A 56496-nucleotide genomic window follows, 5' to 3' on the forward strand; every position below is an offset into this window, starting at 1 on the left:
GCGAGGAAGAGCCCTCGCGGCATCCGCTGTCTCGCGCTTTGGGTCAGCCCGGGTGCGTCATCGACAGCAGGTCGAGTTTCTCGTCGAGCTGCTCCAGGGTGAGGTCGCCGCGCTCCACGTAGCCGAGGTCGATCACGGCGTCGCGCACCGTGATGCCCTTGGCGACCGAGTGCTTGGCGATCTTCGCTGCGGCTTCGTAGCCGATGAGCTTGTTCAGCGGGGTCACGATCGACGGGCTCATGCCCGCGAAGGCAGCGGCACGCTCGACGTTGGCCTGCAGGCCGTCGATCGTCTTGTCCGCGAGCACGCGCGAGGCGTTCGACAGCAGACGGATCGACTCGAGCACGGCCGTGCCCATGACGGGGATGGCGACGTTGAGCTCGAAGGATCCGGATGCGCCGGCCCAGGCGACGGTCGCGTCGTTGCCGATCACACGCGCGCACACCATCAGCACGGCTTCGGGCACGACCGGGTTGACCTTGCCGGGCATGATCGAGGATCCGGGCTGCAGGTCGGGGATGTGCAGCTCTCCGAGACCCGTGTTGGGGCCGGAGCCCATCCAGCGCAGGTCGTTGTTGACCTTGGTCAGCGAGACTGCGATCGTGCGCAGGGCGCCGGAGGCCTCGACGAGACCGTCGCGGTTGGCCTGCGCCTCGAAGTGGTCCTTGGCCTCGGTGATCGGCAGCTCGGTCTCGGCTGCCAGCAGCGCGATGACCTTCTGCGGGAAGCCGAGCGGGGTGTTGATGCCGGTGCCGACTGCGGTGCCGCCGAGCGGGACCTCGGCGACGCGGGGGAGGGCCGACTGCACGCGCTCGATGCCGAGGCGGATCTGGCGGGCGTAACCGCCGAACTCCTGGCCGAGCGTGACGGGCGTCGCGTCCATGAGGTGCGTGCGACCGGACTTGACCGCGTCCTTCCATAGCTCTGCCTTTGCCTCGAGGGCGACGGCAAGGTGGTCGAGCGCGGGGATGAGAGTGTCGATGAGGGCCTGGGTGACCGCGATGTGCACCGAGGTCGGGAACACGTCGTTGGACGACTGCGAGGCGTTCACGTGGTCGTTGGGGTGAACCGTCGCGCCGAGGATGCGTGTCGCGAGCGTGGCCAGCACCTCGTTCATGTTCATGTTCGACGAGGTACCGGATCCGGTCTGGTACGTGTCGACCGGGAACTCTCCGTCATGGGCGCCGGACGCCACCTGATCGGCGGCCTGGGCGATGGCGTCGGCGATGGCGCCGTCGAGGGTGCCGAGCTCCTTGTTGGCGAGCGCCGCGGCCTTCTTGATGCGGGCGAGGGCGGCGATCTGCGTCGACTCCAGTCCCTTGCCCGAGATCGGGAAGTTCTCCACGGCGCGCTGGGTCTGCGCTCCGTAGAGCGCGTTCACGGGCACCCGCACCTCACCCATGGTGTCGTGCTCGATGCGGTAGTCCTGCTCGGTCATTCCGAACCCTCCTCGGTTGCGGGGTCAGTTCCCTCGGTGGTGACGCCGTCGGCGTCGATTCCGACCGTGATCACGGGCACCGCGGTGCCCTCGGCCAGACGGTAGTTGGCGCCGACGATGCCCAGGCGGCCCGCGGAGACGGCGTCGCTGATGATCTCGGACGACTGCAGCAGGTCGCTCACCGTGTTGCGCAGGTGTTCGATGCCGACGAGCTCCGAGTCGATCTCGGCGACGGTGGTTCCGCCGTTCTCGGCCAGCACCTTCCGCGCCGCGGGGACGATCGGGGCGATCAGCTTCCAGATGTGCGGTGGCAGGGGAGCGGCGTCGATCGCGGTGCCGTCGATCGCTGCGCGCACGGCGCCGCAGGAGTCGTGGGCGAGAACGACGATCAGGGGCACTTCGAGCACCGCGACGGCGTATTCGAGGCTCGCGACGATCGACTCGCCGATCACCTGTCCGGCGTTGCGCACCACGAACAGGTCGCCGAGGCCGAGGTCGAAGATGATCTCGGCGGCGAGACGCGAGTCCGAGCAGCCGAAGAGCGTCGCGACCGGGTGCTGGGCCGCTGTCAGATCCTTGCGGCGGGCGACGTCCTGGTTCGGGTGCCGAGGCTCGTCCTGCACGAAACGGCGGTTGCCGTCCTGCATCTGCTTCCAGGCGGCGGTGGGGGTCAGCGGGTGCGTCATGAAGCCTCCGAGATGGTGCGGATCTGCGGAATGAGCGACGCGGCGAGCTCAGCGGTCGAATCCGCCGACCGCGATCCGTAGAGCAGGATGTAGTCGTCGCCGGCCTGGGTGCCGATGGCGTAGGTGACGTTCGCGTTGGATTCGGCGCTGCCCGGCTTGTAGACGTCCCAGTCGAGTCCGCCGATGCGCACCGTGTCGGTGGGGGCGATGCCGTTCAGGCGCTGCGGTGCCCAGGAGGAATCGGCGTCGAACGCCTGCGCGACCTTGATGAAACCACGTTCCTTGTCGGACTTGGGAGCGAGGGTGACCTCCCACACCACGGTGGCTCCACCCTGCATCTCTGCACCGTTCGCACGCCAGAAGTCGCCGAGCTCGGGGATGAGGACAGGGCGGTCCATCGAGGACTCCACACCTTCGGCGACCGCGGCGACGTCGAGGGGCTTCTGCTCGACGGGGGCGCCGCGAGGCACGGCGAAGATGATGACGGCGACCACGGCGAGAGTGACCAGCAGCGCGGCGACGAGGTTGCGCACCGTCTGGCTCGATCGGTAGGCCTTGCTGGATGCGGCCTTGCGTGCGGCGGTCTCGTCCGGAGTCTCGGGGCGGCCGAGTTCGGCGATGATCGGGGGCTGCTTGCTCATGAATCTCCCGCCGGGGTCTCGGCGTCCGAAGCCGCGGCGCGGGCGGCATCCAGGCGGCGCTTGGCCCCCAGCAGCCACTCCTCGCAGCGGGCGGCGAGAGCCTCACCGCGTTCCCAGAGGGCGAGGGAGTGCTCGAGCGTCGGGGAACCCTGCTCGAGTTCGGCCACGACCTTGACCAGCTCGTCACGGGCCGCCTCGAACGACAGCGTGTCCACAGGGGTGTCGTTCAGGGCGCTCACTCCTCCATCTTACGTCGTGTGCCGCGGGTGCTCGGCTCAGGCGTCTTCCGCGATCTCACCCTCCGAGCGGGCGCTCAACGAGCCCCGATCGAGGGTGATCGTGAGCGCGCTCCCGGCCGGCGCGTCGGCGGCGTCACGCAGGATCACGCCGCCGTCGAGATGGGCGATGGCATAGCCCCGGGCCAGCGTCGCCGCGGGGGAGAGCGCGCGCAGCGACGCGCGGAGCTCGCCGGTGCGGCGGCCGGCGTCGTCGAGCTGTCGGTTCACGGCGTCTCGTCCACGTCCGAGCAGCAGCCAGATCTCCTGGGCGCGGGCGTCGATGATCGGCGCGGGCGAGCGCAGCACGGGGCGCGAGCGCAATTGCTCCAGCTGCGAGATGTCGTGGGTGAGTCGCTGCGTCAGCCGCGTGGTGGCGCGGGAACGCAGCTGGGCGATGAGCGCACGCTGTTCGCCGACGTCGGGCACGACGCGTTTCGCGGCGTCGGTCGGGGTCGAGGCGCGCAGATCGGCCACGTCGTCGAGCAGCGGGTGGTCGTTCTCGTGCCCGATCGCACTCACCACCGGGGTGGAGACCGCAGCGACCGCTCGCACCAGCTTCTCGTCGCTGAAGCCGAGCAGCGTCTGCGGGTCGCCGCCGCCGCGGGCGATGATGATCACGTCGACCTCGGGGTCGGCGTCGAGTCGAGCGAGGGCCGCGAGCGTGTCGGGAACGCAGCGGTCGCCCTGCACAGCGGCGTACTCGGTGCGGAAGCGCACCTGCGGCCAGCGCAGTTCGGCATTGCGGTGGACATCCTTCTCGGCGTCGGACCGCTCACCGGTGATCAGACCGATCACGTGCGGGAGGAACGGCAGGCGCCTCTTCCTGGCCGGGTCGAACAGACCCTCCTGCCGCAGCTGCACGCGGAGCTTCTCGAGCCGCTCGAGCTGGTCGCCGAGCCCGACGTGCTTCATCGCGGAGACCGCGAAGCTGAAGTCGCCGGCCTTGACGAAGTAGTCGGCCTTCACTGCGGCGACGACGTGATCACCGACGCCGATGTCGGACGGGATGCGTCCGCGCACGCTCGACCACACCCGGATGGAGATCTGCGCATCGGAGCGGGTGTCCTTCAATCGCGCGAACACGTTGCCGGCGCGGACGTTCCAGGAGGTGATCTCGCCCTCGACCCAGACGGTGTTCCACCGGGCGATGAAGTCGCGGATGGTCGCATTCAGACGCGTGACCGAGGTGGGGGCGTCAGCGGTCGAGTCGCGGGGTGCGACGGAATCGGCCGGAGGGGTCTCGCCCTGGCCCGTCGTCGCTTCGAAGACTGTCATCCGCTCCCGTTCCGTGCCCCTGAACCTCCCCGGCCGCGCACAGCTGTGCGACGGTAGAATTCAAGGGTGACTTCGACTGCCGTTCATCTCCCCGTGCCCCGCCTTCCACGAGTGCGTGCGGCGGCCGGGCGGCTTCAGGATAACCCGGTGGCCGGACACAAGCGCGTTCTGCTCGCCGCACCGCGCGGCTATTGCGCCGGCGTCGACCGCGCTGTGGTCGCCGTCGAGAAGGCCCTCGAGCGCTATGGCGCTCCGGTCTACGTGCGCAAGCAGATCGTGCACAACATCCATGTCGTGACGGAGCTCGAGGAGAAGGGCGCGATCTTCGTCGAAGAGGTCGACGAGGTCCCCGAGGGCGCTCACGTGGTCTTCAGCGCTCACGGCGTCTCGCCGGCGGTCGTGAACGCGGCCGCCGATCGCGGACTCCACGCGATCGACGCGACATGCCCGCTTGTCACGAAGGTGCATCGCGAGGCCGTGCGTTTCGCCCGGGACGACTTCGAGATCCTGCTCATCGGCCACGACGGCCACGAAGAGGTCGAGGGAACGGCCGGCGAGGCTCCCGAGCATGTGACGGTCGTGAACTCTCCGGAAGAGGCCGACACGGTCGTCGTGAAGGATCCGAACAAGGTCGTCTGGCTCTCGCAGACCACGCTCTCGGTCGACGAGACGATGGAGACCGTCAACCGTCTGCGCACTCGTTTCCCCGAGCTGCAGAACCCGCCGTCCGACGACATCTGCTACGCCACGCAGAACCGCCAGGTGGCGATCAAGAAGGTCGCCGCCGGTGCGGATCTCGTGATCGTCGTGGGCTCGTCGAACTCGTCCAACAGTGTGCGCCTCGTCGAGGTCGCGCTCGAGTACGGGGCGAAGGCCGCTTATCGCGTCGACTACGCCGAGGAGATCCAGCAGGAGTGGCTCGACGGCGTCGAGACCGTCGGCGTGACCAGCGGCGCCTCGGTGCCCGAGGTCCTGGTGCGCGAGGTGCTCGACGCGATCGGCGACGCCGGTTACCGCGACGTCGAAGAGGTGAAGACGGCAGAGGAGGACCTCATGTTCTCCTTGCCCAAGGAACTGCGTCAGGACGCTGCGGGACAGCGCGACGCGCGGGCACTCGGCGGTCGTGCATCAGGAGGAGGCGCGTAGCGGTGAACGCCGCGGAGGCGGAGCCCACCCTCATCGGGTCGGTGCAACGCGCTCTGCGGCTGGTCGACATCGTCGCCAACTCTCCTCGTCCTCTTCCGCCCAAGATGCTCGCGGCGATCACCGGTCTGACCCCGGGCACCACCTACAACCTGGTGCGCACGCTCGTGCACGAGGGTTATCTCGCGTCGGAACCCGACGGGGTCGTGCTCGGCACCCGGTTTCCGTCCTTCCAGGAGCAGATCAGCTCGCGGGGCGTGTTCCTCGCCCGCGTGCGCGCGGCGCTCCGCGAGGTGACGGAAGACGTGGGTGCCACGGCCTATCTCTCACGCTTCGACGACGGGGAGATGCACCTGGTCGATATCGTCGACGCGGTCCGCAACCCCCGTATCGAACTATGGGTGGGGCTGCAGTCGAGCGCCCACGCGACGGCGTTGGGGAAGCAGATCCTCGCAGCCCTGCCGGAGGCCGATCGCCTGGACTACCTCTCGAGGCACCGTCTGCCGGAGCTCACCCCGCGGACGATCACCGACCGCAGGGCGCTGCTCACTCAGCTGGACCGCTCGCCGGGCTGGGCGATCGATCGGGAGGAATACGCCATCGGCGCCACCTGCGTCGCCGTGCCGGTCATCGCGCCGGGGATCACCGCGTCCCTGGCGATATCACTGCCGGCGGATCGGGCCGTCGTGGATCGCACGCTCGTCTCGGCGCTGCAGCAGACCGCGCGGAAGCTCTCGCTGCAGTTGGGGGCGGATGCGCTGGACGAGGGGAGCTCCGGAGCGGAGTTCACTATCTGAAGTACGACCCCTGGTATTGCGGCATGCGTTTTCCTACTATGGGGAGAGTAGCGGCATACATGAACGCTACTGATCGCCTTCAGCGTCCCCAGCGCTGGCGATCAATCTGGATGAGGAGCGTCCCCAGTGCTCCACGTCCGCGGCCCCGAGAAGTCCCCACTTCTCCGGGGCCGCTATCGTTTCCGGCGCGCGGTCCCGCGGCGATCGGCTGTGAACCGGCCAGAGGTGGGGCCGTTAGCATGGCGAGATGAGTGAACAACGGCCCCGGTACGGCGAAATCGCGACTCCCGAGGAGCAGCGACGCGCGGCCGGTCTGCCGCCGCTCGACGACGTGGTGATCGCACCGCCCACGACGCCCCTGCCGCCTGCTCCACAGGCAGATCCTTCGACGAGTGATCCCGCGACGAAGCGATCGCACCCTCTCGATCGTTTCGCGACGATCGCGATGCTCGCCTACGGGCTGATCAACATCGTCGTCACCGGTCTGTCCTACCTCGACCTGCCCACGGTCATGAACCAGACGATGAAGGTCCTCGGCATCGAAGGAGAGTTCACGAACTTCGCGCAGGGGAAGACCTGGGGGACGATCGCCGCGATCGTGCTCGCGGTCGGATGGTCTGTCACCGCCGCGCTCTCGATCCGTCGCCTGCGTCGAGGACGGATCACCTGGTGGCTCCCGATCGTCGGCGCGATCATCACGATGGGCGTGGTGTCGATCTGCATCGCGGTGCCGATGATGAGCGATCCGGCGTTCGTCGCCCACCTCGAGCAGATGACGGCTCCCTGACCTCATCCCGTCGGCGTCGACGCACGACGCCCTTCGGCTACGAAGAAGGGGCCCGGCAGGAATGCCGGGCCCCTTCTGTCGTCTCGCGACCGATCAGCTCTGGGACTGGCCGTACGAGCCGAGCTGACGGGTCGACTCGACCACGCGGGCAGCCATCGCCGATTCGGCGATCTTTCCCCAGGCGCGCGGGTCGTACTGCTTCTTGTTCCCGACCTCGCCGTCGACCTTGAGGACGCCGTCGTAGTTCTTGAACATGTAGTCGGCGATCGCACGCGTGTAGGCGTACTGCGTGTCGGTGTCGATGTTCATCTTGATCACGCCGTTGGCGACCGCGAGGGCGATCTCCTCATCGGTGGAACCCGATCCGCCGTGGAACACCAGGTCGAGCGGCTTGGCGCCGGTGTTGTACTTGGCGGCGACCTCGGCCTGGATCTCGCCGAGGAGCTCCGGGCGCAGCTTCACTCCACCGGGCTTGTACACGCCGTGCACGTTGCCGAAGGTGAGGGCGGCGATGTAGCGGCCCTGCTCGCCGAGGCCCAGTGCCTGGACGGCCTGGTCGACATCGGCGAAGGTCGTGTAGAGGGCTTCGTTCGAGCCTTCGTGCTGCACGCCGTCCTCTTCGCCGCCGACGACGCCGATCTCGACCTCGAGGATGGCGTTGATGTTCTTCATGCGGGGGAGCAGGTCCTTCGCGATCTCGATGTTCTCCGCGAGGGGAACTGCCGAGCCGTCCCACATGTGGGACTGGAAGATCGGGTTGCGACCGGCCTTGACCTCTTCTTCGGACGCGGCGATGAGCGGCTCGACGAAGCCCGCGAGCGCATCCTTCGGGCAGTGATCCGTGTGCAGTGCGACGGTGATCGGGTAGTTCTTCGCGACCTCGGTGGCGAAGCGGGCGAACGCGAGGGCGCCCGTGGCGCGGGCCTTCACCGTGTGGCCGGCGAAGTAGTCGGCTCCACCCGTGGTGACCTGGATGATGCCGTCGGAGCCGGCTTCGGTCAGCCCCTGGAGGACGGAGTTGATCGTCTGCGAGCTGGAGACGTTGAATGCGGGGTACGCGAAGCCGCCGGCCTTCGCGCGGTCGAGCATTTCGGCGTACTGATCCGGGGTGGCGACGGGCATGAGAACTCCTGCGATAGGGGAAGCCGGGACAGCTGCCACTCTATCGGGGCGTGTGGGCCTCTACCGCAGTCATGACCTCCAGTGCGCGAGACCGCTTCTGCTTCCTTGTTAAGAATCGCGAATCCTTCGCGGGATACGGGCCGAAAGGGGCCGGATTCGGACCCGTCGGTGGCTAGGCTGACCGCATGGTGAGTCTGACAGCGGATCTGAGCCCTCTTCGTCCCGACCGTAACCTCGCGATGGAGCTGGTGCGTGCGACGGAGGCCGCGGCGATCCGCGCGGTGCCGTTCATCGGCCGCGGTGCCAAGGAGGCGGCGGACGGTGCGGCTGTCGATGCCATGCGCGCCTTCCTCGGCACGGTCGACTTCCAGGGCCGCGTCGTCATCGGCGAGGGGGAGAAGGACAACGCCCCGATGCTCTTCAACGGCGAGGTGGTGGGCACGGGCCGCGGACCTCTGTGCGACATCGCGGTCGACCCCATCGACGGAACCTCTCTCACGGCCGCTGGTCGGCAGAACGCCCTCTCCGTGATCGCCGTCTCGGATCGTGGCACGATGCTCGACGCCTCGACCGTCTTCTACATGGACAAGCTCGTCACGGGCCCGGCAGGTGTCGGGGTCGTCGATATCCGTCTGCCGATCGGTGAGAACATCCGCAAGCTCGCGGGTGCGCTCGACAAGCCGGTCGACGAGATCGTCGTCTCGGTGCTGAACCGCCCGCGTCACGAGCAGCTGATCCAGGAGATCCGCGACGCCGGCGCCGGCACCCGTCTGATGAGCGACGGTGATGTCGCCGGTGGCATCAACGCCGCCCGTCACGATGCGCGCACCGACATGTGCGTCGGGGTCGGCGGCAGTCCGGAGGGCATCGTCACGGCGTGTGCGATCAAGGCTCTCGGCGGGCACATCCAGGGTCGCCTCTGGCCCCGCGACGATGACGAGCGTCAGCGCGGCATCGACGCCGGACTCGACATGGACAAGGTCTACGAGGCGGACGACCTGGTGCAGGGGAACAACACGATCTTCGTCGCGACCGGTGTCACCGACGGGCAGCTCGTCGCCGGCGTCCGTCGCGAGCGCGGCTACGTCTACACCGAGAGCGTCGTGCTCCGCGGGGCATCCGGAACCCTTCGGCGCATCGCATCGGAGCACCTCGTCTCGAAGTGGCTCTGATCGTTCGGGAGCCTACCGTCCCGTGATCGTCGGCCGGGGAGCCGGCGGCATCGTTATCGAGCCGGTATCGCCCGGCAGGGGCGCGATCCACGGTTCTCCGGGGCGCCGTGTCACAATTGTCACTGGGTTTGTCGCCGTCGACGGAGCCGCCAGGCACCGCAGGCACAGGAGGGCGAACAGATGACAACGCAGCACACGAGCGGCTCGAAGGCCGCCCCGACGAAGATCATCACGACCAACACGGGTCGCATCCTGCGGGTGAGCGCCGATGCGGAATCCGTTCCGGCACCGCCCGTCGCCACACCGGCCGCTTCGGTGGTCGATCCGGCTCGCCGGGCCGACGTGCTCTTCCGTGTGCGTCGAGACGAGGGACACGAGATCAGCGCCTGGTGGATGATCGGCGCGTTCCTCGCGACCAGCGGTCTCGTCATCCTGCTGCTCAGCGGCGTTCCCGGCATCGCCTGAGGGCCGTCCCCGGTCGCTGATCCGCCCGCATCATCCCTCTTCGAGTCGATGCCGCACGTCGCCGACGTCCGCACGGACCGTCTCGCCACGCGTGGCCTCGAGAGCATCGATCCCGCCGGTCTGCGACGCATGATCGCCTGAGGCGGTGTCATCCGTCGTGATGAGCTCAGGGGCGGTGAATCTTCTGGCAGCGCCCACTGTGGTGGCAGATGCGGTCGCGAGCGCAGAGGCATCGACGCCTGGGAACTGGCGGGCGGTGACGAGCACGCGCGTCTCGAGTGAGCCGGCGAATCGGTTGTAGCTGTCGACGGTGCGCTCCAGCGCCCGACGCAGGTCGTCGGCATGCCCGGCGAGCGTACCCAGCCGGTCGTACAGCTGTGTGCCGAGGGCGAGCAGCGTGCGCGCCTCGGTCGACACCTCCTGCTGCGTCCAGGTGAAGGCGACGGTCTTCAGCACCGCCCAGAGGTTGACGGGGGAGGCGAGCGCCACCCGGCGGCTGAACGCATAGTCGAGCAGGGTCGGGTCCTCATCGATGGCGGCGGCCAGCAGCGACTCGCTCGGCAGGAAGCAGATCACGAACTCGGGACTGGCATCGAGTCCCGCCCAGTAGGCCTTCTTCGCCAGGGCGTCGATGTGCGCACGGACCGCCTTGACGTGCTTCTGCATCAGCGTGCGGCGTTGCGGCTCTCGCGCGTCGCCCCCGGGGAGAGCGGAGGCCTCGAGGTAGGCGTCGAGAGGGACCTTGGCGTCGACCGCGATCGAGCTGCCGCCGGCGAGGCGGATGACCATGTCGGGTCGCCCCTGACCGCGGTCGGAGGAGATCGTCGCCTGCAGGTCGAAGTCGATGTGACGGGTGAGCCCGGCAGCCTCCACCACGCGGCGCAGCTGGGTCTCTCCCCAGACACCGCGCGTGGCGGTGGAACGCAGAGCGCCGGCCAGCGATTCCGTCGTCGCCCGCAGCGCCTCGTCGGACTCCTGGGCACGACGCAGCTGCTCTTCGAGAGTGCCGAACTGGGCGTGCCTCTCCCGCTCGATGGCCGTGACCTTGGTCTGCATCTGCTGCAGACTCTCGCGGACCGGAGCCAGGGCCGTCAGCACGGCGTTCTGCTGCTGCACCCGCTGCGCTTCCGCACGCTGCTCGTTCCGCGCATGCTCGACGGCGTCGCGGTACAGGTCGTACTGCCGGTCGCGATCGTCACGCGCGGCCGCCAGCTCGGCCTGGGCACGCGCGAGGTCGGCTGCCCCGCGACCGGCACGGAGGAACCAGCCCACGGCGACACCCGCCGCGAGGGCGACGAGGAGGAGAACGACAGCCAGAGCATCCATGTGTTCATGATGCGGCCGGCATCCGACATTCCCGGGTCGCCGCGCACGGATGCCGTGTGACGCGCCGGCCGCGGTGCGGCGGTGCGGCGGTTCAGACCCGGCCGTTCAGGCGACGGCGCGCTCCAGAACGGGCGCGACGGGTGCGACGGGGGCGGTCACGCGCAGGCTCAGGGCATCGGCGAGTGCGAACACGTCGGCCGCGCCGGCCCTCGCGGCCGCATCGATGACGATCTGCGCGCAGGCGCGGGCATCGGCGAGGGCGTCGTGGTGCGCGAACTCCTCGAATCCGGCAGCGGCGGCGGCGATCGGCAGGCGATACGAATCGAGTGTGTACGTCTTGCGGGCGACCTGCAGGCTGCACAGCGAGCGGTAGGGCGGGCAGAGCTGCCCGGTCGCCTCGGAGGCGCGACGCAGGACGTTGAGGTCGAAGCCCGCATTGTGCGCCACGAGCACGTCGGCCCCGGCGAACGCGCACAGGCGATCGAATTGATCGACCCACGTGGCGGCCGACAGCACGTCCTCGGGCTGGATGCCGTGGATGCGGACGTTCCACTCCTGGAACTCGTCGTGCCCTGGCGGTGGCTGGATCAGCCATCCCGTGGTCGCGACGACTTCACCGCCGCGCACGCGGACGAGACCGACGGAGCAGGCAGAGGCCGGACTGGAGTTCGCGGTTTCGAAGTCGATCGCAGTGAAATCCAGTGGCACATCTCCACTTTCCCCCGGCGGCTCGCAGAGGGGTCGGAGACTCGCCGTATGCTGGCGACATGGCTGAGGACATGGCGACGTCGTTCGGAGCGCAGGCCGGGGATTACGAGGCCGGACGGCCCGACTATCCGTTCGAGGCGGTGGCGTGGATGCTCGAGCGGATGCCCGCGGATTCCCGTCGCGTCGCCGATGTCGGCGCGGGAACGGGCAAGCTCACGCGCGTTCTCTCGCAGGCTCCAGGCGCCGAGGTCGTCGCGGTCGACCCCGACCCGGAGATGCTTGCCACGCTCCGCGCTGCGGTTCCGGGGGTGCCCACCTTCGTCGGGTCCGCGGAGCAGCTGCCGCTTCCGGACGCGAGCGTCGACGCCGTCGTGCTGGGGCAAGCCTGGCACTGGGTGGATCCGGTCGCCGGCTCCGCGGAGATCGGGCGCACCGTACGCAGCGGGGGAGTGCTGGGCCTCATCTGGAACATCCGCGACGATCGTGTCGAGTGGGTCCGCAGGCTCACCGAGATCATGCACGGCAGTCACGCCGAGATCATGCTCGCCGAGGGCGATCCTGTCGTCGCTGCACCTTTCGGCCCGATCGAGCAGGAGCGGTGGGAATGGGTCCGCCCCGTCACCCGTGAAGTGCTGCACCGGATGGCGGCGTCGCGCAGCTACATCATCACAGCCCCTGACGAGGAGAAGGAGCGCATCCGCCGGGAGCTCGACGCCCTCTTCGATGAGCTCGACCTGCATGGCGATGCGACCATCGACCTTCCGTACGTGACCCGCGCGTACCGCGCCGTCCGCGACTGACGCACAGCCCCGCAGGATCGCCGGGCACCGGCCAGGTAGACTCGTGCCCCGTGGCTCTCACTATCGGCATCGTCGGCCTGCCCAACGTCGGCAAGTCCACCCTCTTCAACGCACTCACCAAGAACGACGTGCTCGCGGCGAACTATCCGTTCGCGACGATCGAGCCCAACGTCGGCGTGGTGAACCTGCCCGATCCGCGTCTGGCGAAGCTCGCGGAGATCTTCGGCAGCGAGCGGATCCTCCCCGCCGCCGTGTCGTTCGTCGACATCGCCGGCATCGTGCGCGGTGCGAGCGAGGGGGAGGGCCTGGGCAACAAGTTCCTGGCCAACATCCGTGAGGCCGACGCCATCGCGCAGGTCGTTCGCGGCTTCGCCGACGACGACGTCGTGCACGTCGACGGCACGGTCAACCCGGCATCCGACATGGAGACGATCAACGCCGAGCTCATGCTCGCCGACCTGGAGACCGTCGACAAGGCGATCGCCCGGTACGAGAAGGAACTCCGCGGCAAGAAGATCGAGCCTGTCGTGCTTGAGACCGCGAATGCGGCGAAGGATGCGCTGGAACGCGGCGTGCTGCTCTCGGTCGCCGGCATCGATCTGACGCCCATCCGCGAGCTGGGTCTGCTCACCGCGAAGCCCGTCATCTTCGTCTTCAACGTCGACGAGGCCGTGCTGACCGACGACGCTCGCAAGGCCGAGCTCGCCGCTCTCGTCGCCCCGGCGAAGGCCATCTTCCTCGACGCGAAGATCGAGTCCGAACTGATCGACCTCGACCCGGAGGATGCGGCGGAACTACTCGCCTCGACCGGCCAGGACGAGTCGGGCCTCGACCAGCTCGCCCGTATCGGCTTCGACACCCTCGGCCTGCAGACGTATCTGACTGCCGGTCCGAAGGAAGCCCGCGCCTGGACGATCCCCAAGGGCTCGAAAGCCCCTCAGGCAGCCGGTGTCATCCACACCGACTTCGAGAAGGGCTTCATCAAGGCCGAGATCGTCTCGTTCGAGGATCTGGTCGAGACCGGTTCCGTCGTCGAGGCCCGCGCCAAGGGCAAGGCCCGCCTCGAGGGCAAGGACTACGTCATGCAGGACGGCGACGTGGTGGAGTTCCGTATCGGAAACACATCTGGCGGATCCAAGTGAACACGGACGATCTCCCCGCCCCGGCTACGGAGGCGAACTGGAGCGAGGAGCAGGGCGCCACCGGCCTGTCGCTGAAGGACAGAATCCTCGAGCAGCTTCCCGTTGACGGGTCGTTGAAGCCGAACGCGGAGTTGCTCAGCGCCCTCGGCGCAGACAAGCAGGACTTCTGGAGCGCGCGTGAACTTCTCGTCGAGGAAGGAAAGGCGGTCCGAGGTCGCGGTCGAGGCGGTTCGACCGCCCGGGTCCTTGACGCCGAACTCACTACTGAGCCAGTGGATGAAGTCGGTGCCGAGTATGCCGTGCCTCGTCAGCCGGAAGACGCGTTGTACGAACCCCTGAAGAAAGTGCTTCTCGGAGACTGGCAGTCAGATAAGGGATTCGACTATCTCGCCGTCGAGGATGTCTCCCGGGCAGGGAGGCGGATCACAGGCGGAAAATGGACTCGGCCAGACTTGGTTGCCGTCGAAGTTCAGGTCTTCACCTATTTGCCTGTGAAGACTCTGTCGGTGCACACCTTTGAGGTGAAGCCGTCGGACATGATCGACGTAACTGCGGTCTACGAGGCGCTGGCCCATCGGCGTGCGGCTACACACTCGTATGTGCTGCTGCACGTTCCAGACGACCAACAGCCACCAGTTGCTCTCGAAGGCGTTATCACGGAGGCTCGGCGTCACGGCATCGGTGTGATCGTTTTTGCGGACCCATCGAACTATGACACATGGGAAGAGAAGGTCGTCGCGGATCGAACAGAACCAGAGCCAGCTGCACTCGACGACTTCGTTCGGGTACAGCTCCCGGAGGCGGCCCGTAGCAAGATCGAGAAAGCGGTCAGATGATGCATCGAGTCGCTGAGGCGTTTTGCTTCACGAACGAACTTCTTCGAGTCACCATGCGCCGATGCGGTGACTGAGGAGCATGGTGGGGTCGTCTCACGCGCATCAGGCGGAGCCGAGACAACTATCGGCTCGGTGCTTTCGCTCCGTCCCAGGTTTCCTTGCCGTGCGCCAACCGTGTTGGGTGGGGAGGTCGATCTGATCGCAGGCATATCCGCGGTGACGCGCCGACACGATCGCCGATAAGTTGACCGAATGAACGTCGCGAAGTACCACCACATCAACCCGCAATTTGTCTTGCGTCGCTTCGCCACCGTGGACGAGCGGATCCGAGTCATTCGCCTGCCCGGACGAACGGGCTACTCATCGCTCGTTGAGAACGCCGGTGGTGAGAACCACCTCTACTCGATACCTGAACATCCGAGTGGCGCGGATGTCTTCGAGAAGGCGCTTGGTGCGGGAATTGAGGGTGAGACATCAGCGATTTTCGACCGCGTCGGAGAAGGCGAATGGCCGCTCCCGCAGGATGCACGCGACACTCTCGCGGAGTTCGTTGCGTTGCAGATGCTGCGCGGTCCTGAGCGGCGGCGACAGATGGAGTCGGCGGCGGGCGACATTCTCTCGAAGGCGGCTGGCCAACTGAGTAGAGACGATTTCGCAAGGTGGGCGTCTGACACTGCGGGGCGCGCTCTCACCGAGGAAGAGGTTGAGGAACGTAGGGCCTCCGTTTTCAGCCCTGACGGCCTGACCCTCCCGCAGACGGCTCGCGACCACATCGAGATGATGGGTGAGACGACTGGGGAGGTCGCCGGGTTCCTCGCCAGTCGTCCTTGGACGTTGGTCCCGTTCACAGACCGCTCGCTCATTACATCCGACGCCCCAGTGTCGTTGGTTGCCCACAAGCAATCAGGTTCCGGACTGGGAGTGGGCGTCCGGACCGCTCGACTTGTGCTCTATCCGATGAGTCGCAGCATCGGCCTCGTGATGAGAGACCCTTTCGACGGTCGCAACCCGACGGACGATCTCAGCAACCTCGTTGAGAAGGCGCGCTCGGGCGTTCTCGACGACAGGTCACCTGGCACTGCGGATATCGAGAGATCTATGAATGCACGCACCGCGGCCCACGCGGCGAGCAACATTTATCATCACCCCGATGACGCTGAGTTCGTGCCGTCGGACTACCGGGAGACGCAGTGACCGGCCGGATTCTTCGACGCCCAAAGCCTTGAGCCCAAGACCACGCAGTCGGTGACGCTTCAATCTACTCGCGCCTCTTAGGATGACATCGTGCACATACAACAAGTCCAGATCAAGCGACTTCTAGGCTTCGAGGCGCTGACGCTTGACGTGGACTCGAATCTTCAACTGATCGCAGGACCGAACAACGCAGGCAAGTCCTCGTTCATCCGTGTGCTCGAGACCTTTTTCTCCGATCCGACCGCAGACGATTTCAGACAGCTGAAGCCCCTGAACGACTACTACGTCCAGGGTGGTCCCAGGATGCTGTCGAGCATTAAAGTCCATCTCGGTGGACTCACAGAAGCCGAAGCCGATGAGCTGAATGACGTAGTAAGCCGCGAAGGAACGTTCTGGGTTGAGATCACCTGCACGAGGAAGGGCAAGATCACCTACCGCACTTGGACAGGTACAGATGCGCGATCTCGCGAGATCTTCGATTGGGTTCTGCAGTCGTTCGACTTCGTGAAGATTCCGTCCGTCAGAGTGAGCGGCGACGACGAACACGATGCAGACCGGTCGTTGGCGCGGCTTCATGACACCCTGGAAGGTGTGCTTATCCGATCGGGCAGCTCCCGTTCCACGCAGCTCCAAAAGGACTTTGCCAAAGCAATGGAGCCGGTTGAGGATCTGGTGCGAGGGGTCCTCAATGAGTCAGTAAAGGCGGTGGCGACCGAACTTCCGTTCCAAGATCCCGTTCTCGGAGTGGACCTACCGGCGTCTCAGCACGCGCTGCGCGGGATGCTCAGGGAAGCCGTGATTACCAGTCACGATGATGTAGTGGTGCCGATCGCCGAGCGCGGCACCGGATTCCAGTCGGCTTTGGTTCTCGGTATTCTTCGCTACGTCTCGTCGAAGAGCAGGCAGGCAGGCACCAGCGTTCTCTTCGCCATTGAGGAGCCCGAGGCGTTTCTCCATCCACAGACGCAGCGAGCGATGGCAAAGATCCTCAAGGACATCTCGGCGGAAGCCCAGATGCTCGTCACAACCCATAGCCCCGTGCTCGTTGACTCGTTCTCCGTTACACGGATCGCACGCCTTCCCCTTAGCCCGGAGGGCATGACTTACTCGGCGTGGAAGCCCGACCTGGCAGTTGACGAAGAAGGACGGCTGACGCGTTACTGCGACGCCACCAACAGCGAGTTGGTGTTCGCCAGCTCCGTGATACTGGTCGAGGGGCACGGTGACAAGCTCGTCGTCGACTACTTGCTGGAGAGCATCACCGGTGGAGCGGGTGGTCACTACGCCCTTGGTATCGCAGTGATCGAGGCTTCCGGGATCACGACGATATCGCACCTGCTCCGGCTCGCTCAGCTCTTTGGCGTCCGCGCCTTTGTGCTTACCGACAAGGACGGTGTCCACAAGAGCGGCGACAACAAACGCGCGCTGGTCGAGATTCTGAAAGCCAAGGATCCCAAACCGTCCGTGACCTTCCTCAATGGCCTGCGTGATCTCGCCGACCGACCGGTGGACACCCTCAAGGCAGCACTCGAGCACCAGCAGGAACTCAACACGATGCTGCAGCCGTGGGACGCGTTTGTGCTGAGCTCCGACCTCGAAGGCCTGCTCCTCGACGTCGTCCCGCAAGAGAAGCTGGCGGAAATGCTCGGCCCTGATGAGGCCAGTGAAGTGAGCAAAGAGACCGCTGAGGAGTTCGCGACGGGGGCCGCGGGGCGTGAAGCGATGGCGGCCCACCTCGGCTCAAAAGGATGGAACTCTGATCGTAAGAAGTCCGGCAAGGCAAAGCCGCACATTCCGTCGGCGCTGCTGCGGCAGCATCTCGGCTCGGTCTCGAGCCAGCATCGCGCCATCAAACCGCTGATGACTTGGCTCAGTGCGATCGTAGCCGCCCATAAGCGCGCGCCGCTCTGACCATCCGATCTACAAGTTCGTCAGGCCTCGTGATCAGCTAAAGGTTTACCAACTACGGAACGTAGTGGAGTTCCGCTTCAACAACTGAGCACGATCTGAGGAGAGGCGACGACGTCGTGGCGCTCTGCCTCAACAACCGAGGGCTGCGGTGATCCGCTCATGGGATCCCACGACGTTGTCGAGCTTTGCATCGGGAACGCCGCTGGTGGGCGGATGTCGGGCACTGATTCCGACCACAGCTGGGGGTAGCGGTGCGCGTGAGGCATAGACCGCGCTCTTGGGTTGGCCGCGTGGGGACATTCTCCATGAACACGGCGAGAGTGCTGTTCTTTCTCCTGATGGGCACCGTGGCGATCGTCGGCTTGTCCCTCGGGGTCGCCCTCTTGAACGCGGACGAGACCCGGTACTGGGGCACGTTCACTGAGGAATCCTGTACCGAGAAGACGCGTTTCGGTTGCAGAAGCGTCGGCACCTGGGTGAGTCACGACGGCACGGTCCAACTCGATGACGTCTACCTCGACGGTGCTCCGGACTCAGACGGGACGGCGGAGGCGCAGTATCATCCCTCGGGGATCGGCAACAGCGACGACGACAAGATTGTTCACACCTCCTTCGGAGTCGCTATCGAGCCGTTCGTCCCCGTCGGAATGATCGCGTTGGCGGGAGGCCTGTCCTATGTACAGTGGCGGAAATGGCGAGGGAGTTGGAAGTGAACACCTCTCCCGTTCCGTGGCGATGAGGAGCCGACGGCGCCGCGGCTGACAGGGTAGCTGGAAGTCCAGAATGAGGAATAGATGGCAGTAGTGACTCCGCTGGAGACACGGTCGACCGGCGGTGGACAGGCGACGACAGGTGATCTCGCCGGCCGTGCCGTCCTCGTTGTGCCGCTCGACGGAGTCTGGGAGCTGCACCACAAGCCGTGGGATGAATCGCACGAGGGGGAGTGCGAGGATTCGTACTGGCCACCTGAGGCCGAGACTATCGCCGAGTGGTCGGAGTGGGGTATCGAATGGGTCGAGCCCGCGGCGCTGATCCCATTCGTCCGCACTCATTGGCCCGAGTTCGACCCCGAGATCATCGCGGCAAAACGCCTCCCGGGGACCCATGAGCAGGTAGGCGAATCGGCGCCGCCGTCGTTGCGACGCACCCTCCTCATCCGCATCTGCCTGATCATCGTCATCGTCGGGCTCGTCGTAAGCGGGGTCACCGCGTTCCCTTTGCGCGAAGAGCTCATGCTCGGACGCGACATCCTGAACAACACGGGACTCAGCACGGTCTTCGCCGACCTCGCGTCCTGGGTCCATCGGGTCGCTGAGGGGCTCGAGGTCACCGGCACCGAGTACCCGTTCCTCGCCTACGGCACGGACTGGCTGGCGTTTGCCCACCTGGCGATCGCGGTCGCTTTCGTCGGACCGCTCATCGATCCGGTGCGCAACGTCTGGGTGACCATCTGGGGCCTCATCATGTGCGCAGGCATCCTTCCACTGGCACTCATCGCCGGAGCGATCAGGGGGCTTCCGTTCGGCTGGCAGCTCATCGACATCTCATTCGGTGTCGTCGCTGCCGTGCCGCTCACCATCGCGCTCGTGCTGACACGCCGACTCGAGAGACAACGCATCGGCGCCCACTGACGGCCCGCGTCTGCGCACGACCCGCACGGGTGACAGGATTGACGGATGACCGCAACACTCGTGGCCCAAGGGCTGGCCGGCGGGTACGGCCACCGCACCCTGTTCGATTCCCTCGACCTGACCGTCACGGCGGGTGACGTCGTCGGCCTCGTCGGGGCGAACGGGGCGGGGAAGTCGACCCTCCTGAAGCTGCTGGCCGGTGTCGACGAGCCCCAGGCCGGCACGATCCGGCTCTCACCGGCGGATGCCTTCGTCGGCTGGCTGCCGCAGGAGCACGAGCGCATCGTCGGAGAGAGTGTCGCCGACTACATCGGCCGTCGCACGGGCTGCACGGCTGCGACCAGAGAGATGGATGCCGCCGCCGCTGCGCTCGGTGACCCCAGCCTCGCCGCTCCCGGCACAGACCCGGCCGACATCTACTCCGTCGCGCTGGACCGCTGGCTGGCGAGCGGTGCCGCCGACCTCGACGAGCGACTTCCGGTGGTGCTCGCCGACCTCGGACTCGACCTCGGCGCCGACCCGGCCTCAGCGATGATGACGTCGCTTTCCGGCGGACAGGCCGCCCGCGTCGGTCTCGCCGCACTCCTGCTCTCGCGTTTCGACATCGCCCTGCTGGACGAACCGACCAACGACCTCGACCTCGACGGGATCGAGCGGCTGGAGGCCTTCGTGCGCGGACTCCGCGGCGGTGTCGTCGTGGTCAGCCACGACCGCGAGTTCCTCGCGCGCTGCGTGACCCGTGTGCTGGAACTCGATCTCGCGCAGAACAGCAACCGCGTATTCGGCGGTGGTTATGACGCGTACCTGGAGGAGCGGGCCACGGTGCGTCGACACCAGCGCGAGAAGTACGACGAGTTCGCAGACAAGAAGGCCGACCTCGTCGCTCGTGCCCGGACCCAGCGCGAGTGGTCGAGCCAGGGTGTGCGCAACGCGATGAAGAAGGCTCCGGACAACGACAAGATCAAACGCAAGGCGTCGGCCGAGTCGAGTGAGAAGCAGGCGCAGAAGGTGCGTCAGATGGAGAGCAGGATCGCCCGGCTCGAAGAGGTCGAAGAGCCGCGCAAGGAGTGGCAGCTCGAGTTCACCATCGGCTCGGCACCGCGCTCCAGCTCGGTCGTGTCGACACTGAGCTCGGCCGTGTTCCGGCAGGGGAGCTTTCAGCTCGGACCCGTGTCGCTCCAGGTGAACGTGGGGGAGCGGATCGGCATCACCGGCCCCAATGGCGCGGGGAAGTCGACGCTGCTGCGCGGGCTGCTCGGGCGGCAGCTTCCGGACGAGGGCACGGCGAGTCTCGGTGCGAGTGTGCAGATCGGCGAGATCGACCAGGCCCGCGCCCAGCTCGTCGGCACGCAGCCGCTCGCGGTCGCCTTCGAGGGGCTCGTGCCGGAGATGGCGTCCGGCGAAGTCCGTACTCTTCTCGCGAAGTTCGGACTCAAGGCCGATCACGTGATGCGCGCTGTCGACGAACTGTCGCCGGGGGAGCGCACCCGCGCCGGACTGGCGTTGCTGCAGGCGCGGGGCGTCAACCTGCTCGTGCTCGACGAGCCGACGAACCACCTCGACCTGCCCGCGATCGAGCAGCTCGAACAGGCGCTCGAGTCCTACGAGGGAACCCTGCTGCTGGTCACCCATGACCGGCGGATGCTCGCGACCGTGCAGACCGACCGGCAGTGGCGGGTGGAGGCCGGGCAGGTCGTCGAGGTATGACGAGCGTCGTCATCGACAGCGTCCCGCACGATCGGCTGACCACGAACGACCTGGCAGGGTTGCGGGAGCTTTTCCACGCCGAGTACTCCGCGGATCTCGGGGTGTGGAATCCTGATCAGCCCTATGGTTACGCGCCGCACGACCTCCATACCATCGCCCGACTCGACGATGCCGTGGTGGGACACGTCGGCTGGGCGCGGCGCACCATCAGCGTCGGTGCAGCCGAGGTCGTGATCGCCGGAGTCGGTGGGGTTCTGATCGCCCCGCAGGCACGAGGAGAGCGGGTCGGCGCCCAGCTCATGGAGTGCGCAGCCGCATCGATGACGGAGGCCGGGGGCATCGCGTTCGGGTACCTCGGATGCCGTGAACAGGTCGTCGCCTTCTACGAATCCTGCGGATGGCACCGCGTCTCTGCAGCGGAGCACTCGATCGATCGCGCCGGTCAGCCACCACGCAGCCTCCGGGGCCGCCGATTCTGACACTCCCGCTCGGCTCCCCACCGCGCAGGTGGCCCGAGGGCACGATCGATCTTCGCGGGCGGGCCTGGTAGCGGCCGACTCTGCTGATCCGCTGCCGGAACGTCTTGCTGACCGCCGGGTCGGGATACGCTGGAACATGGCGGCTTCGGCCGCGGTTCGGTCGCTGGCGTCCACCGTGGACGTTCCGCCGGAGTTCCTGACCCTGACGGCACGAGGAGATTGACGCCGATGACCGACACCCAGATCTTCGAGCCCGACGGCCGCGCGATCCCCTTCGTCGACGAGGGCGACGGTCCCGTCAAGCTCGTCCTGATCCAGGAGCGCGATCTGGCTGCTGATGTTCTCGGCGTCGTCGCGCACTACCTCGCCGAGGAGGCGGGCTTCCACGTGCTGCGCATCGGTCATCGCGCCGAGGTCAAGCACGAAGAGGTCTCGCTGGAGGATCGGGTCGAAGACGTACTCGCCGTGATCGATCACGTCGGTCTGGGCGACACGTGGATCGGCGGCCATGGCTTCGGCGGTACCGTCGCACGGGCCTTCGCCCTGGCCCACGCCGATCGCGTGAACGGCCTGGCCCTGCTTGCTGTCGAAGAGAATGACATTCCGCTCGCGCCGGTGATGCCGATCCTGATCATCCAGGGCACGAAGGACATCGACGCTCCGTTCGCCAACGGTGAGCAGCTGCAGTCGACGGCGCCGGAGCGTGCGAGCGTGAAGAGCATCGACGGGGCCGATCACATGTTCCCGATGACGCACCCGATCGAGACCGCCGTGGTCATCGAGGAGTACCTCGACTGGGACTGAGCACCTCGCCCAGAGGCCCTCGCCGAGCGACGTGACCCGCTATCGACCCTGACGCTTCTTGTACGGCTTCGGCTGCCCCTTCACGGCGGGCGTGCGGCCCTTGCCCTTCGATGCTTTGGCCTTTCCTCCGGCCGGGGCGGGTGCATTGCGCACCGGCTCCGGAGCCGCGGCGACCTCTGCCTTCGCTTCGACGAGGAGGAGTTCGCCGACAGGGGTGAGCCGGGTCGGGCCTTCGCGATGGACGATCGGATGACCGACCTCGGCTTCGAGCTTGTCGATCGAAGTGTAGAGGGAAGCCAGCGGGATGCCGAGCTTCTCCGCCGCACGCGGGAAATGCAGTTCCTCCGCGAGGACGACGAAGCGGCGGAGCAGAGAGATCTTCACGGTGGCCTTTCCAGTGTTCGCACGGGTGTGCGAGCTTCTTCCAGGTTACGCGGTGCAGACAGACGGATGCCGCGACCCGATCGGCCGCGGCATCCGGAATCCTTCGGTCAGGCGACCTGAGGGGTGACGGCGAAGGACACGGAGCCTTCGTCGTCGACGCCGGCATCGAGGATCTTGTCGTCGAGTGCAGCGGCCGCCGACTCATCGAGGAACAGCCGGGTGCCGGCGACCTCCACGACCTGGTCCTGCGGCTCAGGGTCCGCGGCGACGAGCACGGCGAGGCGTGCACCGCCCTCGGGTCCCTGGGCCTCGGTGGAGTGGATGCGGAGCCCGGCATCCGGTGCGTCGGTCTGACGGCTGACAAGGGTCGTCACGATGGCGGAGGCGTTGTCGGTGAGGGTGAGCACGAGACTCTCCTTCCGGTTGGGGCATGCCACGGTCGCGGCATGTCCGGGCCACGATGCCGGACCTCGGAGATCGTCTCAACCCCCTTGCGCGGATTCGGAGGAGGCTCTTACCCTGCTCGCAGGTTCTTGCGCAGAAACACCTGCGCGGTGCCGTCGCCGTCGGGCACCCGCTCATGCTCCTCATAGCCGCACGACTCGTACAGGCGGATGTTCGCCTCGCTCAGGCTTCCGGTGAACAGCTCGGCGACGTCTGCGCCCGACGCCTTCTCGGCGCTCTCGAGCAGCAGCCTCCCGATTCCCTCGCCCTGCATATCGGGGGCGATCGCGATCCTGCCGATCAGGAGCAGACCGTCCTTCTCGACGTAGCGGATGGCACCGACGAGGCGCCCATCGATGCGCGCCGTCAGCCCGGACTCCGACCGCAGCTCCGCCTCCAGCTCGGAGAGCGTCTGCGTCAGAGGCGGCATGTCGACGCTCCCGTAGATCGCGGCCTCCGAGACGAAGGCGGCGCGCTGCACGGTCAGCACCTCGCCGGCATCCTCGTCGCCGATCGGGGAGATCACGATCTCCGGCCGGGTTCTGCTCGGATCTTCGTTCACGGCTTCTGCGTGCACGGAGTCTGCTTTCACGTTGTCTGCGTCATTCACCCGAGCCACATTCCGGGTCGCCTCCCCACGGTGTCAACCCCCTCGCCGCGCGTCTCCGCCCCGGCTAGCGTCACCGGCAGGAGGTCACACCATGGCTGAAAGCAAGACCACGAAGACCGGCGGCTCGACGAAGGGCGCGGCGAAGACGACCAGGCAGCAGAACGCGGAGAAGGGGTTCACCGCCTCGACGACGCTCGCGAACAACCTGCAGGCGGTGCTCGTCGACCTGCTTGATCTCGCGATCCAAGGAAAGCAGGCGCACTGGAACGTCGTCGGACGCAACTTCCGCGACACGCATCGCCAGCTCGACGAGATCATCGACGATGCGCGGGCCTTCAGCGACACGATCGCGGAGCGCATGCGTGCACTGCACGCCGTCCCCGACGGGCGCAGCGCGACCATCGCGAAGACGACGTCGCTTCCCGAGTTCCCTGCGGGGGAGGTGTCGACGACGGAGACCATCGACCTGATCACCGAGCGCCTCGAGGCCGCGGTGGGAACGGTGCGCGACGTGCACGACGCCGTCGACGAAGAGGACCCGACCTCGGCCGACCTCCTGCACGCCATCATCGAGCGGCTCGAGCAGTTCGCGTGGATGGTCAGTGCGGAGAACCGGAGTCCGGCGGGTCGCTGAGCCCTCTCGCGTCCGCGGAGTCGCCGTCACTCGTCGGCGGCTCCGCGGACGAGAGGACGGCCCCGCATGACGCGGGGCAGCGCCACCCACAGGGATACCACCAGCACGACCGCTGCGATGAGAGCGATGATCCCCGCCGTACGGTCCACCGTGAAATCGACGATCAGGGTCGTCACGCCGATGGTCAGGGCACCGATGACGACCAGGTCGATACGGACGATCCGGGCGGCGATGCGGACGAGGTCGGGCTTGCGACGGCGGCCGAAAAGTGCACGATGCATCCCCACCGGCGCGAGTGCGAGGATGGTCGCCACCGCAGCGAGAGCGACGAGGACGACGTACAGATCTCGCTGGAGCTCGTCCATGTCGGTGAAACGCGGCTGGAAGGCGACGGCGAGGAGGAATCCGGTGAGGATCTGCGTACCGGTCTGCATGACGCGCAACTCCTGCAACAGCTCGTCCCAGTTGCGATCCGCCCGTTCATTCGCGGTCTCGTCGCGTCCGTCGGCACGGTCGTCGAGACCGTCCCCACGACCAGATGGTTCTGATGTCATGGTCTCAGTGTGGATTCCGCACTCCGGTGCTGTCCAGACGCGTGCACCCGCAGAACGAAAGAAGGCACGATGACGCTCCCGCCGATTCGCGACTGGTGGTCCGAACTCTCGGAAGACGGGCGCCGGGCGGTGCTCGACAGCAAGACCCCGCACCTGGAAGAGGAGGTGCGCGAGGAGATCCGCGTCATCACCGGCGCCGTGGTCGGGATGGTGGAGTCGCTGAGCGACGACGACCTCGAGTACGCCCGCTCGCACGCCGAGCACGAGGAATGACCTCCTGCGTGCACGGCTCGGCTGCTTACGCGTCGTCGGTCTCGGTCGTAGCCGCATCCTCTTCACGTAGCCGCGGTTCGGTGCGTCGTTCCGGGCGCACGCCGGCCTTGTCGGCGTAGAACGCGCGGATCCGGTCCATGTCCGACGCGACATCGCCGGTCAGGTCGATCGTCGGCCCGAGTCCCGTGGTCATGGTCGTCCGATCGACGAACCCGAGCGTCACCGGCATGCCTGTCTCTCGGGCGATCCGGTAGAAGCCCGATTTCCAGTACTCGTTGCCGCCGCGGGTGCCATCCGGAGTGACAACCAGGCCGAAGACCGTGCCGTCGTGGACCTGGCTCACGACGTCTCTCACCACGCGTGCCGGATCGGCGCGGTCGACGGGGATCCCACCGAGGCGACGCATGACCGGCCCTCGCCAGCCGTGGAAGAGGCTCTTCTTCCCCAGCCAGTGCACGTCGATATCGAGCTTCCAGGCGATGGCGAGCATCAGGACGAAATCCCAGTTCGACGTGTGGGGCGCGCCCACGAGCACGGTCGGGCGCGTCGGCGCGGCCTCGCTCACGAGCGTCCATCTGCTGAACGCCCAGAAGATGCGGGCGAGGAGTCGTGTGACCATGGATCAACCGTAGGGGAGAACAGCTGTCCGCCCGCTGTCGACGCCCACCGGGCAGGTTCGGCGCCACCGCCTCCGGGCGGGCGTACGATCGAGGGATGAAGAAAACGCAGCAGGACTCCGTGCAGCAGGAAGCGCCCGTCGGGCTGCAGCCGCTCCTGGACTCTCTGAATCTGCTCGAGGGCGATGCTGTCGGCTATTGCAGCAATGGCGTCTGCCAGTTCCCCGCCCCGAAGAGCGAGTAAGCGGCAGACGCCATCGCAGGCCGTCTACGGAGGGTCAGTGACCGCCGTGGAAACCCTCGCCGGCATCGTCCGCGGGCTTGCGGACGAACGGGCTGAGCGCCACCGCCGCGAGCGAGATGATCGCCGCGATGAGGAACGCCATGCGGGCGCCGGGGGCGCCGGCGACCGCGGTCGACAGCCCCTCCTGCTCGCCCGCGTGCAGGATCGACGAGTACGTCACCAGCAGCAGCGCGACACCGGCCGCGCCGCCGACCTGCTGCAGCGTGTTCAGCACCGCAGAACCGTGCGAGTACAGCGATCGCTGGAGCGACCCGAGCGAGGCGGAGAACAGCGGCGTGAAAGACATCGCCAGGCCGACCGACATCGCCGCCTGCACGATGATGAGAACCCACCACACGGTGTGCTCGCCCACCGTCGAGTAGAAGAAGAGCGACGCCGAGACCAGGATCGTGCCGGGGATGAGCAGCGGACGCGTGCCGCGCGCATCGTAGACACGGCCCATGACGGGCCCGAGCAGCCCCATGAGCAGCGAGCCCGGAAGCAGGATCAGGCCGGACTGCAGCGGGTTGAGACCGGCGACGTTCTGCAGGTACTGCGGAAGCAGCGTCAGCGTGCCGAACATCGACAGCGCCAGGATCGACATGATGATCACCGACAGCGTGAAGTTGCTGGAGCGGAACACGCGCAGATCGAGCAGCGCGTCGTCGACGCGCTGCAACACGAGCTGACGCCAGACGAACAGGCCGAGCGACACCGCGCCGACCACCAGCGAGATGATGCCGGCGGTCTCGCCCGATCCGCCCTCGCCGCCGAACTGGCTGAGTCCGAACACGATGCCGCCGAAGCCGAGCGCCGCGAGCGGGATCGACAGCACGTCGAGCGGCACGGCGCGGGTCTCACCCAGGTTCGTCATCCACTTGACGCCCATGAACAGGGCGATGAGGGAGATCGGGAGGATGATTCCGAAGAGCGCGCGCCAGCTGGCGAGTTCGAGCACCGCACCCGCGAGGGTCGGGCCGATGGCGGGAGCGAGCGAGATCACGAGGCCGACACGGCCCATCATGCGACCGCGGGACTGCGGCGGCACGACGTTCATGATCGTCGTCATGAGCAGCGGCATCATGATGCCGGTACCGGCCGCCTGGATCACACGGCCGACGAGCAGCACGGCGAAGCCGGGGGCGACGAGCGCCACGAGCGTGCCGAGCGAGAACGCGATCATCGCGGCGATGAAGACCTGACGCGTCGTGAACCGCTGCAGGATGAACCCGGTGGTCGGGATGACCACGGCCATGGTGAGCATGAAGGCGCTCGTGAGCCACTGGCCGAGCTCGGGCGGAATGCCCAGGTCGGTGTTCAGATGAGGGATCGCGATCCCCATCGTGGTCTCGTTGAGGATGGCGACGAAGGCGGCAACCAGTAGCAGCCAGATCACCCGCATGTCCTTGCGGGAGATCTCGCCCCCTGCCGCTGCGGGGGTCGTCGAGATGGAGCCGGTATCGACGGCAGACATGGGCGGCCTCCAGGGCGAAGAAGAAACGGAGTATCGCGAGAGTTCGCAAGAGTCACTCAGCGTAACGGCAGCCGCGGACATTTCATTCCGAATTCACAGATATCCGCCGACGGCGGAGGCGCGGGCCTCGGTGTCCCCGCACGTGAGTACGCTGGCGCCATGAGCATGGGCGGCGGCATGGGCGGTGGCCCGCGGGGTGGTGGCTTCCGCGGGGTCGACGAGAGCGCGCAGCGGAAGCTGAATGCCGAGGCCCCCCGGATCAACGGCCTCGGTGCGCGGGTCGTCTCGCTGTTCCGCGCGTATCGCTGGCGCATCTTCTCCACCGGCATCCTGGTGGTGGTCGGCGCCGCGATAGCCGTCGTGCCGCCGCTGATCGTGCAACGGATCTTCGACGATGCACTCTTCCCCGTCGCCGGGGGAGGGCCGCACCTCGAACTGCTGGCCTGGCTCGTCGCCGCCATGATCGGTCTCTTCCTGCTCTCCGCCGCTCTCGGAGTGGCCCAGACCTGGCTCACGGCAACGGTCGGCAACAGCGTCACCGGCGACCTGCGTGTGAAGCTGTTCGAGCACCTGCAGGCGATGGAACTCGGCTTCTTCACCCGCACCAAGACGGGCGTCATCCAGTCACGCCTGCAGAACGACGTGGGTGGCGTCTCCGGCGTGCTGACGAACACCGTCACCAGCATCCTGGGCAACGTCGTCACGGTGATCGCCTCGCTCGTCGCGATGATCCTGATCGACTGGCGTCTCACGCTCATCGCCGTGATCATGATGCCGTTCCTGATCTTCGTCCAGCGCAAGGTGGGACAGGTGCGGGCACGTATCGCTGGAGAGACGCAGGAATCGCTGTCCGAGCTCACCTCGATCACGCAGGAGACGCTGAGCGTCTCGGGCATGCTGCTGTCGAAGGCCTTCAACCGCCAGCGCACCGAGTCGGAGCGCTACCAGGCGGAGAACCGCAACCAGGTGGTCCTCCAGGTGCGCCGGGCGATGAGCGGCCAGGGCTTCTTCGCCGTCGTGCAGGTGCTGATGGCCAGCGTTCCTGCCGTGATCTATCTCGTCTCCGGATACCTGATCGCCGGCGGCACGGGGGCGATCACCGCAGGAACCGTCGTCGCGTTCACCACGGTGCAGGCGCGGCTGCTCATGCCGTTGATGGGTCTGATGCGGGTGTCGCTCGATCTGCAGACGTCGTCGGCGCTGTTCGCGCGCATCTTCGAATACCTCGACCTCGTCCCGGAGATCCAGGATGCGCCCGACGCGATCACGGTCGACGACGCACCCGGGCCGCGAGGACGCCTGGAGTTCGCCGAGGTGGTGTTCCGCTACCCGGACGCGTCCTCCGACGCCCGCCCGACGCTCGACGGAGTGTCCTTCGTGGCGGAACCCGGCCAGCACGTCGCGTTCGTGGGCCCCTCGGGCGCCGGCAAGACCACGATCCTGTATCTGGCTCCGCGCCTGTACGAGGCGAAAGGCGGAGCCGTGATGTTCGCCGGTGCCGACGTGCGCGCGCTCACTCAGGAGTCGATCATCGACAACGTCGGCATCGTGTCGCAGGAGACGTACCTCTTCCATGCCACGATCCGTGAGAACCTGCGCTATGCCAAGCCCGATGCGACCGAGGAAGAACTGATCGCCGCCTGCACCGCCGCGAACATCCACCACATCATCGCCGGCTTCGAGCAGGGCTACGACACCGTGGTGGGGGAGCGCGGCTACCGGCTCTCCGGTGGCGAGAAACAGCGCATCGCGATCGCCAGGGTGCTGCTGAAAGACCCCCCGGTGCTGCTCCTCGACGAAGCGACCTCGGCACTCGACACGGTCTCGGAGCGCGTGGTGCAGGAGGCGCTCGACGAGGCCGCGAAGGGGCGCACGACCCTCTCCATCTCCCACCGGCTCTCGACGGTGATGGGCGCGGACGTGATCCACGTTCTGGAGGCCGGGCGCATCGTCGAGTCGGGTTCGCACGTCGAACTGCTCGCCCGCGGCGGTCTGTATGCCGAGCTCGCGGCCGAGCAGGTGGCGGCGTCGCGCGTGCTCGAGACCGAGGCCGCCGTCGAGGAGGAAGTGACCGGGGGCGCCGTGGCACCCCTCGACGATCGCCGCGCGGACAAGGCGCCCGCCGATTCCGCGGGGGCCGATGCGGTCGCGACCATCACCGCTGCGGTGCCGCTGCTCGCCGAGCCTCGACCGGACGAACGGGTCAACCCGCCTGAGCCCTGAGCCCTGAGCCCTGCGCCCTGCGCCCTGAGCCCTGAGCCCTGAGGAGGCGTCGTGGCACCGCGCGTCAGTGCACCGAGAGGCCGCCGTCGACGAACAGCGACTGGCCGGTGACGTAGGCCGAGCCGGCTCCGGCAAGGAACACCGCGGCTCCCGCGAAGTCGCTCGGCAGACCGTTGCGCCCGATCATCGTGCGCGCGGCGAGCTCCGCGACCTTCTCCGGGTCCTGCTGCAACCGGGCGTTCAGAGGGGTGAGCACGAAGCCGGGGACGAGCGTGTTGCTGGTGACGCCGGTTCCACCCCAGGCCTCGGCCTCGGAGCGCATGAGCGATTCCACCGCGCCTTTCGACGCGCCGTAGATGCCGCTGCCCACGAAGGCGCGGTGGGCCTGCTGGGAACTGATGTGAATGAGTCGACCGTATCCGCGTGCGGCCATGCCCTGCGCATAGCGCTGACCGAGCAGGAACGGCGCGAGGGCGTTGACTGTCATCGTCGCGTCCCAGTCGTCTTCGGTGATCTCCGCGAACGGCGGGCGGATGTTGATGCCGGCGGAGTTGACGAGGATGTCGGGCGCGCCGAACGGTGCGGCCGCTGCTTCGCCGACGGCGTGGATCCCGTCCCTCGTGCTGAGGTCGCCGATCACGCCGTGGGCGCGGCATCCGAGCGCGCGCAGCTCGTCGACCGTCTCGCGGACGCGATCCTCACCGCGCGCGACGATGACCGTCGACGCTCCGGCGCGAGCGAGTGCGGTGGCGATGCCCCGGCCGATCCCGGAGCTGCCGCCGGTGACGACGGCGGTGCGACCGTCGAGTGAGAACAGGGAGGAGAGGTAGTCGTTCATGTGTTCACCGTCAGGGGTTCGGAGGGTGGGGTCACCACGCGAGCGCGGCGGCGATGGCGGGGTCGGGCGCGGCGTCGGCGAACTCGGGGAGGGCCCGCAGCTCCGAGATGAAGGCGTCGACCTCGGCGGCGTAGGTCGGGTCGGCATGGCTCTCGGCGATCTCGAGGAGCGAGGCGACGTCCATCGCGAGGATGAGTTCGATGCGAGCGGTCACCGAGGCGTGGGCACCGGCCTCGTGCAGCACGTGGATGCCGCCGCGGAGGGCCGCGAGGTAGTCGCGCAGCACCGGCAGCTGTGCCTTGCCCTGAGTGATCGAGGTGCCATCGGCGCGGAGCCGCCAGCGCACGACCACATCGGGGATCACATCGAATGCGCGTGCCCGGGTGTACATGAGCTGCGCGACCACCTGGTCTTCGTAGGCGACCCCCTCGGGGAAGCGAAGGTCGTGCCAGAACGAGGTGCGGCTCACCTTCGACCAGGCGACGATGTTCGAGACCGCCAGGGGGTGCGCGGCGAGGGTCGTGCCGAGTCGCTCCGGAGACGTGGCCGCAGCGACCCAGGGCTGCACGCGGCCGGCGACGTAGCCGTCACCGCGGACCCGCGAGCGTACGTAGGCGCCGGCGACGAAGTCGCTTCCGGTCCGGCCCAGTGTCTCCGTCATGCGGGCGAGGGCGTTCGGCAGCAGTTCGTCGTCGCCGTCGAGGAAACCGAGGTACGGGGTGTCGACGAGCTCCAGACCGACATTGCGCGCGGCGCCGAGACCGCGGGAGGCCCCGTGGCGGATCGTCGTGAAGCGGGGGTCTTCGGCTGCGGCGGCGTCGAAGATCGCTCCTGTGTCATCCGTCGAGCCGTCGTCGATGAGGATCGCCCGCCATCGTGACTCGGTCTGCGCGCGCAGCGAGTCGAGAGCGGCGGGGGCGAAGGCCGCGATGTCGCGTCCGGGGACGATCAGCGTCACGATCGGGGCGGAGGCAGTCACCTGCTGAGTCTATGACCGTGGCTCAGCCGCGGGCCGCGCGCACCGACTCGGCGACGAGCACAGCCAGCCGTTCGGGAGCATCCGGGGGCAGAACCGCGCGATCGAACGTGAAACGTACGGCGGTCTGCGCCACTTCGGGGGCCACACCGCAGGCGAGCAGCACGTGCGACGGCTCGTCGCTGCCCGCCGCGCATGCCGATCCGCTCGACGAGATGACCCCGCGGCGCTCCAGCTCGAGCAGAATCGACTCCCCGCTGGTGCCGGCGAACGTGAAGCTCGCCGTTCCGGGCAGACGGCCTCGGGAATCCCCGGTGAGCGTGGCATCGGGGATGCTCGTGAGCACCCGGGTGATGAACCGCGCGGTCGCCGATCCGACCTGCGCCGCAACCGTTACGCGTTCCGTCTCGGCGAGTTCCAGCGCCGTCGCGAGTGCTACGGCGCCCGCGACGTTCTCGGTGCCTGAGCGTCTCCCGCGCTCCTGGCCGCCGCCGTGCAGCAGCGGCTCCACCGGCACGCGCCCACGGACGGCCAGGGCACCGATGCCTTTCGGAGCCCCGAGCTTGTGGCCGGCGATCGACACCGCGTCTGCGCCGAGATCACCCAGAGGGAGCCATCCCGCCGACTGCACGGCATCCAGATGCAGGGGGACGCGGGCGGCACGGGCGACGGCGGCGAGCGCCGACACATCCTGGACGGTGCCGATCTCGTTGTTGGCGTGGCCGATCGAGATCAGAGCGGAGTCGTCCCTGATCGCCGCAGCCAGGTCATCCGGGTCGATCCGTCCGCGCGAGTCCACGGGCAGGAGGGAGACCTCGATGGCGTGGAAGCGTCGTAGATAGTCGGCGGATCCGAGGATCGACTCGTGCTCGATCGGCGAGGTCACCAGATGCCGCCGCCCCGTCTCGAGAGCCGCGAGCATGATGCCCTTCACCGCGAGGTTGTTCGCTTCGGTGCCGCCGGCGGTGAACACGACGTCGCCCGTCCGCATCCCCAGCACGCGCGCCACCCGTGCACGGGCATCGTCGAGCGCGCCCGCCGCGGCCTCGCCGGCCGTGTGATGGCTCGATGGGTTTCCGAACACGCCGGAGAGGAACGGCCGCATCGCTTCGAGCACCTCCGGTCGTACCGGGGAGGTCGCGGCGTGATCGAGGTAGAGCATGCCGGTGCGGGGCAGGTCCGAGGGCGACATCGCGGTCAGTCGATCCGCAGATCCAGGCCCAGATCGAGGGCGCGCGCGGAGTGTGTCAGCGCCCCCACCGAGATCACGTCCACTCCGGTGCGGGCGATGTCGCCGACCGTGTCGAGGTTCACGCCTCCCGAGGCCTCGACCGTGGCACGGCCGGAGATGAGGGCCACCCCCGCGCGCAGGTCGTCGAGCGAGAAGTTGTCGAGCAGCACGGTGTGGGCACCGCCGTCGAGGACGGCGGGGATCTGGTCGAGCCGGTCGACCTCGACGACGACGTGGGTCGTGTGCGGGAGGCGGGACAGCGCCTCGCGGAGCGCCGTCGCGAGGTCGAGCCCCGAACGCGTGAGCACGGCCAGGTGGTTGTCCTTCGCCATCACGGCATCCGACAGCGAGTACCGGTGGTTGTGTCCGCCGCCCGATTCGACCGCATGCCGTTCGAACGCCCGCAGTCCCGGCGTGGTCTTGCGGGTGTCGGCGATGCGAGCACCAGTGCCCTCGATCGCGGCGACGTACGCGGCGGTGAGGGTGGCGATACCGCTCATCCGCTGCGTGAAGTTCAGGCCGACGCGCTCTGCGGTGAGCACACTGCGGGCCGACCCCGAGACCGAGGCGAGCACGTCGCCCGCGGCGAACTCGTCGCCGTCACCGACGTGCAGGTCGATGTCGAGAGTCGCGTCGGTGAGCCGGAACGCGGCGGCGAAGACCTCTCCACCACTGAAGACTCCGGGTTCCCGGGCGACGAGATCGGCGGTCGCGGTGGCATCCGCTGGCAGCAGCGTGGTACTGGTGACGTCCCCCCAGGGCGCGTCTTCTTCGAGGGCCGCGCCGACGACGCGGTTCATGGTGGCGGTGGTCAGCATCAGACGGGCTCCAGGATCGATGAGGGGAGGCGAGAAGAGGCATCGGCGGCGGTTCCGGCCGCATCGACACGATGGTGGGCGCCGACGGATACCGTGCGGGCGAGCGCTGCGGTGGCCGTCGCCTGCGCGAGCAGCAGCAGATTCGCGTCTTCGTGCGCCGACACGGTCGTCGGCGCCGGGCTCTCCGCGGTCCAGGTCTGCAGGACGTCGAGCGCGCGGGAGAGACCGTCTCTGTTCCGCAGCAGTCCGACGTCCTCCCACATCAGCCGCTGCAGCGCAGAGCGACTGAACGCGGGGGCGATCGCACCGCGGCTCCCTTCCGCACGGGGGCGGGCCTGAGGGGAGCCGTGCGCGACATCCGCCCAGGGTCTCGACAACGCCGCCGCCGCACGGGCCCCGAACACCGCGCCTTCGAGCAGCGAGTTCGACGCCAGACGATTTGCCCCGTGCACCCCGGTGCGTGCCACCTCTCCCGCGGCGAAGAGGCCGGGCACGGTGGTGCGGCCGTCGAGGTCGGTGACCACGCCACCCATCAGGTAGTGCGCGGCCGGCGTCACGGGGATCGGTTCGCGGGCCCAGTCGAAGCCGCGTTCTCTGGTCACCCGATCGATCGTGGGGAACCTCCGCGCGAGGGTCTCGGCACCGAGCATCGTGGCGTCGAGCCTGACCGGGGCGGCCTGAGCCGTGGCGCGGCGTGCGATCGCTCGCGCCACCACGTCGCGCGGTGCGAGCTCGCCGTCGGGGTGGCTGTCGAACACGAACCGACGGGCGTCGTCGTCGATCAGTGTCGCGCCCTCGCCGCGCACCGCCTCGGAGATGAGGAACGCGGGGCCCTTCGCCAGGATCGTCGGATGGAACTGGACGAACTCCAGGTCGGCGACCGCAGCGCCCGCCCGTATCGCGGCGGCGATGCCGTCTCCGGTCGTCCCCGCCGCGTTCGTCGTGTGCGCGTAGAGGTGGCCGGCGCCGCCGGTGGCGAGGATGACGGCATCGGCGGGGATCTCGGAGACCTCACCGTCGAGGAGGATCCGGATTCCGCGCACGGCGCCTTCCTGCCTCAGCAGGTCGACCAGGAAGGCATGTTCGATGAGGGGGATGTCCGTCCGCCGCACGGACGCGACGAGCGCCGCGGAGATCGCCGCGCCCGTGGCGTCACCTCCCGCGTGCACGATGCGGGCGTGGCGGTGGGCGGCTTCACGCCCGAGCAGCAGAGTGCCGTCCACCGCACGATCGAAGCCGACACCGCGTGCGATCAGCTCGGCGATCCGTGCCGCTCCGTCCGTGACCAGCACCTGCACGGCGTCCCGGTCCGACAGCCCGGCACCGGCGTCTCGGGTGTCGGCGGCGTGCAGTGCGGCAGAGTCGTCCGGACCGTAGATGCCGGCGACGCCACCCTGAGCGAGCCCGGTGCAGCCGTCTCCGAGGTCGCGCTTGGTGACGATCGTCACGTCGTGTCCGGCCTCGTGCGCATGAAGCGCCGCGGTGAGTCCCGCAATGCCCGACCCGACGACGATGACGTTCATCGTGCGCCCGCGACCACCGGAGGCCTCGCCGCGAGCATCCGCTCCAGCGCCACACGCGCGGGGTCGGCCACATCGTCGGAGACGGTGATCCGGTTCGGCGTGCGGCCGGCCACCAGCTCCTCCAGAACCCAGGCCAGGTATCCGGGGTGGATGCGGTACATCGTCGAGCAGGGGCACACCACCGGGTCGAGGCAGAAGATCTCGTGCTGCGGGTACTGGGCGGCGAGCCGGCGGACGAGGTTGATCTCCGTGCCGATCGCGAATGTGGTCGGCTCGGTGGCCGTGTCGATCGCCCGGCGGATGTACTCGGTCGAACCGGCCTCATCCGCGGCGTCGACGACCTCCATCGGGCACTCGGGGTGCACGATCACGCGCACGCCGGGGTGCTCGGCACGGGCCTGGTCGATCTGGCCGACGGTGAAACGCCGGTGCACCGAGCAGAAGCCGTGCCACAGGATCACGCGCGAGTCGAGCAGGTCTGCGGCCGAGGATCCGCCGAGCGCTCGCCGTGGGTTCCACATCGGCATGTGTTCGAGCGGCACCCCCATCGCCTTCGCGGTGTTCCGACCCAGGTGCTGGTCGGGGAAGAACAGCACGCGGCGCCCGCGCTCGAAAGCCCACTCGAGCACGGTCTCAGCGTTGGACGAGGTGCAGACGATCCCGCCGTGCCGTCCGACGAAGCCCTTGATCGCCGCCGAGGAGTTCATGTACGTCACCGGGATCACGGGCACGCGGCCGTCGGCGTCGACGGCGTCGAGGTCGCCGAGCACGTCTTCGAGCTGTTCCCAGCAGTCCTCGACCTGGTCGATGTCGGCCATGTCCGCCATCGAGCATCCGGCGGCGAGGTTGGGCAGGATCACCGCCTGGTCGGGCTGCGAGAGCAGATCAGCGGTCTCGGCCATGAAGTGCACGCCGCAGAACACGATGGCTTCGGCATCCGTCCGTCCCTTGGCCGCGGTCGCGAGCTGGAACGAGTCGCCGACGTAGTCCGCATGCTGCACGACCTCCTCGCGCTGGTAGAAATGGCCCAGGATCACGACGCGGTCGCCGAGGGTGGCCTTCGCGGCGCGGATCCGTCTGTCGAGCTCCTCCTCCGTCGCCTCGCGGTACTCGGTGGGCAGCTCTCCCTGACGCGGCGCCCCCGTCGGGATCACGTCGCCCATGGAAGAGCCGGGTCCGTAGCCCGGTCGCGCGTCGAAGTCCCACGGACCGGCGGCGAGGTCGGTGGTGCATGTGGCGTCGGTCGACGCGCCGCTGACGATGGCCTGGATCGCATGGTCGACCGAGGCGTCCAGCGGCGGGACGGCCGGCGCGGGGACGAAGGTGATACTCATCGGGTGCTCGTTTCTTCGGGACCGAGCGGGCCGCGATCGGCCAGCTCGACGTCGGTGTTGTCGCGGTACAGACGTGCAGGTCGGTGGCTTCCGGTGCGGAACCGGTCGGTGGGGAGCAGGTTGCCCGCGGCCTCCACCTGACGCCGGAAATTGGCGGGGTCGAGGGTGCGGCCGAGAATCGCCTCGTAGGCTTCGCGCAGCTCGGCGAGGGTGAACTCCGCAGGAAGGAATCCCTGGGCGACGCGGCTGTAGCCGACCTTGTTGCGCAGACGCCACAGCGCGTACTCGATGATCTTCGCGTGGTCGAAGGCCAGCTGCGGCAGCTCGTCGATGTCGAACCACTCCACGTTCTCGGGCGCGTGACCGGACGCGCGATGCGCCGCGCTCTGCGCTGTCACATCGTCCTGTCGCAGCAGCGCCCAGTAGACGATCGACACGACCCGGGTGGGGGAGCGGTCGACGGCGCCGAAGGCGTAGAGCTGCTCGAGGTAGCTGGGGGAGAGTCCTGTGGTCTCGGCCAGGGTGCGTGCCGAGGCGTCGACGGGCGATTCGGTCGGGGTGAGCCAGCCGCCGGGGAGAGCCCATCGATCGGCGTACGGCTCGCGGGTGCGCCGCACGAGGGGCAGCGCGAGGACCGCGCGTCCGTCGTCCGTGCGACGCAACGTCAGGATGACCGTCGAGACGGCGACCCGGATTTCGCTAGTTTGAGTCATAGACACCTTAACCTCCGAGATCGATCTTAGTGTCATTCGGACACTTAGTGGGCGCAGATGACGGCGGTCCGCGTTGAGTCCGAAACGTTATCTCGCGGGCGCAGGGAAGCTTGTTCGGCGGGGCGGGGTTTGTTAGGTTACTGTCCTAACAAACCCCTTCGGGAGGAGCCGACCGGCTGCCTCCCAGGGCCCAGGAACCCCACCTCCGGGGTTCTGCTCCATCCGGAGCGATCCCTCCTGCAGTGCAGCACCGAGAGGAAACAAGAGAAATGATCCGTAACGGAAGGCGCAAGATTGCGCTCACCGCGATTGCCGGAGCATCCGTCCTCGCCCTGGGCCTCACGGCCTGTGGTGGCGGCAGCGACAGCGGCAACGCGGATGGCGACCGGGCCCTGCGTGTCTGGGCCGGCAGTCAGACCCCGATCGCCGCGAACTACAACCCGTTCGCACCGACAGTGCTTCATGGCGCGCTCGGACCGATCTACGAACCGCTGTTCTTCTACAACAAGACCGCGGACTCCGAGCCGGTCGGTCTGATCGGCGACTCGTTCGAGTACAACGAGGACGGCACGGTCATCACCGTGACCATCAAGCCCGACCTCAAGTGGAGCGACGGCGAGCCGCTCACGGCCAAGGACGTGGCGTTCTCGTTCAACTACGAGGCCAACAACCCCGAAGGCAACGGTCTGGTCTCCGCCGAGGCCACCGACGACACGACCGCCGTCCTGACCTACTCGTCCGCGCAGTACACCACGGAATTCCAGCGGATGGGGTCGAGCTACATCCTCCCCGAGCACGTGTGGAAAGACGTCAAGGACTTCGCCAACTTCACGAACGAGGACCCCGTCGGATCCGGCCCCTACGTCGTCGACAAGACCACGAGCGAGTCCTACACGCTGGTGGCCAACGAGAACTACCGTGATGCCGACAAGCTCGGCATCAAGAAGGTCCAGTACATCGCGGTCGACAACAACCAGACCGCTCAGGATCTGCTCGCCGCCGGCAAGCTCGACTGGACCGGCATGTTCATCCCGAACCCGGACGACGTGACCGGCAACGGCAAGATCGACTGGATCAACACGCCCCAGGACCCGACGGTTCTCTACACCTGCTCGAACGCCGACCTCGGCTGCACCGGTCCGCAGACCGACGTCGCCGTGCGTCAGGCGCTCAACGTCGCGATCGACCGCTCCACCATCAAGGACAAGGCGTTCGTCGGGCTGACGGGCGACATCTCTCCCGCGTTCACTCTGCTGCCGCGCGACGAGAAGTGGCTCGCCGATCCGGCCAACGAGGTCAGCCCGCAGGAGGCGAACGCCGCCGAGGCTGGTTCGATCCTCGAGGCCGCCGGCTACACCAAGGGCTCCAGCGGCATCTACGAGAAGGGTGGCGTGCCGCTCGAGCTCACGCTCACCTCGGTCGACGGGTGGACCGACTACAACGACGCCGCGAAGCTGATCGCCGAGCAGGCAGAGGCGGCCGGCATCAAGATCACGGCATCGACCGTGCAGTGGCAGGAGTTCTCCGACTCCCGTCAGGGTGGCGACTTCCAGCTGATCATGGGTGGTGTGATCGGCACGTCCGTCGCCGACCCGTTCCAGATCTACCGCGACTGGTTCGGCGGCACCGCCGTCGAGTCGACGAGCCCCGTCGGCACGGAGGTCCCGGCAGGCCGTTGGAACTTCAGCCGTTACAGCAACCCGGTCGTCGACACCGCGATCCAGTCGGCGATCAGCACGAACGACGAGGCGACGAAGAAGGAGCTGTACGCGACGATTCAGACCGAGATCGTCCGTGACCTGCCCTACATCCCGCTCGTGATCAACGCGACGCAGACCTTCTACAACACGAAGGACTACACGGGCTGGCCGACCGAGGAAGACCTCTACGCCTTCCCGCCGTCCTGGGGTGCGATCGCGGCAGGCTACGTGCTGACGCAGCTGCAGCCGGTCAAGTAGTAAAGGAGTCGGGGAAGAGGGAAGTCAGGAAAACAGTGACATGAAGTTCTATGCACGAAGAATCGGGTTCTACGCGTTCACGCTCTGGGCCGCGATCTCCATCAACTTCCTTCTTCCCCGGCTCATGCCGGGGAACCCGGCCGACATCATGATCGCCAAGATGCAGCGAGCAGGCGGTGAGGTCTCCGAGACCGCCATCCGCAACATCAAGCTCCTGCTCGGCGGCGACGATTCCTCTCTCTGGGAGCAGTATCTGTCCTACTGGGGACGCATGTTCCAGGGCGATCTCGGAGTATCGGTCACCAAGTTCCCCACTCCGGTGACGGAGCTCATCGCCGGTGCGCTTCCCTGGACGCTCGTCCTGGTCGGCACCGCGACCGTCATCTCCTTCGTCCTCGGCGTCGTGCTCGGCGCCTGGGCCGGATGGAAGCGAGGCACCTGGGTCGACCACCTGATCCCCGTCACGACTGTGCTCCAGTCGATCCCGTACTTCTGGTTGGCGCTGATCCTCGTCTCGGTGTTCGCGGTCGGTCTCGGCTGGTTCCCGATCTTCGGCGGGTACGACGTCTTCGACTACCCGGACGGCCCCGAGCCGACCTGGGCGTTCTTCACCGACGCCGTCGCGCACGCGATCCTGCCCGCTATCACGATCGTGATCAGCTCGGTCGGCGGGTGGATGTTCGGCATGCGCAACATGATGGTCTCCACGCTCGCCGAGGACTACGTGCTGACGGCGGAGGCGAAGGGTCTCCGGCCCCGTCGCGTGCTCACCACCTACGCGGCCCGCAATGCGGCGATCCCCTCGATCGCGGGCTTCTCGATCACGCTCGGTTTCGTGGTCGCCGGCTCGATCGTGATGGAGCAGGTGTTCACCTACCCCGGAATCGGCAAGCTGATGTTCCAGGCTGTGACCAACAACGACTACGCGCTGATGCAGGGACTGTTCCTCGTCATCACCCTGACGGTGCTCGCCGCCAACTTCATCATGGACCTCGTCTATGGCTTCATCGACCCGAGGGCTCGCCAGAATGTCTGACACGAAGAACCCGCTCCTGACGCAGGAGCCACCCGTCACCGCCCCGGCCAGCACGGTCTCGCTCGCCACGCAGCAGGGGCGCAAGCGTCGTCGCATCCTTCCCAGCACTTCGCCGAAGTTCATCGTCGGCGTGATCCTGGTCGCGGCCATCGTGCTGTTCGCGATCATCGCGCCGATCTTCTCGCAGGACCCGCGCAGCACGGCGAACCCTGCGCTCCAGCCGCCCTCCGCGGAACACTGGCTCGGCACCACCAAGCTCGGCAACGACATGTTCGCGCAACTGGCGATCGGCGCTCAGGGGTCCCTGCTCATCGGTGTGACCGCCGGCGGCATCGCGATCGTGCTGTCGTTGTTCTTCGGCGTTCTGGCCGGATATCTGGGCGGCTGGCGCGAAGACGGTCTCGCACTCCTCACGAACGTGATGATCGTGATCCCCGGGCTTCCGCTGGTGATGGTCATCGCCTCGTTCGTGCCGCAGCGCAGTTGGCAGCTCGTCGCGTTCGTGCTCGGCATCACCTCCTGGGCCGGGGCGGCATATGTGCTCCGGCTCCAGACACGATCGCTCCGCACGCGTGACTATGTCTATGCGTCGAAGGTCGCAGGGGAGCGGTCGTTCCGCGTGATCCTGGTCGAGATCATGCCGAATCTCCTGCCGCTGCTCACGGCCCAGTTCCTCTTCGCGATCATCTTCGCGATCCTCGGAGAGGCCGGCCTGTCCTACCTCGGTCTCGGCCCCAACTCCTCGATCACGTGGGGATCGATCCTCAACGACGCGCAGTCGGGGCAGGCCCTCGGACGCGGTGCCTGGTGGTGGTTCGTCCCGCCGGGGCTCATGATCGCGATTCTCGGTGCCGGCCTGTCGCTCATCAACTTCGCGATCGACGAGGTCATCAATCCGAAGCTGCGCAATGCGCCCGAAGCCGCGCGGCGTGTGCGCAAGGCCGCCAAGACCAAGGGAGTCACCGCATGAGCGAGCCGGTCCTGACGGCGCGGAACGTGTCGATCGAGTATGAGGTGGATCCGCCGGTGAAGGCCGTGCGGGATGTGTCGCTGACGTTGAACCGGGGCGAGATCCTGGGGTTGGCGGGGGAGTCGGGCTGCGGGAAGACGACCCTGGCCTACGGCATGAACCGTCTGCTCAAGGCTCCGGCTCTGATGACGGGCGGGGAGATCGTGTTCCATGACCGGGATGGTCATGACATCGACATTGTGGGACTGGACGGCGAGGGTCTGCGCGCGTTCCGGTGGGACAAGATCTCGATGGTGTTCCAGGGGGCGATGAACTCGTTGAACCCGGTGATCAGTGTCAAGGCACAGATCTTCGACATCTTCGACACGCACCGGCCCGGGATGAGCAAGAAGGCGAAGACCGCGCGGGCGGAGGAACTGCTGACGCTCGTCGGCGTGGACCCCAACCGCCTGTCGAGTTTCCCGCATGAGCTGTCGGGTGGCATGCGGCAGCGCATGATGATCGCGATGGCTCTGGCCCTCGATCCGCAGGTGATGATCATGGACGAGCCGACCACGGCGCTGGACGTGGTCGTGCAGCGGGGCATCATCCGGGAGATCATGCGGCTGCGGGAGAAGCTCGGATTCGCGGTGATCTTCATCACGCATGATCTGCCGATGCTGATCGAGATCAGTGATCGGATCGCGATCATGTTGCAGGGGCAGATCGTCGAGGAGGGAACGGCGGAGGAGATCTACCGGACTCCGCAGCACGAGTACACGAAGCGGTTGCTGTCGAGCTTCCCGTCGCTCAAGGGCGAGCGGGGCGACTTCGTCCGCACCGGTGTGAGCCAGGAGGGCGTCCGATGACCACGAGCATCACGAGCTCCACCGCGGCCGTGCCGCAGGTGGCGACGTTGGAGGCGCGGAATCTGGTGAAGGATTTCCACCTGCGGTCGGGATTCAAGACCAGCATCCTCCATGCGGTGAAGGACGTGTCGTTCACCATCGAGGCGGGCAAGACGGTCGCCCTGGTGGGGGAGTCGGGGTCGGGGAAGTCGACGATCGCCCGGATGCTGATGAAGCTGGAGACGCCCACCAGCGGCGAGATCCTGTTGGACGGGAAGGCGTCCGGGGCTCGGGGGCGCGCGTTGGAGCGGTACCGCGCGGACGTGCAGATGGTGTTCCAGGACCCGTTCGCGTCGTTGAACCCGTTCCACACGATCGTTCATCATCTGGAGCGGCCGATCCGTCTGCACCACCCGGAGCTGTCGCGGGCGCAGGTGCGGGAGCGCGCGGTGGAGCTGTTGGAGCGGGTGCGTCTGACCCCAGGGGAGAGTTTCGCGGAGCGGCGCCCGCACGAGCTCTCGGGCGGGCAGCGACAGCGTGTCGCGATCGCGCGGGCTCTCGCCCCGGGCGCCCGGTTCATCGTCGCCGACGAGCCGGTCTCGATGCTGGACGTGTCGATCCGGCTGGGGGTGTTGAACCTTCTCGCAGATCTGCAGCGCGAGGAGAACCTGGGTGTGCTGTACATCACACACGACCTGGCCACGGCGAGGCACTTCTCGGATGAGATCATGGTGCTCTACAAGGGTGACGTCGTCGAGCGCGGCCCCGCGGACGAGGTCATCCTCAACCCGCAGCACGAATACACCAGGACGCTCCTCGGTGCCGCACCAGAACCCGACAACCTCGGCCGCCTGCGCGACGAGGTGCGGGCCGAACTCGGCATCACCCGCTGACGGCCGGCGCTCCGCCTTCGAATCGCGTGAATGGTCGCGTCTGACCCCGGAACGGGACCATTCGCGCGATTCGAACGCGCTTCCGGAGAATCCGGCACCGAGGATCCGACCGGCTAGACTGGACCCACAATTGAAGACAGGCCGAATGAACCACGCGGGAGAGCCCCGGCGAACGCAGCCGGGCACCGAAGGAGCAAGCCTCCCCGCCAATCTCTCAGGTACGCGTACCGCGCGGTTCCGGCCACTCTGAAAAGCGATCCGGCGACTCTGCGGATCCGCCGACGGTGAAAGCCCCGCCTCCGTGCACGGGTGAAGCTCTCAGGCCCATGACAGAGGGGGAGTTCCGAGGAACGACGGTGCCGCCGTTCCGCCCGACACAGCCCGGGAGAACTCCATGTCCGACCCCCGCTACACCCCGCTGCGCGCACGCCATGAGGCGCTGGGCGCATCGTTCACCGACTTCGGCGGCTGGCAGATGCCGGTGCGGTACACCTCCGACCTCGCCGAACACCACGCCGTGCGCCAGAGCGCGGGCATCTTCGACATCTCGCACATGGCCGAGTTCACGGTCCAGGGCAGCGGAGCCGCCGATTTCCTCGACAACGCCCTGGCCGGCCGCCTGTCGGCGCTGGCCGTCGGGAAGGCGAAGTACTCGCTCCTGCTCGCCGAGTCCGGCGGGATCATCGACGACGTGATCGTCTATCGCCTCGAGGGCGACGACTTCCTCATCATCTCCAACGCGGGCAACCGCGACGCCGTCTCTGCTGCTCTGCGCGATCGCACCGACGGCTTCGACGTCGTGGTGCAGGACGTCTCCGACGACTATGCACTCATCGCCGTGCAGGGACCGAATGCCGAGGCCATCCTCGCCGAGACCCCGGGCATCACAGACGTCAGCATTCCCTGGACCGAGCAGAAGTACTACGCCTGGGCGTCCGCGAACTACGACGGCGTGCCCGTCCTCCTCGCGCGCACCGGTTACACCGGCGAGGACGGCTTCGAGCTTCTGGTCGCCGCCGACCGCGCCGCGTCGCTCTGGGATGCGCTCCTCGCCGCGGGCGCACCGCACGGCCTCGTCCCCGCCGGACTCGCCGCGCGCGACACCCTGCGGCTCGAGGCGGGTATGCCCCTGTACGGCCACGAGCTGAGCCTCGACACCCGGCCGGCGCAGGCGGGCCTTGGCCGGGTGGTCGTGAGCGCGAAGGAGCAGTTCGTCGGCAAGGCCGCTCTCTCCGCCGCTGCGGAGTCGGCCGACGCATCGGAAGCGCCGGTCCTGGTCGGACTCGTCGCCGAGGGCAAGCGCGCCGGTCGCGCCGGCTACGCCGTGGTCGACGAACACGGGTCGGTGCTCGGTGAGATCACGAGCGGCGCGCTCAGCCCCACGCTCGGTCATCCGATCGCGATGGCCTACGTGACCCCGTCTTCCGCGGAAGAGGGAACCGCAGTATTCCTTGATGTGCGGGGAACCAGAATCCCCGCGACCGTGACCGCCCTGCCTTTCTACCGGAGGACCAAATGACCGATCTCGCCGCACTCCACTACACCGAAGAGCACGAGTGGATCGCCGCTGACGGCGACACCGTGACCATCGGGATCACCGACTACGCCGCCGAGAAGCTGGGCGACGTCGTGTTCGTCGAGCTCCCCGCAGTCGGCACCGAGGTCACCGCAGGAGCGGTCGTCGGCGAGATCGAATCGACGAAGTCGGTCGGCGAGCTCTATGCTCCCGTCTCGGGCACGGTCGTCGAGATCAACGACGCAGCGGTGGATGACCCGTCGCTCGTCAACGCGGCGCCGTTCGAGGGCGGATGGCTGCTCAAGGTCACCGTTGCCGCCGGTGCTCTCGACGGTCTGCTCGACCGCGACGCCTATGTCGCTCTCACGGAGGGGTGATTCTCCAGTGGTCACTTTCGCCGATCGTCACATCGGACCCACGGATGCCGCGCAGCGCACGATGCTCGCCGCCCTCGGTCTCGACACCACCGCAGCCGACTCTGCGCTGAGTCCGGTAGAGGCGCTCATGCGCCAGGCCGTGCCGGCGTCGATCTACACCGGTCCGTCTGCCGAGGCCACGGATGCGCCCTCGCTCATCCCGTCCGCGGCGAGCGAGACCGAGGCTCTCGCCGAGCTCCGGACGCTCGCTTCGCGCAACACCGTGAACCGCCCGATGATCGGCTTGGGATACTACGGCACCATCACGCCGCAGGTGATCCAGCGCAACGTGCTGGAGAACCCCTCCTGGTACACGGCGTACACGCCGTACCAGCCGGAGATCTCCCAGGGGCGTCTGGAGGCGCTCATCAACTTCCAGACGATGGTCGCCGAGCTCACCGGGCTGACCACGGCCAACGCGTCGATGCTCGACGAGTCGACCGCGGTCGTCGAGGCGATGCTGCTCGCCCGTCGTGCCTCGAAGTCGGCGTCGACCGTGTTCGCGGTCGACGCCGATGCCCTCCCGCAGACCAGGGCGATGCTCGACACGCGTGCGGAGGCCCTGGGTATCGAGATCGTCACGGTCGATTTCGCCGCTGGCGAGGAGCTGCCGGCCGACCTGTTCGGTGTGTTCGTCCAGTACCCCGGGGCATCCGGACGGGTCTGGGACCCGTCCGCCGTCTTCGACGCCGCGCACCTCTCCGGTGCTCTCGCCGTCGCGGCGGCGGATCTGCTCGCACTCACCCTGATCGCCTCGCCCGGATCCCTCGGCGCCGACGTGGCGGTCGGCACGACCCAGCGCTTCGGCGTGCCGATGGGCTTCGGCGGGCCGCACGCCGGCTATATGGCGGTCCGCTCCGGCCTCGAGCGTCAGCTGCCCGGTCGACTCGTGGGAGTGTCGGTCGATGCCGACGGCAAGCCCGCGTACCGGCTCTCGCTGCAGACGCGCGAACAGCACATCCGTCGCGAGAAGGCGACGTCGAACATCTGCACCGCCCAGGTGCTGCTGGCCGTCATGGCATCGATGTACGCGGTGTACCACGGCCCTGACGGGCTGCGCGAGATCGCGACCCAGACGACCGCGAAGGCCGCCCTGTTGCGTGACTGGCTGGTCGATTCCGGTGCCGAAGTCGTGCACGCGGAGTTCTTCGACACCGTGCAGGTGCGTGTTCCCGGTCGGGCGGCCGAGTACGCCGCGCAGGCGCACGACGGCTACGGCATCCTGCTGCACGTCGCCGACGCCGACACGGTCGGCATCGCGGTCGACGAGACCACGACTCTCGGCGAGCTGCACCAGGTCGCCATGGTCTTCGGCGGCAAGAACGAGCGGGCGTTCGGTCTCTTCGGCAACGACAAGCTGCGGGCGCTCCCGAACGACTTGCGGCGTCAGGACGAGTACCTCACGCACCCGGTCTTCCACTCGCATCGCTCGGAGACCGCCATGATGCGGTATCTGAAGAGCCTCTCCGACCGTGACTACGCGCTCGATCGCGGCATGATCCCCCTGGGATCGTGCACCATGAAGCTCAACGCCGCGACCGAGATGGCCGCCATCACGTGGCCCGAGTTCGCGGGCATCCACCCGTTCGCTCCGGCCGCCGATGTGCAGGGCTACCTCGAGCTCATCGGTCAGCTCGAGGGCTGGCTCGCCGAGGTCACCGGCTACGACGCGGTCTCGTTGCAGCCGAACGCCGGCTCGCAGGGCGAGCTGGCGGGTCTCCTCGCCATCCGCGGGTACCACCACGCGAACGGCGACACGCATCGCACGGTCTGCCTCATCCCGTCGTCGGCACACGGCACGAATGCGGCTTCGGCCGTGCTCGCCGGCATGAAGGTCGTCGTCGTCGCGACGGACGAACTCGGCAACGTCGATCTCGACGACCTGCGCGCGAAGATCGCCCAGCACGCCGACGAGTTGTCGGCCCTGATGATCACCTACCCCTCCACGCACGGTGTGTACGAGGAGCAGGTCGTGGAGATCACGGCCGCCGTGCATGACGCCGGTGGGCAGGTGTACGTCGACGGCGCCAACCTCAACGCCCTGCTCGGCTATGCGCGCTTCGGTGACCTGGGCGGCGACGTCTCGCATCTCAACCTGCACAAGACGTTCGCGATCCCGCACGGCGGCGGCGGCCCCGGCATCGGGCCGGTCGCGGCGAAGTCGCACCTCGCACCGTTCCTGCCTTCGCACCCCCTCGCGCAGAGCGCGGAGCACTTCGGCGGCTTCACGTTCGAGGGCGGTGTGATCTCCGCCGCTCCCTACGGGTCCGCGGGGATCCTGCCGATCTCGTGGGCGTACGTGCGCATGATGGGCGCCGACGGGCTGCGTCGCGCCACCGCCGCTGCCGTCCTCTCGGCGAACTACATCGCGGAGCGTCTCGGCAGCCACTTCCCGGTGCTGTACACCGGTGAGAACGGCCGCGTCGCTCATGAGTGCATCCTCGACCTGCGTCCGCTCAAGGAAGCCACCGGCATCACGGTCGATGACGTCGCCAAGCGCCTCATCGACTACGGCTTCCACGCGCCGACCATGTCGTTCCCCGTCGCGGGAACCCTGATGGTCGAGCCGACGGAGTCGGAGGACCTCGACGAGATCGAGCGCTTCATCGAAGCGATGATCATGATCAAGGCCGAAGCGGAGGCCGTCGCTGCCGGTCGCTGGCCGGCCGATGACAATCCGCTGGTGCACGCGCCGCACACTGCGGTCTCGCTCATCGCGGGGGAGTGGAACCACGCGTATTCGCGCGAGGACGCCGCCTACCCGGTGCATGCGCTGGTCACCGGAAAGTACTGGCCGCCCGTGCGCCGCATCGACCAGGCCTACGGCGACCGCAACCTGGTGTGCGCCTGCCCGCCCGTGGAGGCCTTCGCCTGAGCCTCGTGCTCATCCGAGCAGACGGTGTCGCGCTTCCGTGTGGAGCGCGGCACCGTCTTCTGTTTCGTGGTGTTTCCCCGGTGTTACAGATGGTCACCACTCAGTAACAGTTCGTTAGCTGAGGGCGGCTGCGACAGAGGCGCGGGTTACTCTCAGGTATCCCTGCGTGCTCGACGATGCGCACGCAGAACCCCGAATGTCCACAGGAGGACACAAAGTGAAGCGCAACAAGATCGCCCTTGCGGGCACCGCGTTGTTCGTGATCGGCGCGCTGGCGCTGGCGGGCTGCGCCAGCGGTGGCGGAAACGACTCGAAGGGCGACGCCGGCGGCAACGTCGACGCGGACGCTATCATCACGACGAACGGATCCGAGCCGGAGAACCCGCTCATCCCGACCAACACCAACGAGGTCGGTGGCGGAAAGATCCTCGACGAGATCTTCGCTGGGCTCATCTACTACGACGCCGACGGCAAGCCGGTCAACGACGTGGCTGAGGAGATCACCACCGAGGACCCCCAACACCTCACCGTCAAGCTCAAGAAGGGCGAGACCTTCACCGACGGTGAAGAGGTCACTGCAGACAACTTCATCAAGGCGTGGAACGAGGGTGCGAAGGCCTCGAACAAGCACCTCTCCAGCTATTTCTTCGAGGACATCGAGGGCTTCAGCTACGACGAGGACTCCGAGCTCACCGGCCTGCAGCAGGTGGATGACTACACCTTCACCATCGCGCTGAACAAGCCTGCGTCTGACTTTGCTCTGCGCCTGGGCTACTCGGCTTTCTACCCGCTGCCCGACGTCGCTTTCGAGGACATGGCCGCCTTCGGTGAGAACCCGATCGGCAACGGACCCTACAAGCTCGACGGCGACAACGCCTGGCAGCACGACGTGCAGATCGACCTCGTCCGCAACGACGACTACGACGGTGGACGCAAGGCTGCCAACGGCGGCCTCACCATCAACTTCTACGCGACGCAGGAGGCTGCATACGCCGATCTGCTCGGCGGAGAGGTCGACGTCATCGACGCGATCCCGGCAGCATCCCTGCCGACCTTCCAGGATGAGCTGGGTGACCGCGCGGTGAACCAGCCGTCGGCTGTGTTCCAGTCGTTCACGATCGGCCAGTTCCTCCCGCACTTCTCCGGTGAAGAGGGCATTCTGCGTCGTCAGGCGATCTCCATGGCGATCGACCGCGAGCAGGTCACCGAGAAGATCTTCTCCGGAACCCGTACCCCGGCTGTCGACTTCACGTCGCCGGTCATCGACGGCTGGTCCGACAGCGTTCCCGGCAACGAGGTCCTCAAGTTCAACGCCGAGAAGGCGAAGGAACTGTGGGCCGAGGCCGACAAGATCTCGCCGTGGGAGGGCACCTTCCAGATCGCCTACAACTCCGACGGTGGACACCAGGAGTGGGTCGACGCGGTGACCAACCAGATCAAGAACACCCTCGGCATCGACGCCTCTGGCGCTCCGTACCCGACGTTCGCGGTCATCCGTGAAGAGGTCAACAACCGCTCGATCAAGACGGCAGCCCGTTCGGGTTGGCAGGCGGACTACCCGGGTCTGTACAACTTCCTGGGCCCGCTCTACGCCACGAACGCCGGATCCAACGACGGCGACTACTCGAACCCCGAGTTCGACAAGCTGATCGCCGCCGGCATTAGCAACCCCGACTCGGCAGCGCAGATCGAGGACTTCACCAAGGCGCAGGAGGTTCTGTTCAACGACCTTCCCGCGATCCCGCTGTGGTACTCGAACGTCACCGGTGGATTCAGCGAGAACGTCGACAACGTCACGTTCGGCTGGAACTCGGTGCCGCTGTACTACGAGATCACGAAGGCCGCCAAGTAGGTCGGACTGAACTGATCCCTGTGAGGCGGTGACGGCAACGTCACCGCCTCACAGGGCTGTTCTCGTTCTGCCTGTTTGCCGTTCTCAAGAAGGAACCGCGGATGCTCAGCTACATCCTCAGACGTCTCCTGCAGGTGATCCCCGTGTTCTTCGGGGCCACCCTGCTCATCTACTTCCTGGTCTTCGCGATGCCGGGAGACCCCATCCTCGCCCTGTTCGGTGATCGCACGCCGAACCCTGCCCTCGTCGAGGCGCTCCGTGAGCAGTACCACCTGAACGACCCGTTCATCGTGCAGTACTGGTACTACATCACCGGTGTTCTGACCGGAGACCTTGGCACGACGTTCTCCGGGCGTTCGGTCGCCGATGTGCTCGCCGACACCCTTCCCGTGACCGGCCGCCTGGCGATCATGGCGATCGGAATCGAGTTCACGCTCGCGATCATCGTCGGAACGATCTCCGGATTGCGCAAGGGCAAGGCTTTCGACAACATTGCCCTTGTCGTCGCTCTGGTCGCGATCGCCATCCCGATCTTCGTCCTCTGCTTCCTCGCTCAGTACTTCCTCGCGATTCAGTGGGGATGGTTCAAACCGACCGTCGGTGCGGACAACGACTGGGGCGGACTCTGGCTGCCTGCCCTCGTTCTCGGATTCAGCCTCTTCGCGGTGAGTATGCGCCTCATGCGCGGTTCCGTGATCGAGACGCTGAACCAGGACTGGGTGCGCACGGCCTACAGCAAGGGTCTGTCGCGCGGTCGAGTTATCCCCGTGCACGTGCTGCGCAACTCGCTCATCCCCGTGATCACGAACTCCGCTACCAATTTCGGCGTGCTGCTCGTCGGCGCGACCGTCACCGAAGGCATCTTCAACGTGCCTGGCGTCGGTAACACTCTCTTCCAGGCTGTGCAGAGGGGAGAGGGGCCCACCGTGGTCTCGTTCGTGACGGTTTTCGTCATCCTCTACGTCCTGGTGAACCTGCTCGTCGACCTGCTCTATGGTCTGCTCGACCCGAGGATCCGCTATGTCTGACCCCACGACTCCACAGCACTACGTCGCTCCGGTCGAGACCGAGTCGATCACCGTCGATGCCGTCCGCATCGCGGAGAAGCCCAGCAACCTGTGGCGCGACGCCTGGCGGGATCTGCGTCGTCGACCATTGTTCTGGTTCTCGGTCGTCCTCGCCACACTGTTCATCGTCGTCGCCGCATGGCCGTCGCTCTTTACGAACGTCGACCCCCGTAGTTGCGACCTCATGTACAGCAACGAGGGTCCTGCCCCGGGGCATCCGCTCGGTTACACCTTCCAGGGATGCGACATCTATTCGCGCATCATCTGGGGTGCGCAGACCTCCCTCGCAGTGGGTCTCATCGCGACGATCATCGCGTCGTTTGTCGGCCTCGTCATGGGCGCTCTCGCCGGCTTCTACGGTGGTTGGTTGGACGCGCTGCTCTCCCGTATCGGCGACATCTTCTTCGCGATCCCGTACATTCTCGCGGCTGTCGTGGTGATGACGGTGTTCTCGGACTCCCGCTCGGTGTGGACGCTCGCGTTCGCGATCGGTGGCTTCGCCTGGGCGTCGACCGCACGTGTCGTCCGCGCGGAGATCCTCCGCGTGCGTCAGGCAGACTTCGTGATGGCCTCGCGATCGCTGGGCCAGTCCAAGTTCCGCACGCTGCTCAATCACGTCATCCCGAACGCGATCGCCCCGCTGCTCGTCGTCTCGACTCTCGGACTTGCTGCTGCCATCGTCGCAGAGGCCACACTGTCCTTCCTCGGTGTCGGCCTCGGCAGCAGCGTCATGTCCTGGGGCAACGACATCAGCCAGGCGCAAGCTGCGCTTCGCGTCGCGCCGATGGCACTCATCTATCCGTCGATCGCGCTCACGCTCGCCGTGCTCGCGTTCGTGACTCTGGGCGAACTCACTCGAGACGCCCTCGACCCGAAGGCGAGGGCCCGTCGATGAGAGACGTGATCTCCGATCTGGTTCCTCTGCTGAGCGTTCGCGACCTCAAGGTCGCGTTCCGTACTCAAGAGGGTCTGCGCGAAGTGCTCCACGGCGTCAGCTTCGATATCTTCCCCGGCGAGACCGTGGCGATCGTCGGGGAATCCGGCTCGGGCAAGTCGACGACGGCGACTGCCATCGTCGATCTGCTCCCCGGGACCGGCACGATCACCCACGGGTCGATCACTCTCGAAGGTCGCGAGCTCACCAAGCTCAGCCGTCGTGAGATGGAGCAGGTCCGTGGACGTGACGTCGGCTTCGTTCCGCAGGATCCGATGTCGAACCTCAACCCCGTCTGGAGCATCGGCTTCCAGGTGAAGGAGGCGGTCCGTGCGAACGGCATCGCGAAGGGGCGCCAGGCGGCCAACGATCGCACGGTGGAGGTCTTGAAGCAGGCCGGTCTCGCAGATGCAGAGCGCCGTCTCCACCAGTACCCGCATCAGTTCTCGGGAGGCATGCGCCAGCGTGCTCTCATCGGTATCGGACTCGCGGCCGACCCCAAGCTGCTGATCGCCGACGAGCCTACCTCGGCTCTCGACGTGACGGTGCAGCGCGTGATCCTCGATCACATGGCCTCGCTCACCCGCGACAAGGGCACCTCCGTGCTGCTGATCACCCACGACCTCGGTCTTGCGGCCGAACGTGCGGAGAAGATCATCGTCATGAGCGGCGGGAGCATCGTCGAGGCTGGCCCGAGCAGGCAGATCCTCGAGAATCCGCAGCATCCGTACACGAAGCGGCTCGTCGCTGCGGCTCCCAGCGTGGCCTCGCAGCGGATTCAGGCGGTTGTCGAGGACCGGGGCATCGAAACCCTCGAGGACCTCGCCGACATTCCGCCGGCGGTCCGTGTCGCGGGTCTCACGAAGGACTACAAGATCCGCCAGGGGAACTTCCGCAGCGAAGCGTTCCGCGCGGTGGACGATGTGTCGTTCGAGATCCCGAAGGGCAAGACGCTCGCTCTGGTCGGTGAGTCGGGCTCGGGGAAATCCACGGTCGCGAAGATGGTCTTGAAGCTCGAGGATCCGACGAGCGGCACCATCGAGATCGATGGGCAGGACGTCTCCGGTCTGTCGACCGCCCAGTCCTTCGGCCTGCGTCGCCGGATGCAGCCGGTCTTCCAGGATCCGTATGGTTCGCTCGACCCACTGCGCAACATCGGCAACACGATCGCGGAACCGCTGCAGATCCACGGTGTGGGAGACCGGGCGTCCCACCGTGAACGCGTCGAGGAGCTCCTCGATCAGGTGGCGCTTCCGCGCGCGCTCGCGACGCGGTATCCGAACGAGCTCTCGGGCGGTCAGCGGCAGCGTGTCGCGATCGCACGCGCGCTCGCGTTGAAGCCGGACATGGTCGTACTCGACGAGGCCGTCTCTGCTCTCGACGTGCTCGTTCAGGATCAGGTGCTGAAGCTCCTGGCCGATCTCCAATCGGAGCTCGACCTGACGTACTTGTTCATCACGCACGACCTCGCCGTCGTCCGCGTGTCGAGCGACCTCGTCTGTGTGATGGAGAGCGGAAAGATCGTCGAGCAGGGGACCGTCGACGAGATCTTTGCCAACCCGCAGCAGGAGTACACCGACCGTCTGCTCAAGGCGATCCCCGGGGCGTCGATCCCTCTCGGCGGTCGCTGACGGTGACCGAACCGCTGCATCCCGAGGGCGCGCGCACATATCGCGCGTCCTCGGGACTGGTCATCCTGATCCCGAGCACGCTACTCGCGCTCTTCCTTCTCGGCGACGCCGTCGTCCGGGGGAGTTGGGCGCAGATGCTGCTCCTCGCGCCTTGGGTGCTGCTCGCACTGTGGATCGTGTACGAGTTGAGCTACGTCTCCTCGGTCCGGGTGGAATCCGAGGGGGTCGTGGTGCAGAACATGCTGCGGCGGACCTGCTTCGGTTGGGCCAATGTGCGCGACATCGATCTTCGCTGGCAGCTCCAGTTCTCGCTCGACGACGGACGCGAGCTGACGTGCTACGGCGGCCCTGCTCGTGCACGGCCGCCGCGTCCGGCTCGAGGCGATGAGGTCGAACCCAAGGCTCCGGCTGGCCTCCGCGCTCTCACGGACATTCGTGATCTCTGGGATGCGGCACCGCCCGCGCACACGTCGATCCGTCGCACCTGGGACGTCCCGGCGATCATCGCATTCGCCGTCATCGTGGTCTGGGCGGTCGGGGCGATCGTCGTCGTCAACGTCGGCTGAAGGGCATACGCGCCTGCCGTTCGAGGGTGCCTTTCCGCCATCGTGGACTTCCCTTTCGTGCGAACCGTTCACAGGTAGTCGGCGATATGGGTGGGTTCAATCGGTAACAAGTCCATCGGCGCCCGATTCCGTTGACTCGCTTCGACAGAATTGATACCCCTGAGAGACATCGATCAAAAGGGGGATTTTGCAATGAAGCAAAGAAAGTTCGTACTCGGTCTTGTCGCAGGCGCATCCGCGTTGGCGTTGGCATTGGGCGGCGCCAGTTCTGCCAGTGCGGCCGCCTTGGCCACGACGACCATCGGGACGAAGACTTCATCGACTTTGACGAACACTTTCGCGTCTACGCCCGCGCTTCCGGACAACTCCAAGATCACCGTGACGGCGAACTTCTCCAACCACGCTGCCAATAGTGTGAAGATCACCACTTACAGGATCTGCTATACGAGTGGCCCCGCGACGAGTATTACTGTCGCGCCCTACACCAGGAATTCGGGTGGCAATGCGGCCGGCGATACCACTCCGTGGCTCGTCGTCGCGAAGGGAAAGTGTCAGACGTGGACGGCGAACAAGGTGTACTACAAGCAGTCAGACGGCGAGGTCGTCCGCGTGGTTTCGCGAATCGGAACCACAATCGAGACCATCGCTGCGTGGTATCGCTGATCCTGGATCTGAACTGACCGGATGGCACCCGGAGAGGGCCGCCGTCAACCGGTGGGATGCCGAGAGCGGCATCCCACCGGTCCAACACTCAGCCCGGCAACCCGAACAACTCCGGCCACATCGACGCCGCCCACGGATACCCGACGAACGCGGCGGCGTCGATCACGAAGTGCGCCACGAGGAACGGCATCAGTCGGCCCGTGCGCTGGTACAGCCAGCCGAAGAGCAGCCCCATCACCAGATTCCCGATGAAGGCGGGGTATCCCTGGTAGAGGTGATAGCTCGCGCGGAGGATCGACGTGGAGATGATGATCGCCCACGGACTCCACCCGAGCTGCCGGAGCCGGGTGAAGAGATAGCCGAGCACGACGAACTCCTCCTGTAGGGAGGCTCGGGCGGCGGCCAGCAGCAAGACGGGAACGGTCCACCAGAAAGCGCCCACCCCTGCGGGGTCGATCGCGACCGTGAGCCCGAGGGCGCGGCCGGCGAGGTAGAGGCCGAGTCCGGGGACTCCGATGGCCAGGACGAGGAGCACCCCACGTCCGACATCCTTCGCGACACCGATGCCATCCAGCCCCAGACGCGCCAGATGGGGGCGTCGCGGCTGCCACAGCAGGAAGCACACCAGCAGGACGGGGACGAGGGAGAAGCCGATGGCGAGCACCTGGTAGATGAGGTCGAAGATCTCCCTGTCGCTCCGAGACGGGTTGAGCTTCGCCACCTGATCGGCGATCGGCACATCGTCCGTGAGGCGGTACGCGAGCTGAACGATCGCGTAGACCGCGGACTGGCCGAGGCCCAGCGCCAGGACGATGGCGATCTCCCACCACAGTCGTGCGCGGGAGGGAGCGGGGGAGAGGTCGGGGAGGTCCCACGGAGCCTGCGGTCGGGTCACGATCTCGATGCTACGACCTGCTTTTCAGGAACAAGCCCTGAGCTTGCGTTATCCTGGAACGTCGGCTTCCCGGCGAAACCCCACATCTTTTAGGACACCTGCATGGCGCACGCCCTCCGTTCTGACCTCCGCAACGTCGCGATCGTCGCGCACGTCGACCACGGCAAGACCACTCTCGTCGACGCCATGCTGCGTCAGACGGGCTCCTTCGGCGAACACGCCCACGTCGATGAGCGCGCCATGGATTCGAACGACCTGGAACGTGAGAAGGGCATCACGATCCTCGCCAAGAACACGGCGATCACATACAAGGGCAAGCACGCCCAGGGCAAGGAGATCACGATTAACGTGATCGACACCCCCGGTCACGCCGACTTCGGTGGCGAGGTCGAGCGCGGCCTGTCCATGGTCGACGGTGTCGTGCTGCTGGTCGACGCGAGCGAGGGTCCGCTGCCGCAGACCCGCTTCGTGCTGCGCAAGGCGCTCGAGGCGAAGCTCCCCGTCATCCTGCTGGTCAACAAGACCGATCGTCCGGACGCCCGCATCGCGGAGGTCGAGGAAGAGGCGCACGACCTGCTGCTGGGTCTCGCCTCCGACCTGGTCGACGATGTGCCCGACCTCGATGTCGACGCGCTCCTCGACGTGCCGGTGGTCTACGCCTCCGGTCGTGCCGGTGCGGCATCGCAGAACCGTCCCGCCGACGGCTCGCTGCCGGACAACGACGACCTCGAGCCGCTGTTCGAGGCGATCCTCGAGCACGTTCCCGCTCCGGAGTACGACGACGAGCACCCGCTGCAGGCCTGGGTCACGAACCTCGACTCCAGCCCCTTCCTCGGCCGTCTGGCGCTGCTGCGCGTCTTCAACGGCACGCTGAAGAAGGGCCAGACCGTGGCCTGGGTCCGTTCCGACGGCACGCACCAGAACGCGCGTATCACCGAGCTCCTGAAGACCCGCGCGCTCGAGCGCTACCCCGCCGATTCCGCCGGTCCCGGCGACATCGTCGCCATCGCCGGCTTCGAGAACATCACGATCGGCGAGACCATCGCCGACCCCGAGGACGTGCGCCCGCTGCCGGCCATCACGGTCGACGACCCCGCCATCTCGATGACGATCGGCACCAACACCT

Annotated in this window: 56 protein-coding genes and 2 riboswitches (1 of these 58 running past the window's edge); of the genes, 33 read left to right on the forward strand and 23 right to left on the reverse strand. The window is 67.0% G+C overall.

Features of this window, described 5'->3' with window-relative positions:
* Positions 1–43 precede the first annotated feature (43 nt).
* Genes GZ64_RS0111375 through xseA form a run of 5 tightly spaced genes read right to left on the reverse strand, consistent with a single transcriptional unit; the run spans position 44 to position 4318 of the window.
* On the reverse strand, positions 44–1438 hold the full coding sequence (locus GZ64_RS0111375; RefSeq protein ID WP_029266658.1) for a class II fumarate hydratase: 1395 nt from the start codon (positions 1436–1438) through the stop codon (positions 44–46).
* Positions 1435–2124 carry a carbonic anhydrase gene (locus GZ64_RS0111380; protein ID WP_029266660.1) on the reverse strand — a complete coding sequence of 230 codons (690 nt, stop codon included), beginning with the start codon at positions 2122–2124 and terminating at the stop codon, positions 1435–1437. The genes GZ64_RS0111375 and GZ64_RS0111380 overlap by 4 nt, the downstream gene beginning before the upstream one ends.
* A complete protein-coding gene (locus GZ64_RS0111385; RefSeq protein ID WP_029266662.1) occupies positions 2121–2765 on the reverse strand; it encodes a DUF4245 family protein in 645 nt (214 codons plus the stop codon). Before GZ64_RS0111385 ends, GZ64_RS0111380 begins: the two co-directional genes overlap by 4 nt.
* Positions 2762–3004, reverse strand: a complete 243-nt coding sequence (locus GZ64_RS0111390) for an exodeoxyribonuclease VII small subunit (protein ID WP_021199551.1) — start codon at positions 3002–3004, stop codon at positions 2762–2764. Before GZ64_RS0111390 ends, GZ64_RS0111385 begins: the two co-directional genes overlap by 4 nt.
* Before the next feature lie 36 nt (positions 3005–3040).
* Complete coding sequence (xseA, locus tag GZ64_RS0111395; protein WP_021199552.1) at positions 3041–4318, reverse strand: exodeoxyribonuclease VII large subunit; 1278 nt, start codon at positions 4316–4318, stop codon at positions 3041–3043.
* A gap of 66 nt (positions 4319–4384) precedes the next feature.
* Between xseA and GZ64_RS0111400 the strand changes: the two genes are divergently transcribed.
* From GZ64_RS0111400 to GZ64_RS0111410, 3 genes are all read left to right on the forward strand, one after another.
* A complete protein-coding gene (locus GZ64_RS0111400) occupies positions 4385–5464 on the forward strand; it encodes a 4-hydroxy-3-methylbut-2-enyl diphosphate reductase (protein WP_172889151.1) in 1080 nt (359 codons plus the stop codon).
* Positions 5465–5466: 2 nt separating this feature from the next.
* On the forward strand, positions 5467–6258 hold the full coding sequence (locus GZ64_RS0111405) for an IclR family transcriptional regulator (RefSeq protein ID WP_021199554.1): 792 nt from the start codon (positions 5467–5469) through the stop codon (positions 6256–6258).
* Positions 6259–6505: 247 nt separating this feature from the next.
* Positions 6506–7045: a DUF6264 family protein gene (locus tag GZ64_RS0111410; protein WP_029266664.1), complete on the forward strand. Its 540-nt coding sequence runs from the start codon at positions 6506–6508 to the stop codon at positions 7043–7045.
* Positions 7046–7138: 93 nt separating this feature from the next.
* Here the strand turns inward: GZ64_RS0111410 and fbaA are convergent, their stop codons facing one another.
* Positions 7139–8167: a class II fructose-bisphosphate aldolase gene (gene fbaA / locus GZ64_RS0111415; RefSeq protein ID WP_021199556.1), complete on the reverse strand. Its 1029-nt coding sequence runs from the start codon at positions 8165–8167 to the stop codon at positions 7139–7141.
* Positions 8168–8352: 185 nt separating this feature from the next.
* Between fbaA and glpX the strand changes: the two genes are divergently transcribed.
* Positions 8353–9339 carry a class II fructose-bisphosphatase gene (glpX, locus tag GZ64_RS0111420; protein ID WP_017828697.1) on the forward strand — a complete coding sequence of 329 codons (987 nt, stop codon included), beginning with the start codon at positions 8353–8355 and terminating at the stop codon, positions 9337–9339.
* A 180-nt stretch (positions 9340–9519) separates the two neighbouring features.
* Complete coding sequence (locus GZ64_RS0111425) at positions 9520–9804, forward strand: hypothetical protein (RefSeq protein ID WP_029260379.1); 285 nt, start codon at positions 9520–9522, stop codon at positions 9802–9804.
* Positions 9805–9834: 30 nt separating this feature from the next.
* Here the strand turns inward: GZ64_RS0111425 and GZ64_RS0111430 are convergent, their stop codons facing one another.
* Together GZ64_RS0111430 and GZ64_RS0111435 are read right to left on the reverse strand one after the other, a co-directional pair.
* On the reverse strand, positions 9835–11130 hold the full coding sequence (locus GZ64_RS0111430; RefSeq protein ID WP_029266666.1) for a DNA recombination protein RmuC: 1296 nt from the start codon (positions 11128–11130) through the stop codon (positions 9835–9837).
* A gap of 105 nt (positions 11131–11235) precedes the next feature.
* Positions 11236–11838 (reverse strand): exonuclease domain-containing protein, encoded by a 603-nt coding sequence (locus GZ64_RS0111435; protein ID WP_021199560.1) that lies wholly within the window; start codon positions 11836–11838, stop codon positions 11236–11238.
* Between the two features lie 59 nt (positions 11839–11897).
* Between GZ64_RS0111435 and GZ64_RS0111440 the strand changes: the two genes are divergently transcribed.
* The 10 genes from GZ64_RS0111440 to GZ64_RS0111485 all read left to right on the forward strand — a co-directional run bounded on the left by GZ64_RS0111440 (position 11898) and on the right by GZ64_RS0111485 (position 22342).
* On the forward strand, positions 11898–12638 hold the full coding sequence (locus tag GZ64_RS0111440; RefSeq protein ID WP_029266668.1) for a class I SAM-dependent methyltransferase: 741 nt from the start codon (positions 11898–11900) through the stop codon (positions 12636–12638).
* A gap of 50 nt (positions 12639–12688) precedes the next feature.
* Positions 12689–13780, forward strand: a complete 1092-nt coding sequence (ychF, locus tag GZ64_RS0111445; protein ID WP_029266670.1) for a redox-regulated ATPase YchF — start codon at positions 12689–12691, stop codon at positions 13778–13780.
* Positions 13777–14616 carry a hypothetical protein gene (locus tag GZ64_RS0111450; protein WP_029266672.1) on the forward strand — a complete coding sequence of 280 codons (840 nt, stop codon included), beginning with the start codon at positions 13777–13779 and terminating at the stop codon, positions 14614–14616. The genes ychF and GZ64_RS0111450 overlap by 4 nt, the downstream gene beginning before the upstream one ends.
* 252 nt (positions 14617–14868) lie before the next feature.
* A complete protein-coding gene (locus GZ64_RS0111455; RefSeq protein WP_029266674.1) occupies positions 14869–15810 on the forward strand; it encodes a DUF4238 domain-containing protein in 942 nt (313 codons plus the stop codon).
* A gap of 90 nt (positions 15811–15900) precedes the next feature.
* On the forward strand, positions 15901–17721 hold the full coding sequence (locus tag GZ64_RS0111460; protein WP_029266676.1) for an ATP-dependent nuclease: 1821 nt from the start codon (positions 15901–15903) through the stop codon (positions 17719–17721).
* 290 nt (positions 17722–18011) lie between these two features.
* Positions 18012–18434, forward strand: coding sequence for a hypothetical protein (locus GZ64_RS0111465; protein WP_136025413.1), 423 nt, complete (start codon positions 18012–18014; stop codon positions 18432–18434).
* Positions 18435–18515: 81 nt separating this feature from the next.
* Complete coding sequence (locus GZ64_RS20195) at positions 18516–19352, forward strand: hypothetical protein (RefSeq protein WP_231479879.1); 837 nt, start codon at positions 18516–18518, stop codon at positions 19350–19352.
* A 45-nt stretch (positions 19353–19397) separates the two neighbouring features.
* A complete protein-coding gene (locus GZ64_RS0111475; protein WP_029266680.1) occupies positions 19398–21059 on the forward strand; it encodes an ABC-F family ATP-binding cassette domain-containing protein in 1662 nt (553 codons plus the stop codon).
* Positions 21056–21538 (forward strand): GNAT family N-acetyltransferase, encoded by a 483-nt coding sequence (locus GZ64_RS19115; RefSeq protein ID WP_231479880.1) that lies wholly within the window; start codon positions 21056–21058, stop codon positions 21536–21538. Before GZ64_RS0111475 ends, GZ64_RS19115 begins: the two co-directional genes overlap by 4 nt.
* 228 nt (positions 21539–21766) lie before the next feature.
* A complete protein-coding gene (locus GZ64_RS0111485) occupies positions 21767–22342 on the forward strand; it encodes an alpha/beta fold hydrolase (RefSeq protein WP_021199569.1) in 576 nt (191 codons plus the stop codon).
* A gap of 39 nt (positions 22343–22381) precedes the next feature.
* On the opposite strand, the gene GZ64_RS0111490 is transcribed toward GZ64_RS0111485, so the two are convergent.
* The 3 genes from GZ64_RS0111490 to GZ64_RS0111500 form a co-directional block, all read right to left on the reverse strand.
* A complete protein-coding gene (locus GZ64_RS0111490) occupies positions 22382–22726 on the reverse strand; it encodes a helix-turn-helix domain-containing protein (protein ID WP_021199570.1) in 345 nt (114 codons plus the stop codon).
* 107 nt (positions 22727–22833) lie between these two features.
* Positions 22834–23133, reverse strand: a complete 300-nt coding sequence (locus tag GZ64_RS0111495; RefSeq protein ID WP_017828684.1) for a hypothetical protein — start codon at positions 23131–23133, stop codon at positions 22834–22836.
* Positions 23134–23240: 107 nt separating this feature from the next.
* Positions 23241–23732, reverse strand: a complete 492-nt coding sequence (locus tag GZ64_RS0111500; protein WP_081859748.1) for a GNAT family N-acetyltransferase — start codon at positions 23730–23732, stop codon at positions 23241–23243.
* Between the two features lie 139 nt (positions 23733–23871).
* Here GZ64_RS0111500 and GZ64_RS0111505 point away from each other — a divergent pair, with 139 nt between their 5' ends.
* A complete protein-coding gene (locus GZ64_RS0111505) occupies positions 23872–24414 on the forward strand; it encodes a Dps family protein (RefSeq protein ID WP_021199572.1) in 543 nt (180 codons plus the stop codon).
* Positions 24415–24440: 26 nt separating this feature from the next.
* Here GZ64_RS0111505 and GZ64_RS0111510 read toward each other — a convergent pair whose 3' ends face one another.
* A complete protein-coding gene (locus GZ64_RS0111510) occupies positions 24441–24968 on the reverse strand; it encodes a DUF6328 family protein (RefSeq protein ID WP_029260365.1) in 528 nt (175 codons plus the stop codon).
* Between the two features lie 69 nt (positions 24969–25037).
* Between GZ64_RS0111510 and GZ64_RS0111515 the strand changes: the two genes are divergently transcribed.
* The gene (locus GZ64_RS0111515) at positions 25038–25241 is read left to right on the forward strand and encodes a hypothetical protein (protein ID WP_021199574.1); all 204 of its coding nucleotides are present in this window, start codon (positions 25038–25040) and stop codon (positions 25239–25241) included.
* A gap of 25 nt (positions 25242–25266) precedes the next feature.
* Here the strand turns inward: GZ64_RS0111515 and GZ64_RS0111520 are convergent, their stop codons facing one another.
* The gene (locus GZ64_RS0111520; RefSeq protein WP_029266684.1) at positions 25267–25860 is read right to left on the reverse strand and encodes a 1-acyl-sn-glycerol-3-phosphate acyltransferase; all 594 of its coding nucleotides are present in this window, start codon (positions 25858–25860) and stop codon (positions 25267–25269) included.
* Between the two features lie 95 nt (positions 25861–25955).
* Between GZ64_RS0111520 and GZ64_RS20050 the strand changes: the two genes are divergently transcribed.
* Positions 25956–26102 carry a hypothetical protein gene (locus GZ64_RS20050; protein ID WP_168441045.1) on the forward strand — a complete coding sequence of 49 codons (147 nt, stop codon included), beginning with the start codon at positions 25956–25958 and terminating at the stop codon, positions 26100–26102.
* A 34-nt stretch (positions 26103–26136) separates the two neighbouring features.
* Here the strand turns inward: GZ64_RS20050 and GZ64_RS0111530 are convergent, their stop codons facing one another.
* Positions 26137–27615: an MDR family MFS transporter gene (locus tag GZ64_RS0111530; RefSeq protein ID WP_021199577.1), complete on the reverse strand. Its 1479-nt coding sequence runs from the start codon at positions 27613–27615 to the stop codon at positions 26137–26139.
* Between the two features lie 165 nt (positions 27616–27780).
* On the opposite strand from GZ64_RS0111530, the gene GZ64_RS0111535 reads away from it, so the two are divergent.
* Entirely contained in the window at positions 27781–29838 is a 2058-nt protein-coding gene (locus tag GZ64_RS0111535; RefSeq protein WP_036331441.1) for an ABC transporter ATP-binding protein, read from the forward strand.
* A 64-nt stretch (positions 29839–29902) separates the two neighbouring features.
* Here GZ64_RS0111535 and GZ64_RS0111540 read toward each other — a convergent pair whose 3' ends face one another.
* Genes GZ64_RS0111540 through GZ64_RS0111570 form a run of 7 tightly spaced genes read right to left on the reverse strand, consistent with a single transcriptional unit; the run spans position 29903 to position 37271 of the window.
* Positions 29903–30676, reverse strand: coding sequence for an SDR family NAD(P)-dependent oxidoreductase (locus GZ64_RS0111540; protein ID WP_029260361.1), 774 nt, complete (start codon positions 30674–30676; stop codon positions 29903–29905).
* A gap of 31 nt (positions 30677–30707) precedes the next feature.
* On the reverse strand, positions 30708–31655 hold the full coding sequence (locus tag GZ64_RS0111545; protein WP_029266688.1) for a glycosyltransferase family 2 protein: 948 nt from the start codon (positions 31653–31655) through the stop codon (positions 30708–30710).
* Between the two features lie 22 nt (positions 31656–31677).
* Complete coding sequence (locus GZ64_RS0111550; protein WP_029266690.1) at positions 31678–32814, reverse strand: cysteine desulfurase family protein; 1137 nt, start codon at positions 32812–32814, stop codon at positions 31678–31680.
* Between the two features lie 35 nt (positions 32815–32849).
* Positions 32850–33701, reverse strand: coding sequence for a carboxylating nicotinate-nucleotide diphosphorylase (gene nadC, locus GZ64_RS0111555; RefSeq protein WP_021199582.1), 852 nt, complete (start codon positions 33699–33701; stop codon positions 32850–32852).
* The gene (nadB, locus tag GZ64_RS0111560; RefSeq protein ID WP_029266692.1) at positions 33701–35224 is read right to left on the reverse strand and encodes an L-aspartate oxidase; all 1524 of its coding nucleotides are present in this window, start codon (positions 35222–35224) and stop codon (positions 33701–33703) included. The genes nadC and nadB overlap by 1 nt, the downstream gene beginning before the upstream one ends.
* Positions 35221–36558: a quinolinate synthase NadA gene (gene nadA, locus GZ64_RS0111565; protein ID WP_029266694.1), complete on the reverse strand. Its 1338-nt coding sequence runs from the start codon at positions 36556–36558 to the stop codon at positions 35221–35223. The genes nadB and nadA overlap by 4 nt, the downstream gene beginning before the upstream one ends.
* A complete protein-coding gene (locus tag GZ64_RS0111570) occupies positions 36555–37271 on the reverse strand; it encodes an NUDIX hydrolase (RefSeq protein WP_029266696.1) in 717 nt (238 codons plus the stop codon). Before GZ64_RS0111570 ends, nadA begins: the two co-directional genes overlap by 4 nt.
* 269 nt (positions 37272–37540) lie before the next feature.
* Between GZ64_RS0111570 and GZ64_RS0111575 the strand changes: the two genes are divergently transcribed.
* The 13 genes from GZ64_RS0111575 to GZ64_RS0111635 all read left to right on the forward strand — a co-directional run bounded on the left by GZ64_RS0111575 (position 37541) and on the right by GZ64_RS0111635 (position 53812).
* The gene (locus tag GZ64_RS0111575; RefSeq protein WP_029260355.1) at positions 37541–39229 is read left to right on the forward strand and encodes an ABC transporter substrate-binding protein; all 1689 of its coding nucleotides are present in this window, start codon (positions 37541–37543) and stop codon (positions 39227–39229) included.
* Positions 39230–39269: 40 nt separating this feature from the next.
* Entirely contained in the window at positions 39270–40265 is a 996-nt protein-coding gene (locus GZ64_RS0111580; protein ID WP_021199587.1) for an ABC transporter permease, read from the forward strand.
* Entirely contained in the window at positions 40258–41235 is a 978-nt protein-coding gene (locus tag GZ64_RS0111585; RefSeq protein WP_021199588.1) for an ABC transporter permease, read from the forward strand. The genes GZ64_RS0111580 and GZ64_RS0111585 overlap by 8 nt, the downstream gene beginning before the upstream one ends.
* Positions 41232–42083: an ABC transporter ATP-binding protein gene (locus tag GZ64_RS0111590; protein ID WP_021199589.1), complete on the forward strand. Its 852-nt coding sequence runs from the start codon at positions 41232–41234 to the stop codon at positions 42081–42083. The genes GZ64_RS0111585 and GZ64_RS0111590 overlap by 4 nt, the downstream gene beginning before the upstream one ends.
* Complete coding sequence (locus tag GZ64_RS0111595) at positions 42080–42955, forward strand: ABC transporter ATP-binding protein (protein WP_051667994.1); 876 nt, start codon at positions 42080–42082, stop codon at positions 42953–42955. The genes GZ64_RS0111590 and GZ64_RS0111595 overlap by 4 nt, the downstream gene beginning before the upstream one ends.
* 145 nt (positions 42956–43100) lie before the next feature.
* Positions 43101–43195: riboswitch (glycine riboswitch) on the forward strand.
* Between the two features lies 1 nt (position 43196).
* Positions 43197–43295, forward strand: a riboswitch (glycine riboswitch).
* 54 nt (positions 43296–43349) lie between these two features.
* Complete coding sequence (gcvT, locus tag GZ64_RS0111600; protein WP_029266698.1) at positions 43350–44474, forward strand: glycine cleavage system aminomethyltransferase GcvT; 1125 nt, start codon at positions 43350–43352, stop codon at positions 44472–44474.
* A complete protein-coding gene (gene gcvH, locus GZ64_RS0111605; protein WP_021199592.1) occupies positions 44471–44848 on the forward strand; it encodes a glycine cleavage system protein GcvH in 378 nt (125 codons plus the stop codon). Before gcvT ends, gcvH begins: the two co-directional genes overlap by 4 nt.
* On the forward strand, positions 44826–47762 hold the full coding sequence (gcvP, locus tag GZ64_RS0111610; protein WP_051667996.1) for an aminomethyl-transferring glycine dehydrogenase: 2937 nt from the start codon (positions 44826–44828) through the stop codon (positions 47760–47762). The genes gcvH and gcvP overlap by 23 nt, the downstream gene beginning before the upstream one ends.
* Positions 47763–47979: 217 nt before the next feature.
* The gene (locus GZ64_RS0111615; RefSeq protein ID WP_136025414.1) at positions 47980–49614 is read left to right on the forward strand and encodes a peptide ABC transporter substrate-binding protein; all 1635 of its coding nucleotides are present in this window, start codon (positions 47980–47982) and stop codon (positions 49612–49614) included.
* Between the two features lie 101 nt (positions 49615–49715).
* Positions 49716–50642 (forward strand): ABC transporter permease, encoded by a 927-nt coding sequence (locus GZ64_RS0111620; protein ID WP_029266704.1) that lies wholly within the window; start codon positions 49716–49718, stop codon positions 50640–50642.
* Complete coding sequence (locus GZ64_RS0111625) at positions 50635–51576, forward strand: ABC transporter permease (protein WP_029266706.1); 942 nt, start codon at positions 50635–50637, stop codon at positions 51574–51576. The genes GZ64_RS0111620 and GZ64_RS0111625 overlap by 8 nt, the downstream gene beginning before the upstream one ends.
* Positions 51573–53246 (forward strand): dipeptide ABC transporter ATP-binding protein, encoded by a 1674-nt coding sequence (locus GZ64_RS0111630; RefSeq protein WP_029266708.1) that lies wholly within the window; start codon positions 51573–51575, stop codon positions 53244–53246. Before GZ64_RS0111625 ends, GZ64_RS0111630 begins: the two co-directional genes overlap by 4 nt.
* Positions 53247–53248: 2 nt before the next feature.
* Entirely contained in the window at positions 53249–53812 is a 564-nt protein-coding gene (locus GZ64_RS0111635; RefSeq protein WP_029266710.1) for a PH domain-containing protein, read from the forward strand.
* Positions 53813–53985: 173 nt separating this feature from the next.
* Here GZ64_RS0111635 and GZ64_RS19885 read toward each other — a convergent pair whose 3' ends face one another.
* Together GZ64_RS19885 and GZ64_RS0111645 are read right to left on the reverse strand one after the other, a co-directional pair.
* Positions 53986–54240, reverse strand: coding sequence for a hypothetical protein (locus tag GZ64_RS19885; RefSeq protein WP_136025415.1), 255 nt, complete (start codon positions 54238–54240; stop codon positions 53986–53988).
* A gap of 323 nt (positions 54241–54563) precedes the next feature.
* Positions 54564–55370, reverse strand: coding sequence for a CPBP family intramembrane glutamic endopeptidase (locus tag GZ64_RS0111645; protein ID WP_029266714.1), 807 nt, complete (start codon positions 55368–55370; stop codon positions 54564–54566).
* A 102-nt stretch (positions 55371–55472) separates the two neighbouring features.
* On the opposite strand from GZ64_RS0111645, the gene typA reads away from it, so the two are divergent.
* On the forward strand, positions 55473–56496 hold the 5' portion of the coding sequence (typA, locus tag GZ64_RS0111650; protein ID WP_029260346.1) for a translational GTPase TypA. The gene runs 890 nt beyond the window's last position; the window shows 1024 of its 1914 coding nt (coding positions 1–1024); its start codon is at positions 55473–55475; its stop codon lies off the right edge, out of view.

The organism is Microbacterium sp. Cr-K32, assembly GCF_000708345.1.
Taxonomy (GTDB): domain Bacteria; phylum Actinomycetota; class Actinomycetes; order Actinomycetales; family Microbacteriaceae; genus Microbacterium; species Microbacterium maritypicum_A.

Excerpts from the sequence above, each read along its gene's own strand:
- GZ64_RS0111375 (WP_029266658.1), bottom strand. The coding sequence starts at position 1,438 with ATGACCGAGCAGGACTACCGCATCGAGCACGACACCATGGGTGAGGTG.
- GZ64_RS0111380 (WP_029266660.1), bottom strand. The coding sequence starts at position 2,124 with ATGACGCACCCGCTGACCCCCACCGCCGCCTGGAAGCAGATGCAGGAC.
- GZ64_RS0111385 (WP_029266662.1), bottom strand. The coding sequence starts at position 2,765 with ATGAGCAAGCAGCCCCCGATCATCGCCGAACTCGGCCGCCCCGAGACT.
- xseA (WP_021199552.1), bottom strand. The coding sequence starts at position 4,318 with ATGACAGTCTTCGAAGCGACGACGGGCCAGGGCGAGACCCCTCCGGCC.
- GZ64_RS0111410 (WP_029266664.1), top strand. The coding sequence starts at position 6,506 with ATGAGTGAACAACGGCCCCGGTACGGCGAAATCGCGACTCCCGAGGAG.
- fbaA (WP_021199556.1), bottom strand. The coding sequence starts at position 8,167 with ATGCCCGTCGCCACCCCGGATCAGTACGCCGAAATGCTCGACCGCGCG.
- glpX (WP_017828697.1), top strand. The coding sequence starts at position 8,353 with ATGGTGAGTCTGACAGCGGATCTGAGCCCTCTTCGTCCCGACCGTAAC.
- GZ64_RS0111425 (WP_029260379.1), top strand. The coding sequence starts at position 9,520 with ATGACAACGCAGCACACGAGCGGCTCGAAGGCCGCCCCGACGAAGATC.
- GZ64_RS0111430 (WP_029266666.1), bottom strand. The coding sequence starts at position 11,130 with ATGGATGCTCTGGCTGTCGTTCTCCTCCTCGTCGCCCTCGCGGCGGGT.
- GZ64_RS0111440 (WP_029266668.1), top strand. The coding sequence starts at position 11,898 with ATGGCTGAGGACATGGCGACGTCGTTCGGAGCGCAGGCCGGGGATTAC.
- GZ64_RS0111455 (WP_029266674.1), top strand. The coding sequence starts at position 14,869 with ATGAACGTCGCGAAGTACCACCACATCAACCCGCAATTTGTCTTGCGT.
- GZ64_RS20195 (WP_231479879.1), top strand. The coding sequence starts at position 18,516 with ATGGCAGTAGTGACTCCGCTGGAGACACGGTCGACCGGCGGTGGACAG.
- GZ64_RS0111475 (WP_029266680.1), top strand. The coding sequence starts at position 19,398 with ATGACCGCAACACTCGTGGCCCAAGGGCTGGCCGGCGGGTACGGCCAC.
- GZ64_RS19115 (WP_231479880.1), top strand. The coding sequence starts at position 21,056 with ATGACGAGCGTCGTCATCGACAGCGTCCCGCACGATCGGCTGACCACG.
- GZ64_RS0111485 (WP_021199569.1), top strand. The coding sequence starts at position 21,767 with ATGACCGACACCCAGATCTTCGAGCCCGACGGCCGCGCGATCCCCTTC.
- GZ64_RS0111505 (WP_021199572.1), top strand. The coding sequence starts at position 23,872 with ATGGCTGAAAGCAAGACCACGAAGACCGGCGGCTCGACGAAGGGCGCG.
- GZ64_RS0111510 (WP_029260365.1), bottom strand. The coding sequence starts at position 24,968 with ATGACATCAGAACCATCTGGTCGTGGGGACGGTCTCGACGACCGTGCC.
- GZ64_RS0111515 (WP_021199574.1), top strand. The coding sequence starts at position 25,038 with ATGACGCTCCCGCCGATTCGCGACTGGTGGTCCGAACTCTCGGAAGAC.
- GZ64_RS0111520 (WP_029266684.1), bottom strand. The coding sequence starts at position 25,860 with ATGGTCACACGACTCCTCGCCCGCATCTTCTGGGCGTTCAGCAGATGG.
- GZ64_RS20050 (WP_168441045.1), top strand. The coding sequence starts at position 25,956 with ATGAAGAAAACGCAGCAGGACTCCGTGCAGCAGGAAGCGCCCGTCGGG.
- GZ64_RS0111530 (WP_021199577.1), bottom strand. The coding sequence starts at position 27,615 with ATGTCTGCCGTCGATACCGGCTCCATCTCGACGACCCCCGCAGCGGCA.
- GZ64_RS0111535 (WP_036331441.1), top strand. The coding sequence starts at position 27,781 with ATGGGCGGCGGCATGGGCGGTGGCCCGCGGGGTGGTGGCTTCCGCGGG.
- GZ64_RS0111540 (WP_029260361.1), bottom strand. The coding sequence starts at position 30,676 with ATGAACGACTACCTCTCCTCCCTGTTCTCACTCGACGGTCGCACCGCC.
- GZ64_RS0111550 (WP_029266690.1), bottom strand. The coding sequence starts at position 32,814 with ATGCTCTACCTCGATCACGCCGCGACCTCCCCGGTACGACCGGAGGTG.
- nadC (WP_021199582.1), bottom strand. The coding sequence starts at position 33,701 with ATGCTGACCACCGCCACCATGAACCGCGTCGTCGGCGCGGCCCTCGAA.
- nadB (WP_029266692.1), bottom strand. The coding sequence starts at position 35,224 with ATGAACGTCATCGTCGTCGGGTCGGGCATTGCGGGACTCACCGCGGCG.
- nadA (WP_029266694.1), bottom strand. The coding sequence starts at position 36,558 with ATGAGTATCACCTTCGTCCCCGCGCCGGCCGTCCCGCCGCTGGACGCC.
- GZ64_RS0111570 (WP_029266696.1), bottom strand. The coding sequence starts at position 37,271 with ATGACTCAAACTAGCGAAATCCGGGTCGCCGTCTCGACGGTCATCCTG.
- GZ64_RS0111575 (WP_029260355.1), top strand. The coding sequence starts at position 37,541 with ATGATCCGTAACGGAAGGCGCAAGATTGCGCTCACCGCGATTGCCGGA.
- GZ64_RS0111580 (WP_021199587.1), top strand. The coding sequence starts at position 39,270 with ATGAAGTTCTATGCACGAAGAATCGGGTTCTACGCGTTCACGCTCTGG.
- GZ64_RS0111585 (WP_021199588.1), top strand. The coding sequence starts at position 40,258 with ATGTCTGACACGAAGAACCCGCTCCTGACGCAGGAGCCACCCGTCACC.
- GZ64_RS0111590 (WP_021199589.1), top strand. The coding sequence starts at position 41,232 with ATGAGCGAGCCGGTCCTGACGGCGCGGAACGTGTCGATCGAGTATGAG.
- GZ64_RS0111595 (WP_051667994.1), top strand. The coding sequence starts at position 42,080 with ATGACCACGAGCATCACGAGCTCCACCGCGGCCGTGCCGCAGGTGGCG.
- gcvT (WP_029266698.1), top strand. The coding sequence starts at position 43,350 with ATGTCCGACCCCCGCTACACCCCGCTGCGCGCACGCCATGAGGCGCTG.
- gcvH (WP_021199592.1), top strand. The coding sequence starts at position 44,471 with ATGACCGATCTCGCCGCACTCCACTACACCGAAGAGCACGAGTGGATC.
- gcvP (WP_051667996.1), top strand. The coding sequence starts at position 44,826 with ATGTCGCTCTCACGGAGGGGTGATTCTCCAGTGGTCACTTTCGCCGAT.
- GZ64_RS0111620 (WP_029266704.1), top strand. The coding sequence starts at position 49,716 with ATGCTCAGCTACATCCTCAGACGTCTCCTGCAGGTGATCCCCGTGTTC.
- GZ64_RS0111625 (WP_029266706.1), top strand. The coding sequence starts at position 50,635 with ATGTCTGACCCCACGACTCCACAGCACTACGTCGCTCCGGTCGAGACC.
- GZ64_RS0111630 (WP_029266708.1), top strand. The coding sequence starts at position 51,573 with ATGAGAGACGTGATCTCCGATCTGGTTCCTCTGCTGAGCGTTCGCGAC.